The organism is uncultured Shewanella sp., from assembly GCF_947497935.1.
In the GTDB taxonomy this organism is placed as follows: Bacteria; Pseudomonadota; Gammaproteobacteria; order Enterobacterales; family Shewanellaceae; genus Shewanella.
This window is the reverse complement of sequence record NZ_CANMIO010000002.1, coordinates 115,343-173,013: the sequence shown is the minus strand read 5'-3', so window position 1 is coordinate 173,013 and position 57,671 is coordinate 115,343. Positions and strand designations below refer to the sequence as shown.

Annotated in this window: 54 protein-coding genes (2 of these 54 running past the window's edge); 30 read left to right on the top strand and 24 right to left on the bottom strand. The window is 45.3% G+C overall.

Features of this window, described 5'->3' with window-relative positions:
• A protein-coding gene (locus tag Q1A86_RS02965; RefSeq protein WP_299802795.1) for a DUF2780 domain-containing protein crosses the window boundary here: on the bottom strand, nt 1-79 show its 5' portion. Its footprint begins 440 nt before the window's first position; the window shows 79 of its 519 coding nt (coding positions 1-79); the start codon lies at nt 77-79; the stop codon falls past the left edge of the window.
• A 183-nt stretch (nt 80-262) separates the two neighbouring features.
• Here Q1A86_RS02965 and Q1A86_RS02960 point away from each other — a divergent pair, with 183 nt between their 5' ends.
• From Q1A86_RS02960 to Q1A86_RS02950, 3 genes are all read left to right on the top strand, one after another.
• On the top strand, nt 263-997 hold the full coding sequence (locus Q1A86_RS02960; RefSeq protein ID WP_299802794.1) for a hypothetical protein: 735 nt from the start codon (nt 263-265) through the stop codon (nt 995-997).
• Nucleotides 998-1,108: 111 nt separating this feature from the next.
• Nucleotides 1,109-2,530, top strand: coding sequence for a DUF4145 domain-containing protein (locus Q1A86_RS02955; RefSeq protein WP_299802793.1), 1,422 nt, complete (start codon nt 1,109-1,111; stop codon nt 2,528-2,530).
• A 314-nt stretch (nt 2,531-2,844) separates the two neighbouring features.
• Nucleotides 2,845-4,122, top strand: coding sequence for a hypothetical protein (locus Q1A86_RS02950; RefSeq protein ID WP_299802792.1), 1,278 nt, complete (start codon nt 2,845-2,847; stop codon nt 4,120-4,122).
• An 8-nt stretch (nt 4,123-4,130) separates the two neighbouring features.
• Here Q1A86_RS02950 and Q1A86_RS02945 read toward each other — a convergent pair whose 3' ends face one another.
• Entirely contained in the window at nt 4,131-4,460 is a 330-nt protein-coding gene (locus Q1A86_RS02945) for a hypothetical protein (RefSeq protein ID WP_299802791.1), read from the bottom strand.
• Nucleotides 4,461-4,609: 149 nt separating this feature from the next.
• On the bottom strand, nt 4,610-5,593 hold the full coding sequence (locus Q1A86_RS02940) for a LysR substrate-binding domain-containing protein (RefSeq protein ID WP_220765589.1): 984 nt from the start codon (nt 5,591-5,593) through the stop codon (nt 4,610-4,612).
• A gap of 100 nt (nt 5,594-5,693) precedes the next feature.
• Here Q1A86_RS02940 and Q1A86_RS02935 point away from each other — a divergent pair, with 100 nt between their 5' ends.
• Nucleotides 5,694-6,896 (top strand): multidrug effflux MFS transporter, encoded by a 1,203-nt coding sequence (locus Q1A86_RS02935; protein ID WP_299802790.1) that lies wholly within the window; start codon nt 5,694-5,696, stop codon nt 6,894-6,896.
• Between the two features lie 194 nt (nt 6,897-7,090).
• Nucleotides 7,091-7,684 carry a tRNA-uridine aminocarboxypropyltransferase gene (locus Q1A86_RS02930; RefSeq protein ID WP_299802789.1) on the top strand — a complete coding sequence of 198 codons (594 nt, stop codon included), beginning with the start codon at nt 7,091-7,093 and terminating at the stop codon, nt 7,682-7,684.
• A gap of 275 nt (nt 7,685-7,959) precedes the next feature.
• On the opposite strand, the gene Q1A86_RS02925 is transcribed toward Q1A86_RS02930, so the two are convergent.
• The gene (locus Q1A86_RS02925; protein WP_299802788.1) at nt 7,960-10,089 is read right to left on the bottom strand and encodes a bifunctional diguanylate cyclase/phosphodiesterase; all 2,130 of its coding nucleotides are present in this window, start codon (nt 10,087-10,089) and stop codon (nt 7,960-7,962) included.
• A 370-nt stretch (nt 10,090-10,459) separates the two neighbouring features.
• Between Q1A86_RS02925 and Q1A86_RS02920 the strand changes: the two genes are divergently transcribed.
• From Q1A86_RS02920 to Q1A86_RS02910, 3 genes are all read left to right on the top strand, one after another.
• Nucleotides 10,460-10,825: a hypothetical protein gene (locus tag Q1A86_RS02920; RefSeq protein WP_367277873.1), complete on the top strand. Its 366-nt coding sequence runs from the start codon at nt 10,460-10,462 to the stop codon at nt 10,823-10,825.
• A 27-nt stretch (nt 10,826-10,852) separates the two neighbouring features.
• Nucleotides 10,853-11,488: a class I SAM-dependent methyltransferase gene (locus Q1A86_RS02915; protein ID WP_299802787.1), complete on the top strand. Its 636-nt coding sequence runs from the start codon at nt 10,853-10,855 to the stop codon at nt 11,486-11,488.
• Nucleotides 11,489-11,575: 87 nt separating this feature from the next.
• On the top strand, nt 11,576-12,547 hold the full coding sequence (locus tag Q1A86_RS02910; protein WP_299802786.1) for a hypothetical protein: 972 nt from the start codon (nt 11,576-11,578) through the stop codon (nt 12,545-12,547).
• Between the two features lie 78 nt (nt 12,548-12,625).
• Here the strand turns inward: Q1A86_RS02910 and Q1A86_RS02905 are convergent, their stop codons facing one another.
• Nucleotides 12,626-13,294, bottom strand: coding sequence for a PilZ domain-containing protein (locus tag Q1A86_RS02905; protein ID WP_299802785.1), 669 nt, complete (start codon nt 13,292-13,294; stop codon nt 12,626-12,628).
• A gap of 293 nt (nt 13,295-13,587) precedes the next feature.
• On the opposite strand from Q1A86_RS02905, the gene Q1A86_RS02900 reads away from it, so the two are divergent.
• The 3 genes from Q1A86_RS02900 to Q1A86_RS02890 all read left to right on the top strand — a co-directional run bounded on the left by Q1A86_RS02900 (nt 13,588) and on the right by Q1A86_RS02890 (nt 16,630).
• Nucleotides 13,588-14,919, top strand: a complete 1,332-nt coding sequence (locus Q1A86_RS02900) for a pitrilysin family protein (RefSeq protein WP_299802784.1) — start codon at nt 13,588-13,590, stop codon at nt 14,917-14,919.
• The gene (locus Q1A86_RS02895; protein WP_299802783.1) at nt 14,916-16,379 is read left to right on the top strand and encodes a pitrilysin family protein; all 1,464 of its coding nucleotides are present in this window, start codon (nt 14,916-14,918) and stop codon (nt 16,377-16,379) included. Before Q1A86_RS02900 ends, Q1A86_RS02895 begins: the two co-directional genes overlap by 4 nt.
• Before the next feature lie 80 nt (nt 16,380-16,459).
• On the top strand, nt 16,460-16,630 hold the full coding sequence (locus Q1A86_RS02890; protein WP_299802782.1) for a hypothetical protein: 171 nt from the start codon (nt 16,460-16,462) through the stop codon (nt 16,628-16,630).
• 7 nt (nt 16,631-16,637) lie between these two features.
• Here Q1A86_RS02890 and trmL read toward each other — a convergent pair whose 3' ends face one another.
• Nucleotides 16,638-17,099 carry a tRNA (uridine(34)/cytosine(34)/5-carboxymethylaminomethyluridine(34)-2'-O)-methyltransferase TrmL gene (gene trmL, locus Q1A86_RS02885; protein WP_012275452.1) on the bottom strand — a complete coding sequence of 154 codons (462 nt, stop codon included), beginning with the start codon at nt 17,097-17,099 and terminating at the stop codon, nt 16,638-16,640.
• Nucleotides 17,100-17,312: 213 nt separating this feature from the next.
• Between trmL and Q1A86_RS02880 the strand changes: the two genes are divergently transcribed.
• Complete coding sequence (locus tag Q1A86_RS02880; RefSeq protein ID WP_299802781.1) at nt 17,313-18,245, top strand: LysR family transcriptional regulator; 933 nt, start codon at nt 17,313-17,315, stop codon at nt 18,243-18,245.
• Between the two features lie 720 nt (nt 18,246-18,965).
• On the opposite strand, the gene Q1A86_RS02875 is transcribed toward Q1A86_RS02880, so the two are convergent.
• Nucleotides 18,966-19,112: a hypothetical protein gene (locus tag Q1A86_RS02875; RefSeq protein WP_299802780.1), complete on the bottom strand. Its 147-nt coding sequence runs from the start codon at nt 19,110-19,112 to the stop codon at nt 18,966-18,968.
• 135 nt (nt 19,113-19,247) lie between these two features.
• Between Q1A86_RS02875 and Q1A86_RS02870 the strand changes: the two genes are divergently transcribed.
• Entirely contained in the window at nt 19,248-20,885 is a 1,638-nt protein-coding gene (locus tag Q1A86_RS02870) for a GntR family transcriptional regulator (protein WP_299802779.1), read from the top strand.
• Between the two features lie 532 nt (nt 20,886-21,417).
• Here the strand turns inward: Q1A86_RS02870 and Q1A86_RS02865 are convergent.
• The 3 genes from Q1A86_RS02865 to Q1A86_RS02855 form a co-directional block, all read right to left on the bottom strand.
• Nucleotides 21,418-22,314: a YjjW family glycine radical enzyme activase gene (locus Q1A86_RS02865; RefSeq protein WP_299802778.1), complete on the bottom strand. Its 897-nt coding sequence runs from the start codon at nt 22,312-22,314 to the stop codon at nt 21,418-21,420.
• Nucleotides 22,315-22,356: 42 nt separating this feature from the next.
• Nucleotides 22,357-23,910, bottom strand: a complete 1,554-nt coding sequence (locus Q1A86_RS02860) for a YjjI family glycine radical enzyme (RefSeq protein WP_299802777.1) — start codon at nt 23,908-23,910, stop codon at nt 22,357-22,359.
• A gap of 330 nt (nt 23,911-24,240) precedes the next feature.
• A complete protein-coding gene (locus tag Q1A86_RS02855; RefSeq protein ID WP_299802776.1) occupies nt 24,241-25,761 on the bottom strand; it encodes an aldehyde dehydrogenase family protein in 1,521 nt (506 codons plus the stop codon).
• 253 nt (nt 25,762-26,014) lie between these two features.
• Here Q1A86_RS02855 and Q1A86_RS02850 point away from each other — a divergent pair, with 253 nt between their 5' ends.
• The gene (locus Q1A86_RS02850; RefSeq protein ID WP_299802775.1) at nt 26,015-26,995 is read left to right on the top strand and encodes an MDR family oxidoreductase; all 981 of its coding nucleotides are present in this window, start codon (nt 26,015-26,017) and stop codon (nt 26,993-26,995) included.
• Between the two features lie 499 nt (nt 26,996-27,494).
• On the opposite strand, the gene Q1A86_RS02845 is transcribed toward Q1A86_RS02850, so the two are convergent.
• Nucleotides 27,495-28,451 carry a LysR family transcriptional regulator gene (locus tag Q1A86_RS02845; protein ID WP_299802774.1) on the bottom strand — a complete coding sequence of 319 codons (957 nt, stop codon included), beginning with the start codon at nt 28,449-28,451 and terminating at the stop codon, nt 27,495-27,497.
• A 505-nt stretch (nt 28,452-28,956) separates the two neighbouring features.
• Here Q1A86_RS02845 and Q1A86_RS02840 point away from each other — a divergent pair.
• From Q1A86_RS02840 to Q1A86_RS02815, 6 genes are all read left to right on the top strand, one after another.
• Nucleotides 28,957-30,477, top strand: a complete 1,521-nt coding sequence (locus tag Q1A86_RS02840) for a flavocytochrome c (RefSeq protein WP_299802773.1) — start codon at nt 28,957-28,959, stop codon at nt 30,475-30,477.
• Between the two features lie 28 nt (nt 30,478-30,505).
• Entirely contained in the window at nt 30,506-30,859 is a 354-nt protein-coding gene (locus Q1A86_RS02835; protein ID WP_239889389.1) for a cytochrome c3 family protein, read from the top strand.
• Between the two features lie 275 nt (nt 30,860-31,134).
• On the top strand, nt 31,135-32,274 hold the full coding sequence (locus tag Q1A86_RS02830; RefSeq protein WP_299802772.1) for a DcaP family trimeric outer membrane transporter: 1,140 nt from the start codon (nt 31,135-31,137) through the stop codon (nt 32,272-32,274).
• A gap of 290 nt (nt 32,275-32,564) precedes the next feature.
• Complete coding sequence (locus tag Q1A86_RS02825; protein WP_299802771.1) at nt 32,565-33,809, top strand: hypothetical protein; 1,245 nt, start codon at nt 32,565-32,567, stop codon at nt 33,807-33,809.
• A gap of 128 nt (nt 33,810-33,937) precedes the next feature.
• On the top strand, nt 33,938-34,132 hold the full coding sequence (locus Q1A86_RS02820; protein WP_299802770.1) for a hypothetical protein: 195 nt from the start codon (nt 33,938-33,940) through the stop codon (nt 34,130-34,132).
• A 177-nt stretch (nt 34,133-34,309) separates the two neighbouring features.
• The gene (locus Q1A86_RS02815) at nt 34,310-35,044 is read left to right on the top strand and encodes a hypothetical protein (protein WP_299802769.1); all 735 of its coding nucleotides are present in this window, start codon (nt 34,310-34,312) and stop codon (nt 35,042-35,044) included.
• A gap of 83 nt (nt 35,045-35,127) precedes the next feature.
• Here the strand turns inward: Q1A86_RS02815 and Q1A86_RS02810 are convergent, their stop codons facing one another.
• Entirely contained in the window at nt 35,128-36,015 is an 888-nt protein-coding gene (locus Q1A86_RS02810) for a LysR family transcriptional regulator (RefSeq protein WP_299802768.1), read from the bottom strand.
• Nucleotides 36,016-36,136: 121 nt separating this feature from the next.
• Between Q1A86_RS02810 and Q1A86_RS02805 the strand changes: the two genes are divergently transcribed.
• Nucleotides 36,137-36,784, top strand: a complete 648-nt coding sequence (locus tag Q1A86_RS02805) for a TetR/AcrR family transcriptional regulator (protein WP_299802767.1) — start codon at nt 36,137-36,139, stop codon at nt 36,782-36,784.
• Between the two features lie 12 nt (nt 36,785-36,796).
• Here the strand turns inward: Q1A86_RS02805 and Q1A86_RS02800 are convergent, their stop codons facing one another.
• Both Q1A86_RS02800 and Q1A86_RS02795 read right to left on the bottom strand, forming a co-directional pair.
• A complete protein-coding gene (locus Q1A86_RS02800; RefSeq protein WP_299802766.1) occupies nt 36,797-38,167 on the bottom strand; it encodes an ATP-binding protein in 1,371 nt (456 codons plus the stop codon).
• Nucleotides 38,168-38,851 (bottom strand): response regulator, encoded by a 684-nt coding sequence (locus Q1A86_RS02795; protein WP_299802765.1) that lies wholly within the window; start codon nt 38,849-38,851, stop codon nt 38,168-38,170.
• A gap of 234 nt (nt 38,852-39,085) precedes the next feature.
• On the opposite strand from Q1A86_RS02795, the gene Q1A86_RS02790 reads away from it, so the two are divergent.
• The 3 genes from Q1A86_RS02790 (at nt 39,086) to Q1A86_RS02780 (ending at nt 41,292) form a co-directional block, all read left to right on the top strand.
• Nucleotides 39,086-39,565, top strand: coding sequence for a Spy/CpxP family protein refolding chaperone (locus Q1A86_RS02790; RefSeq protein WP_299802764.1), 480 nt, complete (start codon nt 39,086-39,088; stop codon nt 39,563-39,565).
• A 150-nt stretch (nt 39,566-39,715) separates the two neighbouring features.
• A complete protein-coding gene (locus Q1A86_RS02785) occupies nt 39,716-40,585 on the top strand; it encodes a cation diffusion facilitator family transporter (RefSeq protein WP_299802763.1) in 870 nt (289 codons plus the stop codon).
• Between the two features lie 149 nt (nt 40,586-40,734).
• Nucleotides 40,735-41,292, top strand: a complete 558-nt coding sequence (locus Q1A86_RS02780) for a porin family protein (RefSeq protein ID WP_367277872.1) — start codon at nt 40,735-40,737, stop codon at nt 41,290-41,292.
• A gap of 68 nt (nt 41,293-41,360) precedes the next feature.
• Here the strand turns inward: Q1A86_RS02780 and glnG are convergent, their stop codons facing one another.
• From glnG to Q1A86_RS02765, 3 genes are all read right to left on the bottom strand, one after another.
• Complete coding sequence (glnG, locus tag Q1A86_RS02775) at nt 41,361-42,770, bottom strand: nitrogen regulation protein NR(I) (RefSeq protein ID WP_299802762.1); 1,410 nt, start codon at nt 42,768-42,770, stop codon at nt 41,361-41,363.
• A 17-nt stretch (nt 42,771-42,787) separates the two neighbouring features.
• Complete coding sequence (glnL, locus tag Q1A86_RS02770; RefSeq protein ID WP_299802761.1) at nt 42,788-43,828, bottom strand: nitrogen regulation protein NR(II); 1,041 nt, start codon at nt 43,826-43,828, stop codon at nt 42,788-42,790.
• 152 nt (nt 43,829-43,980) lie between these two features.
• Nucleotides 43,981-44,526 (bottom strand): DUF4124 domain-containing protein, encoded by a 546-nt coding sequence (locus Q1A86_RS02765; RefSeq protein ID WP_299802760.1) that lies wholly within the window; start codon nt 44,524-44,526, stop codon nt 43,981-43,983.
• 191 nt (nt 44,527-44,717) lie between these two features.
• On the opposite strand from Q1A86_RS02765, the gene Q1A86_RS02760 reads away from it, so the two are divergent.
• Both Q1A86_RS02760 and Q1A86_RS02755 read left to right on the top strand, forming a co-directional pair.
• Nucleotides 44,718-45,299, top strand: coding sequence for a type II secretion system protein (locus Q1A86_RS02760; RefSeq protein WP_299802759.1), 582 nt, complete (start codon nt 44,718-44,720; stop codon nt 45,297-45,299).
• A gap of 58 nt (nt 45,300-45,357) precedes the next feature.
• A complete protein-coding gene (locus Q1A86_RS02755) occupies nt 45,358-45,996 on the top strand; it encodes an MliC family protein (protein ID WP_299802758.1) in 639 nt (212 codons plus the stop codon).
• A gap of 104 nt (nt 45,997-46,100) precedes the next feature.
• Here Q1A86_RS02755 and Q1A86_RS02750 read toward each other — a convergent pair whose 3' ends face one another.
• The 4 genes from Q1A86_RS02750 to Q1A86_RS02735 all read right to left on the bottom strand — a co-directional run bounded on the left by Q1A86_RS02750 (nt 46,101) and on the right by Q1A86_RS02735 (nt 49,393).
• Nucleotides 46,101-46,778, bottom strand: a complete 678-nt coding sequence (locus tag Q1A86_RS02750; RefSeq protein ID WP_299802757.1) for a type 1 glutamine amidotransferase domain-containing protein — start codon at nt 46,776-46,778, stop codon at nt 46,101-46,103.
• Nucleotides 46,779-46,885: 107 nt separating this feature from the next.
• Nucleotides 46,886-48,043: an iron-containing alcohol dehydrogenase gene (locus Q1A86_RS02745; protein ID WP_299802756.1), complete on the bottom strand. Its 1,158-nt coding sequence runs from the start codon at nt 48,041-48,043 to the stop codon at nt 46,886-46,888.
• A gap of 173 nt (nt 48,044-48,216) precedes the next feature.
• Nucleotides 48,217-48,807, bottom strand: a complete 591-nt coding sequence (locus tag Q1A86_RS02740; protein WP_299803137.1) for a TetR/AcrR family transcriptional regulator — start codon at nt 48,805-48,807, stop codon at nt 48,217-48,219.
• A gap of 133 nt (nt 48,808-48,940) precedes the next feature.
• Nucleotides 48,941-49,393 carry an Lrp/AsnC family transcriptional regulator gene (locus tag Q1A86_RS02735; RefSeq protein ID WP_299802755.1) on the bottom strand — a complete coding sequence of 151 codons (453 nt, stop codon included), beginning with the start codon at nt 49,391-49,393 and terminating at the stop codon, nt 48,941-48,943.
• A 177-nt stretch (nt 49,394-49,570) separates the two neighbouring features.
• Here Q1A86_RS02735 and Q1A86_RS02730 point away from each other — a divergent pair, with 177 nt between their 5' ends.
• Both Q1A86_RS02730 and Q1A86_RS02725 read left to right on the top strand, forming a co-directional pair.
• A complete protein-coding gene (locus tag Q1A86_RS02730; protein WP_299802754.1) occupies nt 49,571-50,746 on the top strand; it encodes a monodechloroaminopyrrolnitrin synthase PrnB family protein in 1,176 nt (391 codons plus the stop codon).
• 2 nt (nt 50,747-50,748) lie between these two features.
• A complete protein-coding gene (locus tag Q1A86_RS02725) occupies nt 50,749-51,864 on the top strand; it encodes an aminotransferase class V-fold PLP-dependent enzyme (RefSeq protein ID WP_299802753.1) in 1,116 nt (371 codons plus the stop codon).
• Between the two features lie 50 nt (nt 51,865-51,914).
• Here the strand turns inward: Q1A86_RS02725 and Q1A86_RS02720 are convergent, their stop codons facing one another.
• Complete coding sequence (locus Q1A86_RS02720) at nt 51,915-52,220, bottom strand: hypothetical protein (RefSeq protein ID WP_299802752.1); 306 nt, start codon at nt 52,218-52,220, stop codon at nt 51,915-51,917.
• A gap of 247 nt (nt 52,221-52,467) precedes the next feature.
• Here Q1A86_RS02720 and Q1A86_RS02715 point away from each other — a divergent pair, with 247 nt between their 5' ends.
• Nucleotides 52,468-53,478 (top strand): oxidoreductase, encoded by a 1,011-nt coding sequence (locus tag Q1A86_RS02715; protein ID WP_299802751.1) that lies wholly within the window; start codon nt 52,468-52,470, stop codon nt 53,476-53,478.
• Nucleotides 53,479-53,541: 63 nt separating this feature from the next.
• On the opposite strand, the gene Q1A86_RS02710 is transcribed toward Q1A86_RS02715, so the two are convergent.
• Both Q1A86_RS02710 and glnA read right to left on the bottom strand, forming a co-directional pair.
• Complete coding sequence (locus Q1A86_RS02710) at nt 53,542-54,738, bottom strand: dicarboxylate/amino acid:cation symporter (protein WP_299802750.1); 1,197 nt, start codon at nt 54,736-54,738, stop codon at nt 53,542-53,544.
• A gap of 187 nt (nt 54,739-54,925) precedes the next feature.
• Complete coding sequence (gene glnA / locus Q1A86_RS02705) at nt 54,926-56,335, bottom strand: glutamate--ammonia ligase (protein WP_299802749.1); 1,410 nt, start codon at nt 56,333-56,335, stop codon at nt 54,926-54,928.
• 683 nt (nt 56,336-57,018) lie between these two features.
• On the opposite strand from glnA, the gene typA reads away from it, so the two are divergent.
• Nucleotides 57,019-57,671, top strand: the 5' end (the start) of a protein-coding gene (typA, locus tag Q1A86_RS02700; RefSeq protein ID WP_299803135.1) for a translational GTPase TypA. Its footprint extends 1,177 nt past the window's final position; the window shows 653 of its 1,830 coding nt (coding positions 1-653); its start codon is at nt 57,019-57,021; its stop codon lies off the right edge, out of view.

The window sequence follows — 57,671 nt, the reverse complement described above, 5'->3', positions numbered from 1 at the left end:
GTTGGTCTAAAATCCCTGCGCTTGCAGGAGTACTTAGTAAAGCTGTTATCGTAAGTAGAGTTGCAGTCATTGATTTCATCGAGGCTATCCTTGTGTCGTCTAATCTTTGAATAATTGCTCATTCTAACGTTTTTAACAATTCGTTTGCATTTTTTGTTTATGACTCGTCAGTAATTGGTGATTTCAACTGTGCATTAATTTACAAACTTGGGTATCCTTAGCTTTAACTCGTGTTATTGAATTTTATCTTTTGGAAAACCCTATGCCATTGTCAGCAATATTGACTCAAGCTTTTAATTTTTTTCGAAACAATATTAGTCAGTTAGCGTTTTTGTTTGTACCAATTCTATTTGTGCAGGTTGGTATACAGCTATGGCTAAGTTTAGAAATTAGTGCAGCAGACCTCGAAAACCCTCAATTTGGTACCAGCCACATGGTTGCCATGTTGGTATTACTGCTAGTGTTCTCGTTCTTGATTGCGGCATTAACGCTATTTTTAGAGATCCGCTCTCAGGGTCATAGCCCGTCTAATGGGATGATCTTGAAGACCAGCTTGAACTTTGTGCCAGCACTCTTATTGGCCGGTGTGTTCTCGGGGCTTGCTGTACTCGCGCCAGTATTTATTCTGCTCGCCATTAACCCAACTCTGGGTATTATTGGTTTAGTGGGAAGTATCTATCTGTTTGCGCGTTTGGCGTTCGTTAACTTTATGGTCGTGGTTGAGCGTCTCACACCTATGGAGGCGATTAAGCGCAGCTTTAGCTTTAGTGGTCCTATCGCCCTTAAAACGATCGTGGTGTTATTGCTCTATATTCCATTATCGCTATTTGGTGGTATGTTGGCGCAGTTGACTCAACTTGGTGGTATGCCTGTACAGCTTGTCGGTGAAGTCATCGTGGCCTTTTTCGGCTTGTTCGTGAACGTGGCACTTTTCCGCTTGTATATGGTGTCACGTCCAACACCTGACACTCCTGGCAACATCCAAAACGAAGAGTAACGCCAGGTTGCGACTACTCTACTAGGTTTGCAGCAGTACGCTTGTGTGCGCTGCAAAACCTAGCCTATTATCTGAAAAGCTTAGGGTTATTCTTGATTAGGGGTAAATGTCTTGTTGAACGATATTGAGTTCGTCAATCTGTTCTCAGCCGAATTAGGCGAGGACTATCGCAAGGCCAAAAGTTATGTAAAAGATGTACCGACTCAGGCGCTGCTACATGTACGCAGTTTTAGTCATAAGCTCACAAGTTTGCTAGGTGAGCCTAAGAAGATCCGCTTCGAAAGCCCTAACCTATATGACCGTATCGAACAGCTTAATCAGCATCGACTCATTAACGTTAAAACCACTCGCGCACTGCACAAGCTCAGGGCCGATGGCAACCGTGGCGCCCATCCTGAAAAGTATCACCTTACCCCCGAGCAACTGCAGCAATTAAGCGAGCGTTCTATTAAGCAGCTTTTGTCTTTGGTTGAGTCACTATTTGTTACCGTGACCAAGCAAGATAAACCTGAATATTACTTCGAAGATTTTGACTCGTTAGCGGGAAGAGACCTGTGCTACCGCGCTGTTATGGAGCGAGATCCAGAGTCGCAGTACTTGGTGGGGATGTCATTAAAGACCCGGGCTTTGATGCAACGGGAGCAGGAGCTGGCGTTGCAAGATAGTCGTGAAGACGCGGTAGAAGAGCGGTCAACGGCGTCATTTAAGCAGGCGAGCTACTGGTTTACTCAAGCATCGACAAAAGATCTAAATGCTTTGTTTGAGCATGGGGTATCTTTGATCCACGGGTATAGTGGCGAGACTGATGTAGTTGCGGGAGAGCTTGCAATTGCTAAGGCTGCCGATGCTGGGATCGCGAATGCGATGGCGCTATTAGGTTATTTTTATTTAGTGGGCAGCAAGCAGTTTGCTGCAGACTCTAGTCTGGCGCAGCAATACCTCAGTGAAGCGGCTAAGCTGGAGCAATCGGAGGCGATGGCGAATTTAGGCGTACTCTATTACCAGCAGGCCGATTTAGAAAATGCTTACAAGTATATTCATCGAGCGGCTCAGGCTGGATTCCCCCACGCTCAATACCATTTAGCCTTGATGCTGGCTCGTGGCGAAGGCTGCGAGCAAGACAGCATTAAGAGTGCCTATTGGATGGCTGAAGCGGCAGAGCAGGGGCAGGTGGACGCTATGTTCTCCTGTGCGCAGGAGATGTTGCATGATGACAGCGCCCTTGGGCAAGATCTGTCACAAGCAGAAGCCTATCTGCGAGAGGTGATTAAGTATGGTCATAGCGTACCGGCCATGATTGAGCTCAGTATTGCGCTTGCCGATGGGATCTTGGGGCGTATCGATGTGGTTTCTGCCGCAGCGTTACTCAAAATGGCGAGAGAGCGAGCTAGTCAAACAGAGTTGGATGTTATCTTGCCGTTATGGCATTCATTGGCGCAGCAAGTTGATGCAGTGCTCGCGGTTACCAAGTCAGAGCAAGAGCTTGTGTCATTAAATAAAGCGGCAGAGCTGTTATCTGAGCCCGATGATTGATGACTCATTTTACAAGATAATCCCTCTAGAAAGGTCGATGCATTTGGAATAAATATGCACTATAAGGGCTAAAGTATTGTTGGTTTCGATAGTGTAAGTTTGACAGAATTGATCTCGGCTAATGAATTCTCTTCATGTTAAACCTTTTGGTTTAGCGGTGTTATTTGCCGTAAAAGGTTATAAAGACCAGCACTGCGCGATCCTGATCTTCTATACTGGGTGACTAGTTAGTCAAATTACTCAATCGACATCATTATTGTATAATGTATACTGTGGCGTGATTTTGATTATCTGTTTACTCGATAGGAGTTCTCTTGCCACAATTTGATACTGAACAAACTAGTGCTTCAACATTATCCAATGACGCACAGCAGCAAGCCCTGAATCAGTTTGCAGAGCGTTATATCAAGCTCGCTTTGGCTGTTGGTCAGCATGATAGTTATTATGTCGACGCTTATTACGGCCCAAAAGAGTGGCAGAAAGAAACCTATTGGCAGCCTATCCCCGATCTGTTAAATCAGCATCAAGTTGGTTCTGAGCTATTGGCAACGTTAGGGCTACAGCTAACAGTAGATGAACTCAGCGAACGTTATCAATTTTTGAAGACTCAGTGGCACTCCATCGGCGCTTACCTTAATTTTTTACAAGGTAAACAGTTGAGTTTTGATGAAGAAGCCATTGCTTTATACGATTGTCATCTTAGCCCCTATTCCTTGAGCGAGCATCAACAAGTACTGGTCGACATAGAGTCGCTATTACCGGGAGAAGGCTCGCTTACCGATCGATATAATGCGTTTAAATCGCAATTTATTGTCCCTAAAGACAAGGCCACTGAGGTATTTAGCGCTTCGGTGGATATTGCGCGGGCACTCACTCGCAAGCATATGGACTTACCCGAAAATGAAAGTTTTGAAATTGAATATGTGAACGATAAGGTGTGGACAGCGTATAACTGGTACAAGGGGGGCTCTCACAGTTTAATCCAGTTAAACCAAGATCAACCTCTAGGCATTGAACGATATTTAGAGTTGGCCTCTCATGAAGGCTATCCTGGGCATCACGTATTCAATGTTTTACAAGAGCAGAAGTTGGTGAAGGCTAAGCAATGGCTAGAATACGCCATCTATCCTTTGTATAGCCCTATCTCTTACCTGTCAGAGGGAAGCGCTAACTATGCGCTGAGTCTGATCATGACCGATGAAGAGGTGTTGGCTTTTGAGCGTGACGTGCTAATGCCGCTGGCAGGTTTAGAGGGCGATCTCGCCCTGTTTCACAAGATATTAAAATTGGTTAAAAAGCTGGGCTACTATGAGAACTATGTCAGCCAATCTCTAACCGATAAGCAGGTCGATGCCGAAACGGCCGAAAAGATGTTGATTGACGGTGCGCTATATCCAGAGTCTCGCGCCAAACAGCGAGTAAAGTTTTACGAACGCAATCGTTCTTACGTGATTAATTATAGCGTGGGTGAAGATGCTGTAGCTGCATGGGTCGAGGCAAAAGCTGACACTAAAGCAGAAAAATGGACGCGTTTCGAAAGCCTGTTATCTAGACCTCTAAACGCGTCGGATATGGTTATTTTACCTGCTTGACGCTCTAGTTAAATTGGCTCGTTAGGATTGTGTTCAAACGTACGGCCTTTGTGTGGTGCAGAGGTCGGCGCTTCTTTATAAATCGCCTCCTGAAACTCTTCACTATACTGGAACTCTTTATTCGCTTGCTGTTTTTGAAAGCGAGCAAGTTGACGTTTAAGGTATACCCGTCCAAATAGGCTCAAGGCCACAAAAGTGATGGCACCAAACAGGAGTAGAAATGGTAGCGCGACTAAGGCTAATGTCATAAACGCGATTCCGATAACGAATGCTAACCAGCCACGGGTACCTGAAAATCGGTTCTGCATCGGATTGTTCTGAAATTGGCTATAAATCATATGTTCTCCAAAATATCTTAATGTTAGCTTACACGAAGAAGATGAATGAAGACTGAATGGCTTAGTCTTTTGTTCGTGATGCTTAAGGCTAACTGTTGAATATTATACTGCCGTCTATTTGAACCAAGATCACGTTAATAAAGGTTAATCTAATTTACAAGCTTAGTGCTATCACTATTTAAAAATGCCTTGGCGACACTCTCACAGATAATCTCTTTAACCCATCTATGCCCAGGATCTTCAGCACTTCGCTCATGCCAGAGCAGTACGTAGGCCAGCGGAATAAACTCAATTGGTAGTGGCAACTCCACTAAGGGGTAGAGTTTCTTCGCATGTTGGGCAAAGCTCGCCGGTAAAGTAAAAATCAAATCGCTATGGGCGCAAACACTCGCAGCGCCATAGAAATCGGGAACGATAGTGCTCAGGCGGCGATGATGGCCTAAATCAGCGAGATGATAGTCTAGTGCCCACCAGTCATTTCCTTCACAGCGCACCTGCACATGTGACATCTCTAGATAGACAGTCAGATCCCAATGACCCGCAGCTACAGCAGAGAGAATGGGGTGATCTTGGCGAACCAAACATAGCTGATGATCGGTAAACAGGGTTTGATGAGCGACACCTTCGGGCAGTCTATCCACTTGGAAGGCCGATTGCGGGTGCAGTTCGCGACCAGCAATGCCAAAGTCAATCTGCCCTTGTTGAATCGCCTGCATCGAATTCTCGCTCCAAACAAAGCTATCGAGCTTAAGGTTGGGAGCGCGATTGAGTAATGTGCCGATAAAGTAAGGCAGCAGGGTTTCGTAGGCGCTTTCCACCATGGCAAACGAAAACTGCCGCGTACTGTTATGGGGCGTAAAGCTTGGCGGCAGTGTCAGTTGATACAAGCTTTGAAGGCTTTGGGGCAGGATTTTGCCTAAATGTACTGCGTGGGCTGTTGGCTTAAGTCCATGAGCGGTACGCAGGAAAAGCGGATCCCCAAGAGTATCCCTTAAGCGATTTAAACTTTTACTCAGAGCCGACTGGCTGAGGTGTAAGCGGTTGGCGGCACGAGTGACGCTCTGCTCCTCTAATAGCACTTGCAAGATAACCAATAGGTTTAAATCGATACGTGCGAGATTTTCAAGTTTCAAAGATATTCCTCAATGGAAATTCATAATGGAAATAATATCATTTCTGTTCATACCTTAGTTTGATTACTATAGCGCTGTTTTCCAAATGTTGAGAAAGATCATGCGTCGTAGTTTGTTACCCATTTTGTTGCCAATGGTGATTTTAAGTCCTTTGGCTATCGATATTTACCTCCCCTCTATGCCAGTAATGGCGGCTGAGTTTGCTGTGTCTGCTAGTGAGATCCAATCGACACTAGTGCTTTTCCTGTTTGCCATGGGTACCGGTCAGTTATTAATTGGCCCACTGGCTGATCGCTATGGTCGTCGACCGGTTGCCATAGGTGGCATCATTTTTTATATGATTAGCAGTGTATTAGCGGCTATTGCGGTGGAGTTTCATTGGCTTCAAATCGCCAGGGTGATGCAAGGTTTAGCGGCATGTTCGACCTCTATCGTGGTGTTCAGTGCGGTGCGGGACTGTTTTTCTCCTAAAGAGGGCGCACGCTATTACAGCTATTTAAATGGCATGATCTGTATTATTCCAGCCTTAGCACCGACATTAGGTGGCATGCTGGCGTTGCAGTTTGGCTGGCGATCAAATTTCATCTTCATGGCTTTGTACGGCCTAGTTATTCTGGCCATAGTAAGCCTACGTTTACCTGAAACTCGTCCACAAAATACCATTAGCGATGGTCCGCTGTATCGCTGGGCGCGCTATAAGCCGGTTATTACCGAGCCACACTTCCTATTTTATGCCATCGCTTGTATGGCGGGTATGGCAGCGATTCTAAGTTACGTGTCTTACGCGCCAGTTTGGTTGATTGGCCACCTAGGTGTGTCGGAGTTAACGTTTAGCGGCCTATTTGGCTTAAATGCCGTGGTGAATATCATCGCTTGTTTTGCTGCGCCACTAGTGATCAAAAAGTTAGGTAATCGTCCCACAGTTATTATCGCATTAGCGCTAATGCTAGTGTCTGCAGTGACTCAAGTACTGGTGCAGCTCGTTGGCCCACAAGCGGGTATGATGGCGGCGTATAGCTATATGTTGCCTATGATGTTGCTATGTATTGGTTTTGCACTGTTACTTGGTCCTGCAACCAGTATGGCATTATCAGCCTTTGGTGAAAGAGCGGGTACAGCAACGGCAATGCTTGGCTTTATCCAGATGAGTGGTGCCTCACTGCTGACAGCATTAGTGCAGCAAACAAGTCTAACTGCCCCTTATGCAGTTGCAACCTTGATGGGCGTAGGCGCTGTTGCGCTTCTGGCCATGATGGCTATGCCTAAGTTTGACCATTGGCATCAAGAACAACACGCTTATTAGGCTTGATTGCCGAGCGGTCAGTTGAAGATAGTAACAGTTAACTTTGTTTCACCCTGAAACACTTTAGCCTGCACAGACTAACCATCTGGGCAGGCTTTTTTTTGATGAGTTTCAGTGGATCTCAATGTCATGTTATTTGTATCAACACTCGGCTACAATTTGCAGGCTATATTAAACAATTACCCAGAGGTCTCGTGTCCCGTCCAACTTGTCCAAACTGCCACTATCCACAAAAAGCCTGTCTATGTGCCAGTATTGAAACCATGCAGGTCAAACCTGAGCTGATAATTTTGCAAGATCCCAGTGAAGTTGGGCATGCGAAGAATAGTGTGCGTTTGTTAGAGCTGGTTATTGCAAATACTCAAGTGGTGGTGGGTGAAACCCCTGATGATTTTGCAGAGTTACGCGAGCAATTAGCCCAGTCTAGCAAGCCGGTTTACTTAGTGTATCCGTCAGACACCAGTGTGTCGGCCAACGAGATAGCGCTTGAGCAAGAAGTGATACTGCTTTTTTTGGATGGCACCTGGCGAAAAGCCTATAAATTGCTGCAGCTTAATCCGTGGCTACAGGCTTATCCGGCTTTGCATCTAGATTTGGATAGTGCTTCTAATTACACCATACGCAAGGCGAGCCGCAGTGATAGCCTGTCTACCTTAGAAGCCGCTGCTATGATGTTAAAGGCCATAGATAATGAACAAGATGTGGCACCTCTAACCAAGGCATTAAACGCCATGGTAGAGCAAAGGTTGGCTTCTATGCCAGCCGAGGTGCGGGCTAGGTATCGATAACCTTTATTATTTTTAGTGGTTTTTATATGGAATGGTTAAAGGTAAAGAAATGCAACGGTTTTTAGATAAAATATAGATGTAAGCTTTTGTGATTCAAATCGTTTATTCCTTTAGAAAACACCGTAGATATCACGCTAATTTTGCAATTAATCAGGTTTAATAACCTTATCATCTTATGGTGATAATAGGGGCTACGCCGGCAACAGCTTTTGCAGGGGGCGACACTGAATAACTTATTCAGAGTGCTGGCGTAGCTACCTTCTTCCAGCAACGCTTTAAAGGATCTGCTGTGTCGCGTAAGCTGGAGCGAGTACCTCAAAGGAAAAGTTCTCAGCCGATGCTGGTCTATTAAAGAAGTACCCCTGTCCCATGCCTTTTCCTAGGCTTGAAAGTACATCTTTTTGGACTTGAGTCTCTACCCCTTCGACAACAAAATCGATCTCTAAGGTTTGCGCAAGTTGCATAATGGCTTTGCAAAGCTTTCTGCCTTGATTGCTATTTAAGCGCTGGGTAAAGTCTGCATCAATTTTTAGGCAGTCTATCGGTAGACTGCTGAGCCAATTAAAGGAGGATAATCCAGCGCCAAAGTCGTCGATCGTGATGCTAATACCCATTTCTTTTAATTGAGCTAAGACCTTTGTCATCAATTTTGGTCTGTGAATAAACGCATTCTCGGTGATTTCAATAATCAAGGCGCTAGCAGGAAGCTGAGTACGTGTCAGTAACCCGTTAAGCATATGAATAAAGTCTGGATGTTCCAGTTGCGCTCTTGAGGCATTAACGCTGATCTTAAGTTTCGAGTCGAACTCTTGATGCCATTTGAGCATTTGAATGCAAGCTTGCTCAAGCGCCCACTGCCCAACGTTAACCATCAGGCCAGCTTCCTCTAATAAAGGAATAAAGTCATGGGCTTCAATGACTTCACCATTGCTCTGAGTCCAGCGCAATAGGGCCTCAACAGCCACCGTATTATTGGATTCTAAATCGACAATGCTTTGATAAGCTAAGCTGAACTGACCAAGGCTTTGAGCATGGCGTAAGTCATTTAGAGTATGAAGCTTTTTCTCGGCAGCTTCTCGGATGGTGGCGTTATAAAAACGGATATGCTTGGGGCTATTTTTGGCCGAATACATAGCGGTATCGGCCATGCTTAATAGCTGATTGGGTTCGTCACTTTGCTGCGGAAATAGCGAGATCCCGATACTGGTGCCGAGATAGAATTTCTGGCCATTAATCTCAAAGGGGGCCTCAAAGAGTGATAGTATCTGCTCAGAGAATGCTTCAATCTCTTGTTTATCTCGACACTGAGGTAAGACTAAGGTGAACTCATCACCACCTAGACGAGCGATCTCAGCATTCTCGAAGCAGCAAGCCTCGAGGCGAGCCGCTACGAGTTGTAAGACTTTATCTCCGGTCGAATGACCAAAACTGTCGTTAATATTCTTAAAACCGTTGAGATCCAAAAACAGCAGAGCGCCGAGCAAGTCGGGAAATTGTTTGATATTGTTGATCGCCTTATTGAGCAACTTTATCAGATGAAAACGATTTGGTAGCCCAGTGAGCTTGTCATACATGGCTTGTTGAGTCAGCTTGTTTTCGAGCGCCTTCTTCTCACTAATATCGCTAAACAAGTTAACGTAAAACACTGTGTTGTCGGCGTAGATCCGTCGACAACTTTGCCATGCCGGGAAGCTTGTTCCGTCTGAACGGCACTTCCAGACTTCCCCTTGCCAGCTACCCTTGCCTTTGAGGGGGTTATCGGGGACTTGGCTTTGGTGTGGTAACTCTAAGTTGATTTCGCTAGGGGTCTTGGCAATCAAGTGCTCGGCGCTGTAACCACAGATCCGGCACATGGCCTTATTAACCGCCAAAATTTTATTGTCTTCATCTGTGATATAAACGGCTTCGGCGCTGTCTTCTAAGGTTATCGACATCAGCTCTTTAGAAAGAGTTTCAAAGCCGTTGCTGATACTTGTCCTGCTACGTTTACGTCTATCCATTGGCTGGAATGAGACTAGCATGACTATGCTTTCATCTAGCTGTGCAGGATAAAGGGTTAACACGGTAGGCAGTTCTTTACCTTGCTGACTCATATGCAACCAATTCAATGAGACGACTTCGCCCTTGGACGCTTTATTTATCATTTGCTGACCATACTCGACGCTGCTTCTTCCTGAAGACTGCAGCCTAGGAGAAAAATCGAAGGGGGTGGCATGAATAAAGTTCTGCTCTAAGCTTTCAAAATAATTGAGCGCCGCAGGAGTAGCTGCAAGGAAATGGTGCCCCTGTAATATGGCCAGAGCGGTTGATTCAGACTCGTTTTGCCAGAGCAAGAGTTGCTCGGATAGTGCCGGATCTGTAGAAGATACACGTGGGTACAATTCAGACCAGGTTAACAAACTCATACACTCTTCCTTTTGGCATGACATTTTTTAGAGGCAAATTACTGATTATTACGACAATAAAGTTATATTTTGATATAGCTTAGTCAGCTTGGCGTCAAAAATACCTTTATTTGACGCTTTGTACAATTAAGATGTAATAAAATTGAATCTAGAGAACATTTACATTAAATATTTTCACAAACCTTAAAGAATACACTTGAAATTACACTCAAAAGTTGATGGAAGCCTATTGGTATAAGTTGCTGAACTTCAATTGATTTCTTGCCTTTTAAGTCTGGTTAACTCAAGGGGTGAATAAAAGGCGGTGCCAATGTGAATGAATTAGTTAGAATAAGAGACCGAGATGAGAAGTTTATGACAAGGAGTAGCTGTGGCCATTAAATATATCGTATCGCAAGCACAAGTGTTGGCGATAACCTGCATTATGTTGATGAGTTTTGGATTAGCGGCTGAGGAGTCTACAAAGGCTCGCGCCGACTCATTATCCGTGCAAGCAGAGAAGGTAAAACAGCGAGTCGAGCAAGAGCAGTTACAAAAAGCACGAGATGCCGCCAAGCAAAGAGAAGACCGAGAGAAGAAAGTGCTTGAAAGGCAAGAGTCAGGTGATTGGGAAGGCGAGCAAAGAGAAAAGGCGCAGAAGCAATTTAAGCAGCGAGAGTCTCGAGAAGAGAAGTATTTACGTGAAGCTAGGGAAGCGGCAAGCATCGATCGCAAAATCCCAAAACCTTTTGAATAGTTAAATAAGTAGAGTTAGGAATATCCTTTGAGTATCTGTCCCTTGTGTCAGCAGCCGAGTTTACAGGCTTTTTATCAAGATAAATTTAGAGAGTATCAGCGCTGTGGCCATTGCCACTTAGTGTCTGTGCCTGAGGCATTTCATCTGAGTGTTGCCGATGAAAAAGCCATTTACGATCAACATCAAAATGATTCAGAAGATCTAGGTTACCGCAGATTCCTCTCGCGGGCGCTTGACCCCATACTCGAACGGATCCCTCAAGACGCCCAAGGGTTAGACTTTGGCTGTGGTCCTGGGCCGACAATTAGCGTGATGGCGGCAGAGAAGGGCGTGAAGGTTGATAACTACGATCTGTATTACTGTAATGATCCTGAGAAGCTCAACAAACAATATGATTTTGTCATTACCACCGAGGTCATAGAGCATGTTGCGGATGCCAAATCTTTATTAGCTAGATTAGATGGCTTGTTAAAGCCGGGCTCCTTGCTCTTGATAATGACTAAGCGTGCCGGTGATCTCGAGGCTTTCAGTCGATGGCATTACAAAGGTGATCCGACACATATTTGTTTCTATTCAACAGCGACCTTTGAGTGGATTGCAGAGCAGTATAATTGGACATTAGAAGTGCTGGGTAATGATGTGGTGCTGTTTACCAAAGCTTAGCTCTGCTTTAGGCTGAGAGTGATTCGGCTTACTTCTCGCACTTGCTGAAAAGAGTTGGCGATAAATATGAACAAAGGAATGATCGACATGAGAATAACAAACTGGGCATTTATCTATTCGGTATGGATCTGTTTGAGTGTGATGCTGTTGACTCCCGCTCAGGCCGCAACCCATGAGCCCATTAGCTTTCTAAATAAAGCTGATGCCGCCAAGGTACTGACTCTGGAAGATGACTTCGTCCGTGGCATTAGCCAGTTCGATATGGCCTCGCGCATGAAGCGTGAAGATAGCCCGAGTAAGCCTGATTACTTAGCATTTGTAGCCACTCAGACACTAGACTGGACGCCGCAAGACCGCGACGCTGTGACTCAAGCATTTAATCAACTTCAACCTAAACTGAGTGCATTAAAAGTAAACCTGCCACAGCCGATTCAATTTATTAAAACCACAGGCTTAGAAGAAGGCGGCGCCGCCTACACCCGTGGGCAGGCCATTATCTTGCAGCAGAAGCAGATTGATAATCAACAAAGGCTTCCCGCGTTAATCGCCCATGAACTACTGCATGTTTTTTCTCGCTTCAATCCACAAGTGAAGCAGCAACTCTATCAAGCCATAGGGTTTTATCCCGTTGGTGAAATTCCTTTCCCAAGCTCACTGGCTCAACAGAAAATCACTAACCCAGATGCACCTATAAACGACTTTGCAATTAGAGTGAAGCATGACGGAAAAATGGTTTGGGTCGTACCTATTCTGTATTCAGGTGAGCCGGGCTACAGTCTTGAGAAGGGTGGCGAGTTTTTCGATTATCTTGAATTTAAGTTTGTGATCGTCGGTAGCGATGAGCTGCCTAATATCGCAGCATACGATCCTGATAACGCACAAATCGTCAAGGTATCCGAGTTTAAAGGTTTCTTTAAGCAGATAGGCCGAAATACTAATTACATTATTCATCCGGAAGAGATTATTGCCGAGAACTTTTCCTTTTTGATGACGGGCGAGATCGAACTTAAGTCGCCTCAATTGCTACACAAGGTGGAGCAGGTGTTTCTGGCTCAATAAGCGATGACCATGGTTAAGCTGCCGACTTGATTGACTCAGTGGGCAGGCCTTTGAATATTAAAAAGCCAGAATCAAATCTTATTGGTTTAGGTGCTGCAAGATGACTTTTTGCAGCAACTCCTCAGTCTCTTCGGCTTCAGTGTTGAGCGTAAAGCCATATTGGGCCAGCTTTGAGCTGGGGTCGAGTTCCTGTTGGTTTTTAATCGTGATAGAGATGGACTCTTGCTCGCCGTCGAACTCCATCTTGAGACGATACTGACTATCGATATTAAAATTAATCTTGGTCTCACTAACAAAGGCGCCGCCTTTAATTGAGATGTCTTTTAGATAACCCGATGAGATGATCACGCTCGAATCTATGGCGGTAAGACTGGCTTTAATATTGACTGGAATTCTAGAGTGTTGCCTTAAAGATACCGTCTGCAGCTCTTTTGGGTAGCTAACAATAAGCCAGCGCCCCGCCACTGAGAGAATTTGGTGAATATTGCTTCTAAAGGCCAAGATCGTGGCATCTTGTTCATCGCTATTGACCACCCTAATCACCACGCTCTGCCTTTCTCTGACATAGGCGCTCGCGGCTTGCCAAGCTTTGTCACTCCCTAGGGACAAAATGACCGAACGTCCCGGATCGACGCCTATTAAACGGCTGCGTAGACGAATGGTTTGTGTCGGCGTGAGCAACTGCAAATGCACATCTGTGTTGCAGTTGAGAGTATCTAATGTGCTGAAATCCTTTTCTGATGACATGTAGTGGCCTAACTGTCGATGAAATAGAGTTTGAAATTAGCATAAAACAGCCAGCGAAAAAAACAAGATTGCTCTAGTGTTACTTCAGGTTTACCTTGAGTTACAAATATTTGCCGCAGTTAATTTGATTTTCATCACAATTTGCTTTTTGATGGATGCTGATTTCATCGTGAGGAGTCGCGATGAAAAAGAATATTCATCGAAGAAAATCGAATTTTCGTTATGTTCTGACTATAAAAATCAGCATATAACAAGAGTGCTTATACCAATTGGTATTAAACAAGGAGCGGATAATGAAGCGCTATACCAAGGCATTGTTATTGTCTATTGGCCTGCTATTAGCAGCGCCAATGGTGCAAGCGACACAGGCCAAAGATATTCAAAGTTTCACTTTGGATAACGGCATGAAGATAATGGTATTGGAAGACAGCTCGATACCCAACGCCAATATGTACCTTTTCTGGAAGGTTGGCTCACGTAACGAAGTGCCGGGCATTACCGGGATCTCTCACTTCTTCGAACATATGATGTTTAACGGCTCGAAAAAATATGGCCCTAAGATGTTCGACCGCACCATGGAAGCGGCTGGCGGGGCAAACAATGCCTACACCACAGAAAACCTCACCGTTTACACCGACTGGTTCCCAGCGAATGCGCTAGAGACCATCTTTGATCTTGAAGCCGATCGTATCGAGAACCTAGATATTAACGAGCAGATGGTGGAAAGTGAGCGTGGCGTAGTGGCCTCTGAGCGTTTAACAGGGCTGGAAAACTCTAACTGGCGCGTGCTACAAGAAGAGCTTAAAGGCGCGGCCTTTAGAGCCCACCCTTATAGCTGGTCGGTTATCGGTCATGAGTCTGATATCGCTGCCTGGACCCTAGAAGACTTAATCCAATACCACAAGACTTATTACGCGCCTAACAACGCTGTAGTGGTGATTGCGGGCGATGTTAAATTGGCCGAAGTAAAGCAGCTTGCCGATAAGTATTTTGCGCCAATTCCAGCACAGGCACCGCCACGAGAGGTTAAAACCGTTGAGCCGCTACAAAAGGGTGAACGCCGCGTCTTCGTGCAAAAAGCTTCGGTAAGTACCCCCAACGTGATGCTGGGCTACCATATCCCTGCCACCTCAAATGCCGACTATTACGCGTTGGATCTATTGTCATCAATCTTGACCACAGGTAATAGCTCGCGCATGTATCAAGGCTTAGTCGATAAGCAAGTCGCCATAGAAGTCGATACCTATATGCCGATGTCATTTGATCCGAACCTGTTTTACGTGATGGGTGTGGCTAATCCCGGAGTGACCGCGCCAGAGCTAGAAGATGCGATGATCAGTGAGATCAATCGTGTGGCTCGTGATGGGGTCACAGCAGAAGAGCTAGAGAAGGTTAAGAATATCAAGCTAATGGGCTTTTATCGCGCCATGGAAACCATTAATGGTAAGGCCAATACCATAGGCACCTATGAGTTGTTCTTTGGCAGTTACGACAAGCTATTTAACGCCCCAGAAGCCTACAACAAGGTGACGCCGGAAGACATTCAACGTGTAGCGCAAACTTACCTAAAACGTGCAAACCGTACCGTTGCCGTACTGGCTGCAACCGAGGAGGCTGACCAATGAGAAAGTGTAATTCAACCCTAAGCGCCTCGAAAGCCCTGCTGCGATCGAAGAGATTACTCTCGGCAGTGGCCGTTGCCAGTTCGCTGACATTGGCGGGTTGCGCGGCAACTGAGACATCAAAGACGGTAGATACTGGTAGTTTTAGTGTACCCGCCTATCAAAAGGTAACGCTTTCTAACGGGTTAACCGTGTATATGATGCCTCAGCGTGAAGTACCACTTATCACGATTGATGCCATCGTCCGCGCGGGGGCAGTTAATGACACCACTTCTGGTGTGGCAGATATGACCGCCGCTGGTTTGATGCTCGGCGCGGCTGGTAAGAGCAAGCTTGAGATAGAGCAAGAGGTGGATTTCTTAGGGGCAAGCTTAAGTAGCGGCGCAGGTAAAGAGGGTAGCTATATCAGTGCCGACTTTATGGCTAAAGATGCCGATAAGATGTTGCCGTTAATCAAAGATATGCTGGTCTCGCCAGACTTTGACGACAAAGAGTTCGATAAGTTGCGTCAGCGAGAAATTGCCAGTCTGTCTCAGGCCAAAGAGAGCCCGCGAGCGGTGATTAGCCGTTATTTCGACAAGCTGGTGTTTGGCGAGCATCCCTACGGCAATGCCACATCAGGTAACCGCGACTCGTTAGCCGAGCTGACCATTGCACAGTTACGCGCCTTCCATAAAAGCTACTATCAGCCATCGAATACCGCCATTAGCGTGGTGGGTGACTTTGAACCTGTTCAGATGAAAGCCAAGCTAGAGAAGCTGTTTTCAAACTGGCAAGACTCAGAGCCCGTCACTTTAGTCGACCTATCAAAAGATCTGCCTCAGTTCGATGAAGCTGATGTATTGTTGGTAGATAAGGGGGATGCGATCGAGACCACTTTTCTTATCGGTGGCATGGGTATTCGTCGTGATAACCCCGACTTTGTTGGGCTGACTGTGGTGAATACTATCTTAGGCGGCCGCTTTACCTCATGGCTAAATGATGAGTTACGAGTCAATGCGGGTCTGACCTATGGTGCGCGCTCAGGCTTTAGCGCTTATTCTGCTTCGGGTACCTTTAAGATCAGCACCTTCACTAAGACGGCGACTACCAAGGAAACCATCGATCTTGCATTGAAAACTTACGCAAGGCTTTGGGAGCAGGGCTTAGATCAAGCAAGCTTAGACTCAGCAAAAGCCTACGTGAAGGGGCAATTTCCGCCTAAGTATGAGACTAGTGGCCAACTTGCAGGCTTGATGACAGATATGTATCTGTATGGTTTTGACGATGCCTTTATCAATGAGTTTCAGGCCAAGGTGGATGGCTTAACGTTAGAGGAATCTAAGCGTTTAATTGACACTTACTTCCCGAAAGAAAACCTACAGTTTGTCATCATAGGTAACGCGGCAAAGATAGCGCCGATTGCTAAAGAGCATGGCAAGGTCAAGCAAGTGAATATGACCGATGTGGGCTTTGGTGGATAAGCATAAGTTTTAGATTGCTTACATCAGCTTAACTAGCAAAAAGCCGCGATTATCGCGGCTTTTTTGTGTCTGGAACACTTATGGCAAAAGCCCAAGGACGGGCAGCTTTTGGCGTTGTGTCTGGAACATTTATGGCAAAAGCCCATGGACGGGCTGCTTTTGGCGTTGTGTCTGGAACACTTATGGCAAAAGCCCAAGGATGGGCAGCTTTTGGCGTTGTGTCTGGCACACTTATGGCTTTATCTTTTTAGCTAACGCTTACATACCAGCGTAATCTAGCTGACGCCATGCTTCATAGCTGATAATGGCAACGGCATTCGACAGGTTCAGGCTGCGACTCGTTGACATCATTGGAATTCGAAGACGCTGCTCGGTTGGAATCGAATCGATGATATCTGCAGGTAAACCGCGGCTTTCAGGGCCAAATAGCAACACATCGTCTTGCTTGAACGTCAGCTCTGAGTGCGGGCGACTGCCCTTTGTCGTGCAGGCCATAATGCGTTTACCGTCCATTGCTTCGAGAAAAGCCTCGAAGTTTTTATGATGGGTCACATTGGCTAAGTCGGCATAGTCTAAACCCGCGCGGCGTAGTTTTTTATCTTCCAAATCGAAGCCTAACGGCTCAATTAGATGCAGTTTACAGCCATTGTTAGCGATTAAACGGATGATATTGCCGGTATTTGGAGCGATTTCGGGTTCGTAAAGCGCGATATGGAACATGCTGATCTGCCTAAAAATTGGTGAGCCGAGATTATACGGCAAAAAATCGAACACGGAAAATGGATGTTATTAGCGCTCGCTGGTGACAAGGCGTAAGGGGATATGCGATGGCGCTCGTGAATATGGGGCTTTGCAATGTACCGTAAAGGGATTTGCGTCTATATTCCAGTTTAATATTCCTTTTACTAATAGACGGCTCTCTTAGGCAGACTTATGGATCTAGCAAAACTCTCTCGGATCAGCATGAAGCATCTGATCACCCTGCATGTGATGCTCGACACCCTGAGTGTGACCGCCAGTGCTGAGCGTTTATGTCTAAGCCCATCTTCGGTGAGTAAAACCTTAAGCCAGTTAAGGCAAAGCCTTGATGATGAGCTGTTTTATCGACACGGTAACAAGCTGGTGGCCACGCCGCTAGCGAGGCGGCTCGGGCCGAGTGTGCATCAAATTATTAATGACATGAATCAGTTGGTGACTCAGGAGGCGTTTAACCCCGCAGACTATAAAGGCCGTTTCTCACTGGCCATGCGCGAGAGTACCTTCGAATTATTGGCCGCCAAATTCATGGCTCATGTGCTGACACTCGCCCCCAATATTCGTTTAGATATTTTTGCTAAAGATAGCATGGGTTTTGAGGGAGTAGTCAAAGGTAACTTGGACTTTATCTTGCTGCCCCATGATAGAAGTCAGCCACCGATCTCCCAGCAGGAATTAGTGTGGGAGACCTTACTCAGCGACGAGATGGTATGTGTGATGAATCCTGAGCATCCACTGGCGGTTCAGGCGCAGATCTCTATTGATGATTACCTGAGCTTTAGCCATATCAGTATTAGCGATACTGACCTCAACACCCCATATTTTGAGATGCAATTAGCCCAACAGTCGCGCAATCGTGCGGTACCTATTTCTGTGGCCGACTTTGGTAGTGCGGCGTTACTGTGCCAACACAGTGAGTTGCTGTTTACTTGTTCGCGGCGTTGGGCTGAAAATGCCATTCAGACTAAGGGCTTAGTGACTAAGGCTATGCCGCTTGATTATGGTGAAGTGGCCTATAGTTTGGTGTGGCATAAGCAGAGTATGAATGACCCGGCTTTAAGATGGTTATATCAGCAGTTGCTGGAGTTTACTCAAGCTGAGTTTAAATGAGCTTAAGAGTTGGTTTAGTGCTTGATAAAACGGAGCGGTTATTGGTTGTTTACGTTAAACCAAATGACTGAAGCTCGAGGGTTTAATCTTGGGCTAATCGATCCGATATCAGTGAATTATGTCGTATTTGTTTGCTGAATTATTCGTCAGTAGAATTATTGGTTTCAGGGTAAATGTTAAACAGTATTTAAATTTATAAAATAAAAATGTTGACGTGCGTCACATTTTTTTGCTAATTTGAACTCAGCGGTTTAGGTCGGAGAGTTCATTGATATAGCGAAGACTCAATCGACTGGGAGTTCGACATTAGCTAGCTCCGCTGGCTGGGCCGGATTCGACAGAGCTGAGGCATTGCTATTAGAAGCTTCGACCGGACTACTTTTCAATCCGACTCTTGCGTACATTATCGGATACCCATTGAGTTACCCACGGGTAACTTTGATAAGCCTAATAAGTTGAGTTTTACGTTAGGCTGTAAAACAAAAAAGCATCCCAATGGGATGCTTTTTTTTGCTTTGCGTTTTGGGTTGATGGTTAGACGTTGTCTAACAACTTTGTTTATCAGACTACGTCTGAACTTAAGCAATCAAACTGCGTTTGATAAAAGTCGTGGAATTCCATCCCACACCCGGGCAAAAGGGGGACAACAGCTTCCCCCTCTTGGCCATTTCTTTCATAAAGAGTCCCAGCCGCCCCCGACGAAGTTGTTGATCCTCATGCTTATGGATAAATTGCTAACGCTTCCGATGGGGCATCCATGTCCCCCCGAGCCTGAACCATCATCCATGATGGCTCTACGGCATTTTTATCTACGTATTTCGGCAACTCCGATGGGGAATAGGTGGTCTCTGTAGTTCTTCTAATCAAATTAACCTCCCATTATTTATCAATAAATCATTGTCTTAATTATGTTTATACAATCATAATGCCAGTATGTGTAAACACTGAAATGACCTATATCTTTTTGGTGGTGCAATTGCTTTAGCAACGGACTCATGACAAATGAAAACAATCGATGATATATGGTCATCAATTTCAGGTAGCGCTAAAACTAGAATAACTGATCCTATTGTCGGCTCGTTTCTAGTTTCTTGGTGTCTTTGTAACTGGAACTACATTTCACTTCTCTTTTTTGGCGAAGGAACCGTATCTCAAAGAGTTAGTGGCTTTTATAAATATTTATCACTTACTGAAGTGCTAGCTTTCAATTCGCTTTTTACAATTCCTTTTTTGCTAACTATCGGTTATCTATTTATTTTTCCCTGGGTCTCATTGACCGCAAAGAATATGCAAACGGTAGTTAATAATAAGTTGCATCAACAAGCTGTTGATGTGGACCTCAGGAAGGTAGTTCAGCAAGAAGAGCTAAATAAAGCCAAGTTAAAAGCTAACCCCGACAAACAATTTTTAGAGCAAAATGTACAACTAGAAATTGATCGCAAAAAAGAATTATCTGAGTTGCGAAAGCAAAGAACTGCAAGGTTTAAAGTAAAAGCGGAAGAGGGGACGGTTAAACTTAAAGAAGCTACTGCAAGAGCCGAAGAAGCTGAAAGTAAAAGATTCATAGCTAAAACAGAAGAAGATAAGAAGAAAATTCAAGCTGAACTTGAACGTAAGCAATTTAATGCAACTAGTGCTGAAGTTAAGGCGACTTTGGCCTCCCATCGTTTCCCATCAGCATTTCTATTTATGTCATTAATTTCAGATAGTGTTAAGCAGGATGGAGTAAACCTATCTCTGAGCGTTGCTAGTGAACTAGTTGCTGCCATATTCGGATATGAAGACTTTAAATCTTTATTGGATGATGAAAATTTCAACAATGAGAGTTTGTCGAGTGTTAAATATATTTACTACAGCGCTAATAAATTAGCTCACAAGATTCAAAATATCATATCCAAAGAAGAATCAGAAAATGAAACTTTGAGCCCTGAAATGCTATTTGAGCACATACAAACTGTACTTGAAGAATTGCCATATGAGTTTGTTAACGATGATGATTTAAAACAACTTAGTGTGGAGCTGTGTGAAAATAATAGTCATGACCTTCTTGAGCATGAGGGTACATCTAGTGCAATTGCCGAATCCGATACTATTTTTGAAGAGGTAAATATTGAAGGCATAGAGTCTTCGGCATTTAAAGATGGATTCGTTGCATTTATAAAAGCTTCTGCAAGTGGAACACATCGAAAAGAAGCCGATATTGGAGGGCGAGATATGACTATATCGGTAGAAATAAAAAGCGCTATATTGGTAGGGAAATACGCTCTAGGGCATCTTGAGATAGAGTCTGTCAGCGGAGGTTTAGTTGACTACTGGCAAGATGAGCAATCCTGGGAAGATGAACAAGGTGAGCGCGATTTTTTCAACTTAAAGCTTGAAGAAGCTTTAAGTAAACACGCTGGATTAAGCAGTCTTGTTAGCTATCTCAATGACAACAACATAAAAGTCGGTGACAAGCTGCCATCGGAAAGGGAGTTAAGCAATATACTCAACTCAAGTAGAGCTCTTGTTAGGGAGTCTTTAACTAGGCTGGAGTCGTTTGGGTACATTGATATTATGCACGGAAAAACTTCTCCTTTACTCAAAGAGCTACCTGTAAAGTTAAATCAACAAGAAATTGTTGAGGATTTATATGAATAATTGGTTTAGAGCAAAATAAGAATTTTAGCTCTTTAGGCATGGCTCCTAAGCCAAACTATTCCGCTTTTCCAACCAAGTGCAGATGCGGCTTAGGCCTTTGATGGCATGGATGCCATCGTAGAGCTTACACGGACGTACTTGCAGCGTGACTAAGAAGCGTCTGCACATACGCTGGCTGCAAGCCATTGGAACCATAGATGTCGGAAGTTACTGCAAATGCTACCTAAGCATTAGCAAATCAAAGGTTCACAGCTTTAGATTGAAAGCCTGAGTTGGTTTCAAGCAAAGGAAACCTTAACCTCTGCACATACGCCGGCTGCAAGCCATTGGAACCAGCGATGTCGGAAGCTACAACAAATGCTGCCTAGGCATTGATAAATCGAAGGTTCATGATTTTAGCTCTAAACTGTGCGACAGTTTCAGCAAATTGGAACCACTGATGTGGGAAGATACAGCAAATACTACCTATGAAATGGTAACCGAAAGGTTCACCGCTTTACCGCAAAGCGCCACACTAGGCTGGCAAGAAAGCCTACAAATAAACATTGGGTAACACCAAGTTACGTACACCACGTTCGGTTAGTCGTGTTGCTAACTCTTCCATCTGCTGTTCACTGCAAGTTGGCCAATTAAGGGCTTCGCCGGTTACTCCATGATGTTGAAAGGCGTTGAGTTTGACCCTAACACTAGCGGGTAACTGGCTTAGATAGCCGGCTATAGCGTTAACTTCAGAGTCAATATCACTGATTTTTGGAATATACAGTAAGCGTATTTCGTATAGTTTACCTGCTGCGACGAGCAACTTTAAACTCGTGAATACTCGATGGTTATCACGGCCGGTAATGTAACGATGGGTGTGCTCTTGCCAAGATTTTAGGTCGATCATCGCGCCATCTAGATAAGGAATCACTTGTTGCCAACCAGCCTCCGATAAATAACCATTACTGTCGATCATGCAGCTTAACTGGCTGAGATCGCTACTGGCTTTTATTGCTTTAAATAGCTCGACGATAAATGGAAGTTGCAAGGTGGCTTCGCCGCCGCTTACTGTGATGCCGTTGATAAAAAAGACTTGGCTGCGGATAAGCTCAAGCATCTGCGGCACACTGTATTGGCGGGTCTTAGGGCTAGATTGTCTAGGGCAGGTAGATAAACAGGTATCGCAATGAGTGCATAGCTCGCTGTCCCACAGGACTCTCTGCTTACTTGCTTTGCCATTCGCTCTTCCCTGCTCAGTGGTTAGAGTCAGGGCGCCAACAGGGCAGGTGGTCACGCAGTCGCCGCAACTGTCGCACATGTCTATGGTGTACGGGTTATGGCAATTTTTGCAGTTAAAATTACACCCTTGCAGGAAGATGACCAGACGGCTGCCTGGCCCATCGACACAAGAGAAGGGGATGATTTGGTTAACGGTGGCGACTCTACCCATCTGTTACTCTAAGCCCTTCATTTTTGCTTATACACTTGAGCGTTATTTAGCGTATGCAGGCGACTGCTCATGAGCTACCACCCGAGGTTGGCGTTCAAGAATGCGGGTATTGCTTGCCGCTTCTGCACCTAACCAAGTGGTGTTGGTACGCGAGCCCTCTGCTTTAAAGTTAGCGATATCCGAAAGCTTAATCATATAGCCGGTGACACGTACCAAGTCGTTTGAGGCTACGTTGGCGGTAAACTCTCGAAAACCTAGGATCAGCGCGCCTTTACACAGCTGCATCATCGCCTGTGGGTTAGCTTTTACCGTCTCATCTATGGTGAGAATGTCGCTAATGCCTGAGGTGTAATACTGATGATGCTCGGCTAGGGCTTGAATATGAGCAATTGGGTTTGGCTCTGTACCATAAGGAATACGCACGCCCGGTGTGACGTCTTTATCTATGCTAATGCCACCTTGTGAGTGCAGCAGGGCTAGGCCGTTATAACCGTATTTCACTTGAGTCGATTTTACTATGCCATCGAGGGTTTTTGAGATCTTGTGGCCGAGTTCGTTAGCGGCGGCATTATGGCCGTAATGGCTGCTAGGCTTATCGATGTTGTCTTCATTGAAATCAGGCGTGCCCTGCAGGATATTGACCGCTTCGGCCATGCCGTAGATACCAAACATAGGGGCAAAACGTGATTCTTCAATCAGACCTTCTTTGATTAGGAAGCTGTTGAAGAAGTTAGACTCTTCATGCAAAAACTTGGCGCGTGCATCAATTAACTCATAGGTTAGCTGGCAATAGTGAGGTAGCACTCGGGTAAAGAAATCGCCTAGGCTATTGGCTTGTAACGCGACTTGTTTCAGGTTCAGCCTGACTAAGGTGTTCGCGCCGCCTGCGAGTGGCAGCGAGTTATAACAGCTGACAATACCAAAGCCTTTGTCATCGAAGCTATTTGCGTGCAGTGGGTAATTGGCAATATGTGGCTTGCTGCACTCACAGATATTGCTAGCGGCGACTTGTAGTAGCTCGTCTGGGGTGATCTCTGGGTCATACATAAAGGTCAGATTAGGTGCTATCTGCTTAAGCTCGGCATCGACGCGTAAAATGGTGCGGCAGACGATATTGTCAGTTGGGCCTATGTTCACATGCATAAAGGCATCTGGCAGGGTGCGATCTAGCATGATCCAGAATAGCTTTAACTTTCGGTAGATAGTCTCTGGTTCTAGGCCTTGGCAGAATGGCAGTAAAATATCGTCGAGCTGACCGAGATAGACGGGAATATTGGTGACCGATGGCACGTGGTGATAAATAATCGTCAGTGCATTGAGCGCTTCATCTAAATCTTGCGCCGGACTTAGCTCTAAGTACTCGGAACCATTCTGAAGGAACTTGGTGTAATCGGGCAGCACATATCTTGGCTTGAATGGCGCGTTGCCCTCAAACATATCGCAGATAATACCTTGTGCCTTGGCCTCTGCAACGGCTTCAGACACCGGCATATAGGGCAGGCTAGCCTCTGCTTCTAAGGCTAAGAAGTTAGATTTTTGCTTTGGCGAAAGGTTAGGATCACGAGTTATCTGAGCGAGTCTGTTTTCAACGGTCATGGTGCAATATCCACTAATATTTTATGGACATATTTTAAGGCGTGATGAGTGGATTCTTATAGTGAAAAGCCGATAAACAGTGATTTCCAATTTGGAAATTCGAAGCGAAAGCTCTCAACTTATTTGAAAGTGAGTCGGTGAGCGACTTAGGTTGGGCAAGCAGTAGGCTGGTAATGGAAATTACCAGCCTACATTATCGTCTTCCTACTTGAAGATGCTGCTACGTTGATGACTCTTATTTATCCCAATTACTTAGCGGACTAAGTTCATGGGGCTAAATTTGTCTGTCGTCTTGCTGCATCTGTAATTACTTTGGTTATAGGAGGTAGGTTAGAAGAAGCCTAACGGATTAGCATCGTAGCTGATCAGTAGGTTTTTGGTGTTTTGATAATGGTCTAACATCATCTTGTGGGTTTCACGACCAATGCCCGACTTCTTATAGCCACCAAATGCGGCGTGAGCGGGGTAGGCGTGATAGCAGTTAATCCATACACGTCCAGCTTGAATGCCGCGTCCCATACGCTGGGCGGTATTCATATCCCGAGTCCAGACTCCGGCCCCTAAACCGTATTCGGTATCGTTGGCGATAGCCAAAGCCTCCGCTTCGTCTTTAAAGGTGGTCACCGAGATCACTGGGCCGAAGATCTCCTCTTGGAAGATGCGCATGTCGTTGGTGCCCTTTAAGATGGTTGGTGTAATGTAAAAGCCTTGGCTTTGATCGCCTTCAAGTTTGCATAAGTCACCGCCAATCAGCACCTCTGCGCCTTCATCTTTACCTATGTCTAGGTAGCTTAATATCTTATCAAATTGCTCTTGTGAGGCCTGCGCCCCCACTTGGGTGTCGGTATCGAGTGGGTTGCTCTGCTTGATGGTTTTGCAGCGTTCAATCACCTTGGCAATAAACTTGTCATAAATCGACTCGTGAATTAATGCCCGTGATGGACAGGTACAAACCTCACCTTGGTTAAAGAAGGCTAGTAGCATGCCTTCGACGGCCTTATCGAGATATTCATCTTCATGGTCCATTACATCGGCAAAATAGACATTGGGTGACTTACCACCAAGCTCGACGGTCGATGGGATTAACGACTCTGCGGCGCACTTTAAAATATGATGACCGACTTCAGTTGAGCCTGTAAAGGCCAGCTTAGCAATACGCTTGCTGGTGGCTAGCGATTGGCCTGCCTCGGTGCCAAAACCGTTGACCACGTTGAGTATGCCTTTTGGCAGTAGATCTTCGATAAGCTCAAGCAGTACTAAAATCGACACTGGAGTCTGTTCGGCAGGCTTAAGCACGACACAGTTACCCGCGGCGAGGGCGGGGGCAATTTTCCAAGCTGCCATTAGTAGTGGGAAGTTCCATGGGATGATCTGACCCACAACGCCTAGAGGCTCTGGAAAGTGGTAACTCACGGTATTAGCATCGATGTCGGCGGCACTACCTTCTTGGGCACGAATACAGCCAGCAAAATAGCGGAAGTGGTCGACAACTAATGGTAAATCGGCGGCTAAGGTTTCGCGTACCGCCTTGCCGTTATCCCAAGTCTCGGCGACAGCCAATGACTCAATATTTTGCTCGATGCGATCGGCAATGCGCAGCAAGATGTTTGCACGTTCGGTGACTGATGTTTTTCCCCAACCCTCCTTAGCCTCATGGGCGGCATCGAGTGCCATTTCAATATCGACCGAGCCAGAGCGCGGTATTTGGCAAAACACTTGACCATCAACGGGAGAAGTGTTGTCAAAGTAAAGGTTATTAATAGGCTTAGTCCATGCTCCACCGATGAAATTTTGATACTGAGGCTTGAAGTTAATGATGGCGTCGGGTGTACCTGGCTTGCTATAGATCATGCTTATCTTCCTTGTGTGATTTTTATGCAACAATTCAGTGTAGTAGATAATTGATAACTGAGTAGATAGGAAAAAAGTCGACTAGCTTGCTGGTATTTTTATGCTTAGTATTGATGAGTTGTGACATCGGAGTTGAGCTCCCTAGTTCAACTTGCTCTATGAATCCTACGCATTAACCCTATGCAAAATATGCACTTCATTCATAGAGGTTTATGCCCTATGCTTCTCCCATCAGTTTAAATAGGAACTTGTCATGTTTAACGCACTTGTTTTGACCCAAGAAGAAAAGAAGACGCTGGCGAATGTTCGCCAAATCACCGAGGCTGATCTGCCTGAAGGCGAAGTCTTGGTTGATGTTTCATGTTCATCGCTGAACTATAAAGATGGTTTAGCGGTAACGGGTGTGGGAAAAATCATTCGTAACTTCCCTATGGTGCCGGGTATCGACTTTGCGGGGACCGTGCTTGAGTCAAGCGACGAGCGTTATAAAGCCGGTGACAAGGTGATCCTTACAGGTTGGGGTGTGGGTGAAAACCACTGGGGTGGCCTAGCAGAAAAGGCTCGTGTAAAAGCTGACTGGTTAGTGCCAATGCCAGCTAACTGTGACGCGGCGAAAGCGATGCAGATTGGTACCGCAGGTTTAACGGCTATGTTGTGTGTCCAAGCACTACAGAATGCGGGTATTAAGCCAGAAGACGGCGATGTATTAGTAACAGGCGCCAGTGGTGGCGTGGGAAGTGTAGCGGTGACCTTGCTAGCGCAGTTAGGTTATCGTGTGGTGGCAAGCTCAGGTCGTGTTCAGCAAAATGGTGACTTACTGACTAAGCTGGGTGCTAGTGAAGTGATCGATCGTAGCGAACTTGAAGCTGATGCCCGTCCGCTTGAAAAGCAGCGCTGGGCTGGCGTGGTTGATACCGTCGGTAACAAGGTATTGGCTACAGCATTAGCACAGATGAACTACGGCGGCGCGGCTGCAATCTGTGGTCTAGCGGGCGGCTTTGCGCTACCGACAACCGTGATGCCATTTATCTTACGTGGCGTAAATTTACTGGGTGTTGATTCAGTCTCTTGCCCATTTGAGAAGCGCCAAGCGGCGTGGGAGCAAGTGCTTAACTTATTGCCAGCTAGCTATTTCGAAGATGCTTGCGAGACTATCGCCCTTGAGCAAGTGCCTGAATTTGCACAGCGCATCATCAAAGGCCAAGTGACAGGCCGAGTGCTAGTCCAGTTGTAAAAAGGTTCCCTAGGTCCTAGGTCCTAGGGAAGGCTAGGACGGTACAAGACGAACGGCCAGTGGCCTAACGGAACGCTGCGCTTACGAAAAAGCTAAGAAGCGGAAAAGGTACTGTTTTAGCCTTTGCTCTTCCTAGCAGGGCGTAGTCCGTCCTCGCAGCGTAGCGTCCTAGGATCTAGGTCCTAGGAAAGGCTGAGAAAGGCTCTAGGTTCTAGGGAAAGCAAAGACGGAAAAGCCGAAAAGCTAAGAAGCGGCAAAGGTACTGTTTTAGCCTTTGTTGTTCCTAGCTGGGCGTAGCCCGTCCTCGCAGCGTAGCGTCCTAGGATCTAGGTCCTAGGAAAGGCTGAGAAAGGTTCTAGGGAAAGCAAAGACGGAAAAGCCGAACAGCTAAGAAGCGGAAAAGGTACTGTTTTAGCCTTTGCTACTTCCTAGTAGGGCGTAGTCCGTCCTCGCAGCGTAGCGTCCTAGGATCTAGGTCCTTGCTTTTAGAACAACGACTTTATTGCATATTCTGCGGCGTCTGTGACAGCAGGTCTTTGATCGTATGTGCAATCTCTTCACGCAGCCATTTTTGCGCCTTGTCTTGATCGCAGCGCGAGTGCCAGAACAGGTTGTAATCTAGACTTTGCAGCTTAAACGGCAGGGGTTTGACTTTTAATTTATGTCGCTGGGCGGCTATTTCGGCCATGCCTTCCGGCAGGGTAATAATCAGCGGATTGACCGATTGTAGCGCCAGCGCGGTATCCAGATGTGGAGTGCGCAATAGCTCGGTACGTGCGGGATATTGACTTATGGCATCGTCGAGCAAGGCTTTTACCCCATCACTGATGGCGATAGTTGCATGGGGGTAATGCAGATAATCCTCTAGGGTGATATCGCTACTCGCCAGTGGGTGATTTGGCGACACTAAACAGCTTACCCCCACTTTGCCGAGGAATGTTTGCTGTAAATTTCCGGTCTGACCGATGGCGCGGCAGATTGCCATATCTGCGCCTTTAACACTGAGTTGCGCCTGTAATTCTTTTTGCTGTACTGGCACTATTTCGAGGCGGATCTGTGGCGCTTTTTGGTAAATGACAGGCAAGATGAAAGGGATTAATGCTTGCATAGCATAATCGGTCACCGCGATAGAAAATTGCTGCTGGCACTCTTCCGGCACAAAGGCTTTTGGGGTTAATAGCTCGATTAACTGTCCAGTTGGTTGACGTAACTGTTGGTAGCATTCGAGTGCAAAAGAGGTCGGCACCAGCTGCTGACCCACCCGAGAAAATAGTGGATCATCGAGCATCTCTCGTAATCTAGACAGGATACGGCTGGTGGCCGACTGGCTTAGGTGTAATCGTTTGGCCGCTTGGGTCACGCTTCGCTCTTCGACCAGAATTTGCAGGGCGATCAATAAGCTCAGATCTTGGCGGTAGATCTCTTCTAATTCCATAATATCCTTGTGTACTAACATCTGTGTGCCAATGTGAGAGTTTCAACGTCAGCATAATTGCCTTTAAGGTGATGCTTTTAGCGTGACAGTTTTAAGCTAATTGGCTAAAGCCTATAGGGGTAATGATGGCATATAAGTCTTTAGGCCGAAAAGCTTATCCAATAATGCTGATAATGATTTTGAGTGCAGGTGAAATATTCGCCTTTTATTTACAAAGGTTTAACGCTTGTGTTCGGTGCTATTTCGTACTGTAAAATGCTGACGTTCAGTCGCTAGTATAAATCAAATATAATAGTGCTAAGTCAGATGTGTATTGTGATTGTTGCTTAATAGTTTGCTATCTGTCAGCGTTTGGAATCGGTTCCAAAATACTCCTAAAGTAGTAAAAAACTCAAACATTGGATCTAGCTTTGAGTTTGCAGATGTTATTTTATTGTTTCTTGGAAACCTTTATTTAACTCCCGTTTTGGAACTCATTCCAGCCCTATGATTATTGCGTCTAATAAAACTAATAGGGTGATGACAGATGAGCAATAAAGATCTGCTAGGACGCCGTAATTTCATTAAAGGAATGGGAGCGGCAGCAGGTGTCGCGATGGCTGCACCAGCATTGGCCATTTCTGAGAAAGCGGATGGCGTAAAATGGGACAAAGAAGTTGAAGTCCTAATTATCGGTTCGGGTTTTGCGGGATTAGCGGCGGCGATTGAAGCCACGCGTAAAGGCGCAAAAGACGTACATATCTTTGAAAAGATGTCGTATTTCGGCGGAAACTCAGCAATCAATGGTGGCCTATTTGCTGCACCAGGTACGCCGATGCAGAAGCAAGAAGGCGTTAAAGATTCTGTTGATCGTATGGTTAACGATCAGCTGAAGTCAGGTCGCGGTATTGCCGATGAAGCACTGCTTCGTCATGTAGCCGAGCATGCGGTTGAAGCACTGCAGATGACATTAGATGCGGGTTCTGAATACCACCCTTATCTACAGCAGCTAGGTGGTCACTCAGTGGCACGTACCTACCAAACCACAGTGAGCTGTGGTGCGGGTATCACTCAGCCTTTGTTACAAGAGTGCCGTAAGTTAGGCGTTCATACCCATAACCGTGCAAAGTTCGAAGGTTTCTTAGTGGGTGATAAAGGCGAAGTGGTTGGCGTGAAAATGCGTCAGAACTATCACTTCGGTGAAGACCAACCTGGCGATGTTATTAACATCCGCGCTAAGCGTGGCGTGATTATGGCTACAGGTGGTTTCGCGCAAAATGTTGATCTGCGCATGGCGCAAGATCCGACACTGACATCTGAAGTTGGTTGTACTAACGCACCGGGTGCGACAGGTGAAGGTATGTACGAGATGTTCCGTCTCGGCGCTATTCCAGTGCATTTAGCACATATCCAGTCAGGCCCTTGGGCATCTCCAGATGAAGGTGGTTTTGGCTATGTGTCTAACTACTCTATCTACAATTTCCCGCATTCAATGGCTGTTAACCGTTTAACGGGTAAGCGTTTCATGAACGAAATTGCTGACCGTAAGACTCGTGCCGATGCAGAACTTGCTTGCCGTGATGAGAAAGGTAACGCATTGCCTCCTATCTTGATCACTAGCTACAAGGACTCTAAGAAGCATCCAAATACCAAGAAAGTGATCAAGTACAACGTGGGCTGGAAGTTCGATTCTGTTGAAGAGTTGGCTAAACATTTTGATGTGCCATTAGCGCCGCTTAAAGCACAAATTGCTGAGTACAATGAGTACGTTAAGACCGGTGATGATAAGCAGTTTGGCAAGAACATGACCAAGGCCAAAGACAAGTACATTCAAGCACCATTTACCGTGGTTCGCTTATGGCCAAAAGTGCACTATTGCCAAGGTGGTGTGCAGGTCAACACTAAAGCCGAAGTAAAAGACAGCTTTACAGGACAGTCAATTCCTGGGCTATACGCAGCCGGTGAAGTGTGTGGTGGTATTCATGGTGTGAGCCGTTTAGGTAGTTGCTCAATTCCTGAATGCATGGTGATGGGTATGACAGCTGCACGCAGTGTCATGAAAGCCTAAGTTTGCCAGATAATAAGAGGAATGAGCGATGAGTAAATTAAAAGCGGTATTAGCGCTAACCTTTGGTTGCCTACTAACCTTGTCTGCACAAGCTGTAGAAATACGTGACCACCATAAAGAAGTGATCGGAAAAGATTGTAAAACATGTCATGACAATGGCATTAAGCAATTCCCATCGGATCAGGCTTGTTTACAGTGTCATGATGTTGATGACTTAGCAGAGCAAACTGCACGTAGTGAAGAAGATAAGTGGCAGAATCCACATAACAACTTGCACTATGGCAAAGAGCTTCCTTGCCAAGAATGTCATAGCGAACATGGTACTAAGCAACCACTATGTAGCAACTGTCATACGTTTAAGTTTGATAAGTTTAAGAAGTAACATTAACTCAATTATATTTAGTGTGGTTTCATCTCAACCACACTAAATAATGAGTGCGGGCCATATTTAAGTTATGGCCTTTTTTCCCTGCATTGTTTTATTTTGACCCTCAATTCTTATTGAGGGTTTTTTTATGCGACCTTGTTAACGAAATTGATATATCTTTTGGTGCATCTTGTTAAATATGCGTTTCATTTGCTTTTGGAATTGGTTCCAACTGTATTATTTGTATGAAAGATGGGTTGTATTTATATTAATAATTACGGTGGTGAACAATGAATAAAAATATATTGGCTTTGTCTGTTTTAGCTATTTTAAGTGGTAGTGCAAATGCTAGTGATACTACTTTTAAATTTGGTGGATATGTAAAAGCTGACGTAATGTTTAGTGATTATAGTAATGGTGCACCTGATTCAGGTCATATTTCGAGACAGTTTTATGTGCCTGGGACTATATATGGTGTTTCTGATAATGGAGAGCAAGTTGTTGACTTTCAAGCTAGAGAGTCAAGATTTAACTTTAGTTCCCTCAGTAATATTAATGGGCATAAGTTAAAAGGGTTTATAGAGTTAGACTTTATGACGCATGCGGATGGTAATGAACGTGTGTCGAATAGTTACTCTCCTAGAATTCGTCATGCGCTAGTAAGCTTCGATAATTGGTTAGTTGGTCAAACTTGGACGACTTTTCAAAATCCAGCGGCATTGCCTGAAAACCTAGACTTTGTTGGTGCCGCAGAAGGTACACCATTCGTTCGTCAAACACAGGTTCGTTACACCAATGGTGGTTTTCAGTTTGCGATAGAAAACCCTGAAACAACATTGACGGCAAATGTTGATATGGGTGGAGGAAGACTTACTAGCGGCAGTGGCATGGTTCCTGATTTTATTGCTCGTTATAACATCAATACCCAAGGTGGATCTAAGTATTCTTTTGCAGCTTTAGTGCGCCAATTAAATATTGAAGATGCAAACTACGATTCACAGGAAATGGCATACGGCTTGAGTATGACTGGTGTTGTTCCTGTTGGTAACGATGATCTTAAGTTCTCCGCTACAGCGGGTTCGGGCTTAGGTCGCTATATGGCATTGAACTATGCCAATGCAGGTGTCATTGATAACAATGGTGATATTGAAACTATCGACTCTTACGGAGGGTTTGTATCTTATCGTCATTGGTGGAATGAAAAGTGGCGCTCTAGTGTCACTCTATCTGGTTTCAAAGCTGATAATAATGAGTCTTTAACGGGTGGGAAAGTTAATAAAGAGTCCTATTCTGGCTATATCAACTTATTATATTCTCCAATTAAGCCAATTACAGTGGGTGTTGAATATATGTATGCTGAGAATACTAAGCAGAATGGCGATTCAGCGGAATTAAATCGTGTAATGTTCTCTTTAAAGTACGTTATCTAATTAAAGCTTTAATTCTTGCGTTCCTTTTTTAGCACAAATGGTGACAGGCATTAGCTAGAAGATGCTCCCCATTAAAGCTGCGCCACGGACGGCGTGTCTGTGACCATTTTTGCTATTTTCTGTGTTTTATAAATAGCCTTTATTTTGATTTGTGTTTTTAGCCGTGATTGTGAGCTATACAACATTGAATGTTGTTTATGTTGAGCTTGCTAGTTTTTTGGAATTAATTCCATGTTTATTATTTCATTTAGGAAAAGGGGTTACTTATTAAAAATATTAAAGGGTGATGTATGAGTTTTAAATTTTTGTTCGGGTCTTTGTTATTATCAAGTAGTGTTGTCGCTGCAGATATTCCTGATTTTCTCGATAATAATGATATTGAGAATGCGCAATTTCAGTGTTTAGGTGACTCACCTCAATATAGTGCGAGAGATCAAAAGTATATCGATATCCTATGGGATGAAACGCTATCTTATTTGCAAGCTTATGCAGTGGCGTTAACCAATGATCAAGTCAGTGGATGCCTAAACTCTGATACTGCCATGATAGATTCAACCGAGGGTGGCCAGCATATGTGTGTGATGGATCGCCGCGACATGAAGTTGATGGTGAAGAATATCTATCAGGTGCTAAACAATGCAGATGAGGCGAAAAAATGTTTTGGCGCACGTGAAGATGTGAGTTGGATTTATAATCCCGGTGGTGAGTTAACCAAGAACTCCCCGGTTGCTCAGCATTTTAATCGCACAACCTTTGCTGAGTTCTTCGATAAAAAAGTGACCGATAAACAAGTGAAGCAATACGGTGAAAGCTTTACTAAAAACTTCTACAAGATGGTAACTGGTGATGAAGTGAAAATGCCAGCCGTCTTCCCCTATGACATTAGTGCCAACTCTTTACCAAACCTATGGGCTGCAGCGGGCTGGTTCCCTATGTACGCCGAAGAGAGCAAGCGCAACGATAAGAACTTTAATAATATTCGTGGGGGTTATGCCTATGCCGAGATCTTCGGTCATTGGGGATTACTGCGTATCGATGAGATTAACGGTGAAAAAGTCGGAGCTGAGGTTGGTATGACGGTTCAGTCAGTCGATACCTTATATCCGTTTCATAACCATGCGATTTCAGAGATGTACTACAACATGCGCGTGCCTGCTTGTGCCAATCAATTCAAGACTATTGCCGTGCGTGAAGATTCACCTCTAGTTAAGACGGTGAAGGAAGACGATACCATGCGCCGTGTGCAGTTTGACGAAGGTCAGCATAACTCACAAACCATGTGGTTATCCGGTAGCAGCGAGCAAGATCCCCTTATCTACTTCCATCAAAATACTATTCATGCATTCGATGTCGATGGCAGTTGTGAAGCCAAACCTGAAGAGCGTGCCATTGTATCGGTTTGGGCCCGTAGTAATGCCAATGATAAGCGTAACGATTATGGCACCACATTGCTATGTGAGTCGGCTGAAAATCCAGGAACACCAGCTAAACGTGGTGAAGTCATTCAGTGCGATTTAACTAAGTTGAAATGGTAGTCAATTTATAAGTATGGGTGGTAATGACTTTGCCACCTCTTCTAACGTCGTCGAAATATAAATTGTATTAATATGATAACGTTGTACGTATTAACGCAATTTATATTTAATTGAAATGGATATTTGTGATGAATAAATTAAATGTATTAATCCCAGCGTCAATCTTGATGGCATTTGCAAGTCATTCCGCTGTTGCTGATGATTTAAATATCGGTGGTTCAGTTAGAGCCAATTACAGTTATAGTGATTACTCTGAGTCTTCAAAAGATAAATTAGGTGATTTTGATTTTAATTTATTTTCTATTACTTTTTCTGATAAATAGAATGATATTGGCGTTAAAGCTGAATATCGGTTTTATGATGGATATGATCATTTAAAGTATGGGTATGCTTATTGGGATGCCAATGAAGACCTTACAATAAGCGGTGGTGCTATCAGCAAACCCTTTGGTAATAATGGGTACGCGTCCCATAACTGGTGGTACAGCCTGAATTACTATATGGGGTTTGAGGATGATTATGGTCTAGGTGTGAGCGCTCAATATCAAAATGGTAGTTCATTAACCGAAGTCGCATTCATTAAAAATGCCATCTATGGCTCTACAGATCATCGGGATTTTGCCGGTACAGTCGCTAAAGGTACTGTAGGTGATACCACCTATAACAACGAAGAGACCAATACCTTTGCTGGTCGTCAAAGCTTTACCTTAAACAGTGGTGATTTGACTACGATTATCGGCGCTTCTATTGAATATGGTCAGCTTTATAACTCAGAATTTGGTGAGAATGGCGACACGCTTAATTACGCCGTGCATCTTGATCTGAATTATGACGGCTGGGGTTTCCAAGCCCAGTATTTAGCATTTGATTTCGATCAGTATGATGATGGTAAAATCGATCCTAATAAGATAGGTATGGGCATGCTCGATGGTTTTTACGAAGTCGCGAGCAAGGGGAATATCTATACCGCTAACTTGTCTAAAAGTATCGGTACCTCTTGGGGGAGTCTAACGCTATACAATGATTTTAGTATGGTACAACCAGACTTTGAGGAGTTTGACGATTCGATACTTAATTCCACAGGTGTTTCATTAAGCTATGGACCAGTATTCGTTTACGTAGATTATTACTCTGCAAAAAATGTGCTTTGGCTCGGTGGCAACAGCCTTGGGTTGACCCAAGCTAATGATGATTGGGATCATCGCTTCAATATCAACTTAGCTTACTATTTCTAGTTAAATCCAGTCATAACTGCTTAGCTGAAAACTGATAAAAAATGCCAACGAATACGTTGGCATTTTTTTGTACTAAAACTTCTTTAGCCCAGTAAATAGGCTTGGGGGACTTCACCAAGTTCATGCGCGTTGGCTTTAATCAAGTTGATCAGTTGATTAGTCGCTTCCGTCTGCGTTTCTGGGTTGAGATACAGTGACTCATTAAAAGGCGGTAGCGGCGGAATGTTATGCTCAATCGGATCGATGATCTGCATCTTATCGCTGATACGAAACTCAGCAATAGGGGCGATAACGAGATCATTCTCCACCGCCATACACATGGCTGCAGGTGAAGGTGTCGATAGCAGAACGCTCATGGGACGCATGGAGATCTGGTGATTGGCAAAAACCTGAGCACGGATCGGACAGTTTTCAGGGTACAGTGCCATAGGCACGGTTTCGCGTTTATGGGCACTGCCACCTTTTGCGGCAACCCAATGAAAGCGGCGCTCAAATAGCAACTCGCCATGGCCAGCTGCAGGGGCTTGCCAATGGGTAGCGACAATCACATCGAACTCGCCATTATGTAGCCGCTTATAGAGGTTGCCACTGACATCGGTGTCTATGACTAACTCAATACAGGTAAATTCACGAATAAACTCTAGCAGGCAACTGCCTAGGTAGCGATTGATATAATCTGTCGGCACTCCGAGTCGTATGACTTCACGATTTTGACAATCTTTTAGCTCGTCGATCGCTTGAGAACTGAGCTGCAACATCTTATAAGCGTAGTTAAGCAGCGTCTTACCTGAATCAGTCATGGTCACACCTTTGTTATCTCTAAGTAACAAAGGTTGGCCGACACTCTCTTCTAGCTTCTTGATTTGTAAACTTATAGTCGATTGGGTTCGGCAAAGTTTCTCAGCCGCCTTGGAAAGGTTTCCACATTCAACTACAGCAATAAAGCTTTCTAATAGTTCAATTTTTAACATGGGCTATTGAGTTTATTCATGATGCTATCAGTATTACTCAATACCCTGATGTTACCTAGGTTGCTACCTTATCAATGTGAACTAAATTTCAATTGATTGTTAGATTTGTGAAGAGGTCGACATGAGTAACTGGCAACAGCGAGAAAGCTACTTAACAGAAATTGCAGAGCGGTGTTTACGTGGTCACAAAAGCTTTGATCTGCGCCGTTCCCACTTAGTTGAGGCGAGTCAGATCTCTAAGGGCACAATCTATAATCATTTTCCCAGTGAGGCTGACTTAGTTGTGGCGGTGGCGACTGCACACTATAAAAAACGCCTTGAAAGAGCTGCGATCGATGATGGCTTATATCAAGACTATCTCTGCCGTTTTTTAATGCATCATTGTTGGGGATTACGCGATGATCTGTTGTATGACCGCTTTATCATCTCGCGAGTGATGCCTAACCCCGAACTGCTGGAACAAGCGAGCGAGGACAATCGCGAAGCATTCGAACAGGTTTATGGGGAGTATGTTCGATGGAATAACGACCTCATAAAGGCCGTTGGGGTAGTTGAGGGGTTTAACCGTGCCGAGCTTGTTGCCAACTACTTGCGCGGCGCACTGATTAACAGTGATGATGCCGGTAAGCAATATGACGACGCGAGTCTGTACTACCAATTTAGCTATGCGTTATCCCAGTTGATGGGGCACTCAAATAAGCGCATTCCAAAGCAGGCGGATTATGCCAGCTGGCTTGCCCGGCTTGAACCTGCAGCAAATGCAGCTTAGCTGATGGAGCGCTTACTGTAGAGGCAAGTTAATGTAGACCTTTAACCCGCTAGTTGGTTGATTGACTGCGGTGATCTTACCTTGATGCGCCTGTATTGCAGCCTTGGCTATCGCCAGACCCAATCCCCAGCCGCCAGACTCTCTCTCTCGCGCCGACTGTGGGCGATAGAAAGGTTTAAAAATCGCTTCTAGGTCCGCTTCTTCACTAATGCCTGGGCCATCATCGATAATCTCAATCTGTATACCGTTGGCACCTGCTGTCGCTTGAATCGAGACCTGAGTATTGGCGTAGCGAATCGCGTTGCGCAGCAGGTTCTCTACCGCTCTAGATAATGGCCTAGGGTAAAGCGGTAACACGATAGATTCATCGATGTCGATATGCAGCTGCTTTTGCTGTTGCTGGGCTTCAAAATCGGCATCGTCTAAGACTTGGCTTAAGGTTTCGGCCAACTCAAGGTTACGTTTATTCTCGTTGGCATTGAGCTTCACACGAGACAGCTCTAACAGCTCGGCAATCATCTGCTCGAGTTGATCGGCTTCGTACTCAATTCGTTCCATCTCAGGTGTTTCTTGCCCTTTCTTACGACTCAGTGCCAAAGAGAGCTTGAGTCTTGTCAGCGGGGTGCGCAGCTCATGAGAGATATCGCTAATCAGCCTCTGTTGGCTGTTAACTATATCCTCAACAGAGTCGGCCATAACATTAAAGGCTTGGGCCAGTTGACCTATTTCGTCGTTACGCTTAACCGTTGCCATGTCGACTCGGCTGCTTAAATCACCATCGGCGAGTGCATCGGCGCTGCGCTTAAGTGAGCGTAGCGGCTTGCCGAGATGCCAGGCAAATAAGCCACATAGCAGGCCAGATAAGATAATGGCAATACTTAATGTGAGGATCTTATTGTCAATAAAGAAGAAGAACCAAGGCCTTGGGTGGTGCTCTGGTAAACGTCCGTATAGGCTGTAAGGCTTACCTTTTATCTCAAAGTTATAGGGGCCGAAAATCAGCTCATCCCTAAATTGATGTTTAATTGGGTGGCCGGCTTCATCGGCCATTAGCATAAAGCGCCTCAGTGAACGAGACTGTTTATGGCTATTGAGCACCTTGCCATACTCATCGACTAAATAGATGCGGGCTGGGCGACCTTTAAACTCTTTAAAGCGGCTCCAGTGTTTGAGCTTGTCTGAGTCTAATACCTGTGGGCTTTTGCTTATGCGTTGGGCGCTCTTCTCAAGCATGCGCTCGAGAGGCGTTGGTAATTCAGATTGATCATGGTTCTGCTGTAATAACGGCAGCATGCCGATAAGGGCGATGATCAAAGAGCTACACAGCCAAAAACCCAGCAGTAGCTTAACGAAGATATTATTGGGGTTTTTTGTTAGCTGCATTTAAGGTAACCAGATATAGCCTTTACCACGAATGGTTTTCACTCGAGGGCGGCCATCATCTCGTTCCGGCATCTTCTTACGCAAGTTAGAAAGATGCATATCTAAGCTGCGGTCGAAAGGCATCAACTTCTTACCTAGCACCTTTTCGCTTAAGGCCTCTTTACTCGCGAGCTCACCGGCATTTTTGACGAGTTCAAACAGCAGGCTGAATTCGGTTCCTGTGAGTATGATGAGCTGATCTTGGCAGTGTACTTCTTGGCGAGCGGGATCTAAATTGATGTCACCGTACTGGTGGGTCGGTTGTGGCGCTTCGTTTGGTTGAATATGAGTACGACGAATAATGGCACGAATACGCGCAACCAATTCACGATCGTTAAAGGGTTTTGGCAGATAATCGTCGGCGCCTATCTCTAAGCCCACTACGCGATCGATTTCATCGCCACGAGCGGTGAGCATGAGTACTGGAGTTTGTTTTTTACTGCGCAGCGCACGTAACACCTCGAAACCATTGAGTTTCGGCAGCATTACATCGAGTAAAATGAGGTCAAATTGCTGCTCTATAGCCAGATCGAGCCCGGACTGACCGTCATGGGCCAAAGTTAGCTCAAAACCTTCAAGCTCTAATAGTTGTGCAAGCAATTCAGATAGACCTAAGTCATCATCTATCAATAATATACGGCTCATATTTACCTTCTAAATGTACCCTTACTACGGCGAGTATACTCTGTTTGGTGTCAATTGCGGTTTAGGAGTGTAATTCAACGTAAAGATCTCGTTATTCTACGTCATAGCAAAGATATTTAAGCAGCTTTACAGAGCTTTACGCTATATAAACCCAACATTACATTGAGCCTACTAAACTGATAAGCGTCAAATCAAGCTTAGCAGTGCTGAGCAAATTTAAATGAGGCTACTTTGATGAAAAAGAATACGTTAAAAGCAGGTTTGCTTGCCATAGTGGCCAGCAGTGCATTACTTACAGCTGGTGTGAGTGCTGGTGAAAATAACCACGGCTCGCACGATGGTAAAAGCGGTTACCACCAGATGAAAGGTGAGCGTGGCGGTCATCACGACATGCGCAAGATGTTCCGTGGTTTAGATCTAACAGATGAGCAGAAGACTGAAATTAAAGCCTTGTTCACTGCACACCGTGACGAGATGAAACAGAACCGTCCTACAAAAGAGCAGCGTACGGCCCAGAAAGCGCAGATGCTAGATTTTATCACCACCACCAACTTCAGCGAAGGTGCAGTGAGACAGGCACTGGCTGCTAAGCAAGAGGCGCGTCAACAGAAGGCTGTGGATATGCTGAAATTGCAAAACCAAGCCTATCAACTGCTAACGCCTGAGCAGCAAGAGAAGTTCAAACAGCGTTTTGCTAAGCACCATAAAAGATAAGTCGTTTTATGTTCCCAATACCAATCAACCCAATAGTTTTTATCTATTGGGTTGATTGGTATTAACTTGAGGCTAATCATCAGTTTTTTCCTCAAGTTTGTTATAAACTTAGGATCTGTGTTTCCCTTACTCAAACAGTAAACAGATTTTATGAATGGCACTTCCCAATACGATTTCTGGGTTAAGTTGGCCAGCCGTGCTGCGGTTGCGACAGCCTTAACCCTTATTATCATCAAGCTTGCGGCATGGATGTATTCTGGTTCGGCCAGTATGTTGGCATCTTTGACTGACTCTTTTGCCGATGCCTTGGCCTCAATCGTCAATTTCATTGCAATCCGTTATGCCATAGTACCTGCCGATCAGGAGCACCGTTATGGTCACGGTAAAGCCGAGCCTCTAGCCTCGCTTGCGCAATCAGCATTTATTTTAGGCTCAGCATTTTTGCTGTTTTTCCATGGTGGTGAGCGCCTGATTAATCCGGTAGAGGTGAAACACGCTACCTTGGGTGTGGTTGTGTCAATTATCGCGATAGTGCTGACTTTTGCCTTGGTGATGCTACAGAAAAAGGCCTTGGCGGCAACCTCAAGCACAGTTGTCGAAGCTGACTCCTTACATTACAAGTCAGATCTATTTTTAAATGCTGCGGTATTACTGGCGCTAATTTTGTCTCAATATGGTTGGTGGTGGGCCGATGGTCTATTTGCCGTGCTGATTGCGCTATTTATTGGTCAGCAAGCCATTGGTCTAGCCTACCGCTCGGTGCAGTCACTACTCGATAGAGAGCTTGATGATGAGACCCGAGAGAAAATAGCTGAAATTGCTAAGCGAGATCCTCAGGTGAGAGGGATCCACGATTTGCGTACTCGTGAGTCGGGTAAGACTATGTTTATTCAGTTCCATTTAGAACTAGACGGCGACTTGAGCTTACATCAAGCTCATAAAATTGCCGTTGAGACCTCGGAGCGGGTGCGAGCTGAGTTTATCGAGTCTGAGGTGATTATTCATCAAGACCCAGTGTGATTGGGTTGCGGTATTGTTGCCCGCTTGTTGCCGGATCTGGACTGATTTGATCGGGTAGGGTAATAATCGGACTTGTTTGTATCACTTTGTATCGACTGTTATTTTCACTATGCTAGATTGCCTTTATCAAAAAACGATGTAAGGGAATCATGATGAAAAAAATACCATTGGTAGCGCTCGCTATAACCGCAATGACAGCTTCAGTTATGGCCAATGCTGCAACTGACCGTACAGGCTTTTATGTGGGCGGTGAGTTAGGGGCTGTTTCTGCGAAAGCTGAAGGCGAGACTGAGTCTGGTCAAAGTTACGGTGTTTATGGCGGCTACAATTTCAATGAGTGGTTTGGCTTAGAAGGCACGCTTTACGCAACAAACGACTTGATCGACAATCAATATGCCAGTGTCAATGCTGCTGCTTTTTCAGTGACCCCCAAATTTACATTGGTATTAAATGATACTTTTTCTTTGTACGGCAAAGTGGGGATCTCCTCTGTTGCTGTTGTGATTGATGCCCCGTTTAGCGACATCGATTATTCAGGCTTTGGTATTACACTCGGTGCCGGTGTTAATGCGGCATTAACTGAAAGCTTAAACCTTAGACTGGGGTACGATTACACCCCGACAGACTTAGATTCTGACGACTTCGGTGCTGAAGATTTTGATGTCGATTTTTCTAGAGTGACACTGGGTATGCATTACCAGTTTTAACGCTTAGTTTGATGAAAAAGGATACCCATAGGTATCCTTTTTTATTATCTATTATTGGCGCTAAACGGTTAGTCCATTTCTAGCTCTTTTAGCTTTCTAGTTAGAGTATTGCGTCCCCATCCTAGGCGTTTAGCTGCTTCCTGTTTATGACCATTGGTATGTTGAAGGGCGGTTTCCAGTAAGATGCGCTCAAACGTAGGTTGCACTTCGGTAAGCAGATCACTATCACCGTTACTGAGGCGCTGATCGATAAAGCGCTTTAATGCGCCTTGCCAGTCATCACTGTCATTGCTTTGAGTTGAACTCAGCTTAGGTTCTTGCAGCAGCTCTGGTGGCAAGTCCAGTGGCAAGATCTCCTGTCCTGAGGCCATGACCGTTAACCAGCGGCATGTGTTTTCAAGCTGACGCACATTACCCGGCCAAGGGAGCTGCGACAGTTTGGTAGCGGTTTCCTTGGTCAGCACCTTAGGCTCAACGCCTATCTCTTTGGCGGCGATCACCAGAAAATGTCTGGCTAACTGCGGGATATCCTCTCGACGTTGAGACAGGGGCGGCAAGTGCACACGAATGACATTTAAACGGTGGAACAGATCTTCACGGAAATCGCCTTGATGCACCAGTTGCTCAAGATCTTGATGGGTTGCGGCTATGATGCGTACATCCACCTGCACAGGAGAGTGGCCACCGACGCGATAGAACTGACCGTCTGCCAAAACCCGTAATAATCGAGTCTGCACATCAAGGGGCATATCGCCAATTTCATCTAAAAATAGTGTGCCGCCATTGGCTTGCTCGAAGCGACCTTGGCGTACGCTACTGGCGCCGGTAAAGGCCCCCTTCTCATGACCGAAGAGTTCGGATTCGATCAAGTCCTTGGGGATCGCCGCCATGTTGATGGCGATAAAGGGTTTACCTTTGCGTGGACTGTGTTTATGTAGCGCGCTAGCAACCAGTTCTTTACCCGTACCCGACTGACCGTTAATCAATACGCTAATGGAAGAGCGAGAAAGGCGGCCAATGGCTCTAAAGACCTCCTGCATGGCAGGGGCTTCGCCGATAATTTCTGGTGTGGCGACTATCGGCTCGGCGGCGGTAATGGTCGAGGACTGCTCTTTGGCGTGAGTCAGTGCCCGATCGACTAAGGATATGGCTTCATCGATATCGAAAGGCTTAGGCAGATACTCAAAGGCGCCCGCTTGATAGGCACTGACTGCGCTGTCTAGATCCGAGTGGGCGGTCATGATGATCACCGGAATATGCGGATAGTGATTCTGAAGTCGCTCTAGTAGCGTCAAACCATCGGTGCCTGGCATGCGAATGTCTGAGACTATCACCTGAGGTTGCGCCATCTCTAAGGCGTCCCATAGTGACTCGGCTGCGGCAAAGCTCGCGCAGCTAAATTTAGCGCTCTGTAGTGCTTTTTCTAGTACCCAACGTATCGAGCTATCGTCGTCGAGGATCCAAACTTGTTCTGTCATCGAGTGTTTTCCTCTGATTAACTATTGATAGGTAAGGTAATGGTAAATTCTGTGTGGCCGGCAGTTGAGTCACAATCGATGCGACCACCGTGCAAACGAGCAAAGTTATGGGCGATGGATAAGCCCAGTCCCGAGCCTTGCTCTCGTCCTGTGACCATCGGATAAAACAGGGTATCCATAAGCTCAGGTTGAATGCCCGGGCCATCGTCGATAATCGACAGCATCAGCACCAATTTGTGGCGCTTGGTGCCTATGGTGACTTGATGTTGAGTACGGGTTTTAAGGCGAATGTGGCCACCGCTTGGCTCTAAGGCCTGTACTGCGTTTTGTACAATATTGAGAATGGTCTGCTGTAGCTGATCCGGATCCATCTCGATATCAGGAATAGATGGGTCGTAATCCTGAGTCAGCACAATATTGTCTGGCAGGGTGACGTTGATCAGCTTGACGACCTTTTGGATCACTTCATGGATATTGTAGAGGCTATGCTGAGTGGGCTTCTGTGGGCCGAGCAATCGATCGACTAAGTTACGCAGTCTATCGGCCTGCTCTATGATGAGATCGGTAAATTCGATGAGTTCGGGCTCTTTTAGCTCGCGTGATAGCAGCTGTGCAGCCCCACGTAATCCACCTAATGGGTTCTTAATTTCATGGGCAAGATTACGCACTAAATATTGCGCCGCCTGCTGCTGAGCATCTTGGGTTAACTGCTGGTGAATGCGTCGCTGTTGATCGACTTGGCGCAGCTCAATCAATGCTAGATTCTTTTCTTGCTCAAGAGGCGTCAAGGTGACATCTACCGTGTGTTGCTGACCGTCTATAGTCACTAAAGGCACGGTATTGATGCTCAGACCTTGGCCGTCGCAGATAGCGAGTTTTAAGACTTGAGGGTCAACGCCGAGTAGTTGGTAGTGCTCGGGTAACGGCTGCTCTGTCAGCCGATTGCTGCCGACACCGAGCAGTTGCTCGGTAGCGGTATTGACGTAGAGTAACTCAAGCTCTTCATTGATAACGAGCACAGCCGTTACTAAATGATTGAGCAATAAATTTGTATCCATCAGCTACTCCGAATTATGCAAATGCACCTGTTTGGGCATTTCAGTCGATTACAACACTATGTTGCACCAAAGTGGTGCAGCGTGCAACTGGACGTCATCGGAATGTAGACTAAGTCAAAGTAATCCTAAGTTTTTATATTCAAAGGTTTTTACTAATTATTTCTAGGCTGAGGCCTAACAGCTTTAGGTTGATTTAAGCTCGTCCGATGAAGAAATACCTTTCTGGGAGGAGTCGTTGCAAGTTGTTTGCCGTTTTTGCTCAATACCTTAATCACAAAGCTGTGTTCGCCGCGATCGATATCGCTGAGCTTAAAGAGACCGCTTTTCTGCGCACTTCCTAATTGTTTGCCATCCATGTAGAGGGTGAACTCGTGGGTTGGCAATAGCTGCGGGTCGCTATTGGCTATAAGGGTGATCTCGCCTTCATTGCTGCGAATAGTCTCTTCTTCACTCGGTGAGGCGATATTGAGTTTGTAACTCGCTTTATCTGTGTCAGCAGAAGCATTGAGATTAGGTAGGGCGATAGGATCGGGTAATTTGATGCTGTTTTGGGTGTTTTCATTTAACTCGACCACTTCGGCATTTTTTACCGGCTTGTCAGAGAAATGAACCTTGCCATTTTCATCGACCCATTTGTAAACGGTTGCATGAGCCAAGGTTGTGGCTAACAACAGTAGTAAAACTAAGCCTGCACGCATCGTGACATCCTTTGTTACGGGGTGGTAATCACTCGAAGAGTAGCTGTTTTTTTATAGAAAAGCATCGACTTTATTATTGATGAAATAAGACTAAAGTACCTAAGATGAAAATTTGCTATCTTTAGGGTTAATATAAATCTTATTAGGTTTATCAGAATATTAGAGCTTAAAAAGCCATGGAAAGAGATCGTATGAGATTAATTAAGAGTAAAGAGGGCTTCACTCTAATCGAACTAGTGGTGGTGATTATCGTGCTGGGGATCTTAGCTGTGATTGCTGTGCCTAAATTTATCGATTTCAGATCCGATGCCGATACCTCAGTGTTAAAAGGTATGCAAGGTAGTTTAAAGTCGACGCGTGATCTGGTGGCGGCGCAAATAGCGCTAAGACCTGAAAGCCTCAATAATGCCCAGAGTCGTTTTACCTTGGAAGATGGCCAGAGTATTCGGGTGAGGGCTCACTATCCTGATGGGCGTTGGAACAGTACCTTCGCTCATTTAGTCGATTTTGACTCAGTGACTTTTGTGACTTCGAATCAGTGTACCGACTCTAACTCTGACACTGCTTGGTGTGCTCGTAACCGTGGTTTAGGCTGGTTTACTCAAGGGGGCTATACGACATCGACAGTGGGCCGTGGCTTCGTCATTTTCCCTCGGGGTAACAATCTTAATAACGACCGTTGCTATCTGTACTACTTTACTCCAAATGATAGTAATGTGACTAAGATGGGCGTGCTTCCTAGTGTGGAGTTAGATCTTACCGATTGTGGTTAAACTGCTAGTTGGCAAAGGTAGAAAAGTGCTAAAAGCGAGTTTTGAGAGAGGGAAATAGATGCAGAAATATATTTTGGCAACCGGCCTAGTCTTGCTAACAGCCTGTGGTGCAGCGACGGAGCAAAATGCTGAGTCAGCTAAAGCTGAGTCTGCTAAATCTAAGCCGGCCGAGGCTCACACAAGGATGACTCCGAGCTTCGATTGCGCTAAGGCGCAAGGGCAGGTTGAAACGTTGATCTGTCATGACGCCGAGCTAGCCAAGCTAGATAGAAAGATGGCGCAGATTTATGAGGCGGCGCTAGTGAATATTCCTGCGTCAGAACAGCCTAAAGCGATGCAAAGAGGTTGGATTAAGGGTCGTAATGATTGTTGGAAGGCGCAAGATGTACGTGAATGTGTGCTACAAAATTATCAAAGCCGGATCATTGAGTTGCAGATCCAAGCTGGACAGTTAGAGGTACCTGCTGCAGTCATTTTTGATTGTGGGGATCGGCCACAGATCAGCGCGGCATTTTACTCCCAACTAGACCCGGTAACTGCGGTATTTACTTTTGGTAAGCAACAGCTACTTGCAACTAATGTTCGCAGTGGCAGCGGCGCGAAATACCAAGGACGTAACTTTGAATTTTGGGAGCATCAAGGGCAAGCTAGCGTGCAGTACTTAGGTGATAAGTATCAATGTGAGTTGCGTAAATAACCCTGATACGGTCAGAGAGTTACAGTTGCATTGAGATTAGCGACAGCCATAAATAAAGCAGCCAGCAGGCTGCTTTTTTACTAAGAGGATTATTAGCGTTAGGCTTACTTCAGCTGCTTGATGATCTCATCGGCGACAGCTTCGGAGGAGGCTGGGTTTTGGCCAGTGATAAGATTGCCATCCACTGCAAGATAGCTGTTCCAGTCGTCGCCCTTGGTGTATAGCGCGCCGTGAGCTAGCATCATATCTTCCACTAAATATGGCACTATTTCTGTCAGCTGTACGGCAGCTTCTTCACTATTGGTAAAGCCGGTGACTTGTTTGCCAGCCACTAACGGCGTGCCATCGGCGGCTTTAACATTTTTCAATGCACCCGGTGCGTGACACACGAGACCCACAGGCTTGTTAGCTTGATAGAAGGCTTCTATTAATGCGATAGAGTGGGCATCGTTAGTCAAATCCCATAGCGGCCCGTGACCACCTGGATAAAATACAGCATCGAAATCGGCTTGGTTTATTTCGGATAATACGTGAGTGGTGGCCAGTAGCTGCTGAGCCTGTTGATCTTGATTGAATCTATCGGTCGCTACGGTTTGAAAATCAGGCTGCTCACTACTTGGGTCTAGTGGTGGTTGCCCGCCGGCAGGCGAAGCTAAGGTGACATTAAAGCCACTGTCTTTAAAGCGATAAAAAGGACTGGCAAATTCTTCTAACCAAAAGCCTGTTTTTAGGCCTGTGTCGCCAAGTTTGTCGTGTGAAGTCAATACCATTAATACGTTCATATTATTGTCCTTTTTATCTGTTGGTTTGCCAACTAACAGGCGGAATACGCCATACCTGTTAGTTAGCCGAGGTCTCTATTACGTTTGTATCTGTGTGATGATTAGGGTTATAGGTTACGCTCTAAAATTTTACGGCTCATAGCAAGATCGACATCTTGCTTTTCACCTAAGGCTGTCATGCCGTGAGCCTCAAGCTTGCTGATGATCGCATCAATACTGCTGCTATCTAAATCGTAGTCTGAAAGGCGAGTTTGAATACCCATAGCTTCGAAAAATTCGCGAGTCTTGCTGATCGCTGCATCGATGATTTCATCCTTGCTACCTTGGTTGATGCCCCAAACCCGATTGGCGTATTGCAGTAACTTCTCTTGTTTAGCCTCACGGCGAACATCGAGCATCCCTGGCAAAATCATTGCAATGGTACGGGCATGGTCAACACCGTAAAGTACAGTGATCTCATGACCAATCATATGTGTGGCCCAGTCGTGTGGTACCCCTTTACCGATTACGCCGCTCAGAGCCATGGTTGCCACCCACATAAGGTTGGCGCGTACATCAAAGTCTTTAGGTTCGCTTAATGCTTTTGGTCCTAATTCGATAAGGGTTTGCAGTAGGCCTTCGGCAAATCTGTCTTGAACTGGTGCGTTAACTGGGTAGTTAAGGTATTGCTCTGTAATATGGATAAAAGCATCGACCACCCCGTTAGCCACTTGGCGCTCAGGCAAGGTGAAGGTTTTGCTTGGGTCTAATACCGAGAATTTTGGAAATACATGGTTGCTCATGAAAGACAGCTTTGCTTGTAACGACTTACGCGTTACGACGCTGGCGCTGTTCATCTCTGAGCCTGTTGCAGGCAAGGTAAGAACCGTGCCAAATGGCATAGCTTGAGTGACTTTAGCTCCCCAGCTTAAGAGAATGTCCCATGGCTCGCCTTCAAATAGTGCCGCCGCTGCAACAAACTTGGTGCCGTCGATAACAGAGCCGCCACCGACTGCCAGTAGGAAGTCGATATCTTGCTGTTTTACCACTTCAACCGCTTGCATTAATGTTTCGTAGGTTGGGTTTGCTTCGATGCCACCAAACTCAACAACGTCACGCTGTTTAAGTGCGGCTTTGACTTCATCGAGTGTGCCAGTACTTTTGGCGCTATTGCCACCAAATAGCACTAAGACTTTAGCGTCTTGTGGTACTAGATTATCGAGTTCGGCAATCTTACCTTCACCGAAGCTAATGTGGGTTGGGTTGTAATAATCGAAACTGTACATAATTGTTCCTATTAAACGACTTAAGGAAATGGGTCTGTTGTTTATATTTAATAGACCAGTCGTCTAGTTAATAGTTAAAAAATCCCCGCCGTTAACAGACATAAGCATAGGCGGGATAGATAAATTTGATGGCTATTTCAATACTGTTGCTTTCAATCCAGCTCTTTCAATCACTAGGCTGGATGAGCCAATAGGGCTTTGGTCACCAGCAATACGCGCTCGATGACTTTGGGGTCACGGGTTAATTTACTTCTTAAGCTGGCACCTAACCACATCTGATATAAGGTTTCAGCGGTATCGTCGGCATCCATAACTGGAATCGAACCGTCTTTAATGCCAGCTTCAATACAGCTTGCGAGGCGAGCAATAACTGCCGATGAACCTTTGTCTAAGGCAAGGCGCATAGATTCTGATAGATCTGCGACTTCGGCACTGAGTTTAACCACTAGGCACTTTTGGTTCACACAGGCATCACTCTGCGTACTTTGCCAGCGTAACCAGTAGCTCATCAATCTCTCTAAACCTGAACCATTCTCTGCAGCAAACAGACTGTCGATACTGCCTAAGTAGGTTTTAAAGTAGCTATTAATGATCTCTTCACCAAACTGCTCCTTAGATTTGAAGTAGTGGTAAAAAGAGCCTTTAGGGACATCGGCAAATTTTAAGATCTGCGATAGACCGACGTTAGAAAAGCCTTTGCTCGAGATCAGGCTATAACCTGAGTCGATAATATGCTGACGTGTTTGTTGAGGATCTGTTTTCATGCTCGTTTTCATAGTAAACAGCCTAACACAATTAGACCGGTCGTCTAGTGATCTTGTGAATAAAAATAAACCATCTTTAAATAATCGAGGTTATGGCATGGCTACAGGTTAGATAAATAACGGCGAAACGCCGTTATAGCGGCAATGTATTGCGTGAAAAGTTTTGCTTGAGTACTACCGTTGACTCAATACCTGCGATGCAGTTCAGGCTGCCAAGGGATTTTTTGACGAAGCTTTCATAACTGAGCAGGTCACTGGCAACGATTTTTAATAGGTAATCATGGGCACCAGTAACGACGGAGCATTCCATGACCTGCTCAAGGTCTTCCATACTTTCTTCGAAAGCAATCGCGTGTTTATCTGAGTTTTCTTTCAATCTGACAAAGGCGTAGACCATGACATTGAGACCCACTTCTTTGGGATCAATTTGCGCGGCATAGCCGCTTATCACGCCCGTTTGCTCTAGTTTTCTGACGCGACGAAGGCAGGGGGTATCCGACATATTTAGCTTGGCAGCGAGCTCGCTAATCGCGATACGGCCCTGGCGTTGTAATATGGCGAGTATATTGCGGTCCTTATTATCCATCGGAACAGCCCTTTCATTTTAATGGTGAAAATCAGTATCAATTAACTATTTTATAGGGGATTTCGATCTTAAAGGGAAGTTATTAGAGTTAGTTTGCCGATTTACACCATGCAGATACTGCTAGGCTAAGTTAATACTGAACTGTCTCATCTTAACAATAAGAATAAGGAATGATAGATGACGCGTAATACTCAGGCATTTGACCACTGGATCCGCACTCGCTTTGTCGAGCTCAATAGCAAATTAGAATCCCTCTATGCCCAGCAAGCAGATCGTGCCAATGTTGAAGGTGTTGGCGAGCACTTAAAAACGCAACTGGAATCTGAAGGGCGTGAGCTTATTGCCAGTTTGCTCGTCGAAGGTAACACGGACGAAGGTTTTGACCATGCGTTTGACCTGCTAGGTAACGTCGGTCTTTATATGGCTGCCTGCCGTCGACACGAGATCACTGAGCCCTCAAGAGAGACTGTCTCGCCCCTTACTGAAGCCTCTACACTCGCCATGCACATTGGTGCCTCTATTGGCGTGACCCCAAGGTTTGCCACTGCGCACCTCACAACTCATAACCGTGCAAAGCAAGGCTTGTATAAACGCTTTACCGATTTGGATGCTGAAAAGTTGTTTGTCGACTACAACACCAAAGGGATTTTAGCTTATAAGCGCGCCGCGGATGCGTTATTAAAGATCCAGCCCTTAGGCATAGATCATCCTATTGCCTACGATCTACTGATCGTTGCCAAGCAGGCACTAAAGGATGTGATTGAGTCAAACCGAGTCTTGTTTCAACAGCTTGATGCCGATGATTTCTTTTACTGTGTGAGACCTTACTACAAGCCTTACCGTGTCGGTAGCCAAGTCTATCGGGGGGCGAATGCAGGGGATTTTGCCGGGATTAACGTTATCGATATGCTGCTTGGGCTTTGTGCGGCAAATGAGCCGGGCTACTCACAGATGTTGGTAGATAAGTTCCTTTATATGATGCCTGAAGATCAGGCCATATTACGTGACTGCATGCGCCGCACTAGCTTTATGGATGAGTTACTTAACTTGAGCCACTTCAGTGTTGAGCCTTGGTACCAGCAAAATGTGAAGCTATTTTTAGAGGTGTGTGCCCTACATGGTGAGACGGCTATTCAGCATCATAATGAGCTGGTGGCTAAATATATCGCTCAGCCCGCTAAGGCGATGGAGCAACAGCATATGTCCAAGGTGACAGCAAGTGGCCCGCCATTGGATGTATTGCTTAACTCGTTAGAGAAGTTGCGTGATAGACGAGCGGCGATTAAACGCTGTGATATCCGCACTCGCTTCGATGATATATCCGTCTTAAAGGCGAGCCTGGAGGTAAGCTAACTATGCTGTCTTTTAAAGATGATTTTTGTTTAGCGCCGGGAAGTTACCTGCTAAACCACTCAGTTGGTCGGCCATTAAAAGATGCTCAGCAGGCGTTTGCTCAGCAGTTTTTTGCGCCGTGGCAAGGTTCCTCAAGGGAGCCTTGGCAAGATTGGTTACAGATAATAGAGCGTTTTAATCAGGGCTTAGCTAAGTTATTTAACGGTCGCGTTGAGGAGTTTTGCCCTCAGGTTAATCTGTCGAGTGCATTGACTAAGTTGGTGATGTCGTTAGAGCGGCTTAATCAGCAACATACAGTCGTTCTGATGAGTGAAATCGATTTCCCGAGTATGGGGTTTTCGCTGAAAAAAGCCTTGCCTGAAGGCTGTGAACTGCGCTTTATCCCTAAATCTTTAGATATTACCGATGCTCAGGTGTGGCAGGCTCACATTACTGCCGATATCGATTTAGTCTTTGTCAGCCATGTGTATTCCAATACTGGCCAGCAAGCACCACTCGATGAAATCATTAGTACAGCCAAGTCGAAAAAGGTGTTAACTCTTATTGATGTGGCGCAGTCGGCTGGTATCGTCCCGTTAGACTTACAGGCTCTGCAACCAGATTTTTTAATCGGCTCAAGTGTTAAATGGTTATGTGGTGGCCCTGGTTCGGCTTATTTGTGGGTCAATTCGATGCATATTGACCATTGCCAACCCAAAGATGTGGGTTGGTTTAGCCATGAGAATCCATTCGAATTTGATATCCATGATTTTCGCTATCATCCTACAGCGCTTAAGTTTTGGGGCGGTACACCATCGATAGCGCCCTATGCAATAGCGGCTCACAGCATCGCCTATTTTGCCAATATCGGCTCGAGCAAGCTTCGTGAACATAACCAATGGTTAATCGATATTGTGGCCGAGCAATTGGGAGAGGCGTTTGTTTCACCTCTGCAAGAGTCAAGACGCAGTGGGACTATGATTTTGGATTTTGGTGCTAAGCAGCAAAAGGTATTGGCGGCATTGCAGCTGGCTAACGTTAGTGTGGATCTGCGTAGTGAGGGGATTCGGGTTTCACCGCATATCTATAATGATATAACTGATATTGAAAACTTAATCTCAGTGATTAAGGGGGAATAAAAGTTACCGCTACAGGCTGGTATTACTAGCCTGTAGCGAAATCAAAGCGCTTAAGGCTGAACGGCTCTTAAGTGAACTTTTCGGTAATTATACTTCTGGTTGATGCGGTTAAGCTCACCAATTGAAAGCTTGCTAAGTAATGTCGCACCTTGCTTGTCGGTAACAAATTTCTGGGCAGTAAGATTCACAAAATCAACAATGTATACGCTGTTATCTTGAAGATTTTTTGCAGTTAGCTCAGCTTCTTGCTTTGAGCAGTCATTACAAGCTGCAATTGGACTCATTGCCGCAACACTAGCGGTTGAGAATAATAATCCAGCGCCTAACAGTACTGCATGAGTAATTGTCTTTCTCATAGTAGGTTCCTTTTTTATGAAATAGTGATCTTGGTCACAGTTCTAATTTAGGCGATAATTTAGGCAGAGTCCAGAATTATTTGTTATTAAGTTGTTGTTTAATATTGCTTTGTTTAGGTGGGGCTAATTTAGTTTTAAGCCGTGCAGCATGTTTTTTGTTGCTGAAATAGTTGGTTTTTTCGACTTGCCTATCGATAGTGATTGGTCAATAGTGGTTATTAGGGATGTGCTTTAGAAAAGGAAATAAATGAAGATATTCATGCTGTTAATTAGCTTGTTGAGTTTTGGTGCTTCGGCGATTGAATGGCATATTCAAAGCCTAGCCCCCGATGCATCATTTCGAGGCAGCGCAGTGTTGCAGGGTGTTGCTTGGGTGACTGGAACCGATAATCGTGTCTATATTTCCAAAGATCACGGAACAACTTGGCAAGATGTATCAGTTAAAGATCAGCCTTTGACTGACTTTCGTGATATTGAAGTTTTTGATGCCAATACTGCGATAGTGATGGGGGCTGGAGAAGGTGGCTTATCAAAACTGTATATCACAGAGAACCAAGGCTTAAGTTGGCAATTGCTATTTGATAATCCCGATGAGCTTGGCTTTTTCAATTCGATTGCCTTTTGGGACCGTAATAACGGTTTGCTATTGGGTGATCCGGTTGGCGGAAGCTACGTGATATTGCGTACTACTGATGGTGGTCAGACTTGGCAACGCATCGCCCAAGCTGAGTTGCCTGAAATGCTCGACAAAGAGGTGGCTTTTGCGGCTAGCGGTAATACTTTAATTGTTGATAAGCGCAGTAGAGCTTGGTTTACCTCTGGCGGCTTTAGTAGCTCAGTTTACAGTAGCGCAGATTCAGGTGAGCACTGGCGTAGACGGCCTGTGGCACTTTATGACGATACCCAAACTGCTGGTGGTTATGGCTTAGCTTTTAATACCTTAGGCGATTTATTTGTACTTGGTGGCGATTACCAACAGCGGGATAAACATGATGCCAATATGGTGTATCTAAAGGGCTATGTATGGCATAAACCGCCGGGAACCACCCCAGGACTGCGCACCGCAATGGCGTGTTACCAGGAAACCTGTATCGCTACCGGTAAGCTATCGACAGATATTTCCCATGATCATGGCTATAGCTGGCAGCCACTGCTGATCAATGGTCAGGCTCAGGGCTTTTTTACGCTCGCGATTGACGGTAACACCTTAGTGGCTGGTGGGTATGATGGTCGAGTCGCCGTATATACTTTTGAATAGTCGAGTCTATTACAGCAACCCAAACTAAAGTTTGGGCTTTTTTAGTTTAGTTTGCTTTGCTTGTTAGTAATGTTTACCACTGATCCGCTGGATAATCTGAGTGGCGTTGAGGTCGTGGATCACGTTGATTACGGTAGCTGGTGCATCGGTGACTGCACCGATAATCACTAAGATAGGGATCACCTCTATCGGTAAGCCTAAGGTGGTAACGATAAATATTTCGCCAAGGAAAGCCCCACCTGGTACGCCACCAATCACAAAGGCTGATAGCACAGAAATCAGTACGGTTAGCGCAAAGACATCAGCGGTAAAATCTAGCCCAAGAATCGAATAGATAAACACAATCTTAAGCGCGGTGGTCATGGCTGCGCCGCCCTTGTTGAGGTTAACCAATAAGGGCAGGCAGATGTCTGCAATCTCTTCTCTAATCCCCATCTTATTGGCAGCGCGAATATTTACCGGTAGTGATGCCAGAGATGAGCTGGTGCCTAAAGCGGTTGCCGAAGGCTCGACGGCGTTGCGCCAAAACTGTCTAACCCCCTTCACTCCGCCACCTAGCCAGGCATATAGGGTGCTGCCTAAGGTGTAGTAAATGGCTGCCGCGATAAAAAATAAGCCGATGGCACGAGCAAATGTATTTAACAACTGTGTGTCTTGGCTAGCCATGGTCGAAGCAAAGTAAGCACCGAGACCAATGGGAGCGACGATCATTAAAATCGAGACGATTTTCATAACCACTGTATTGAGGCTATCGAGCATGGCTGAGACTTTTTCACCGTCGTTACCTGACTGGCCTATGGCTATTCCAGCAATGACCGACATAATTATCAGCGCCAGAATATTAGATTTCGATAACAGACCGACAAAGTCATTGGTGGTCAGTAAGCTCACAAAATCCATTTCTCCAGAGCCCGCGCTCACTTGCTGCTGCAGATCTAATGTCACGCCTTGAGCCGGGTCGTAAATTGATGCTAAGCCAATAATGCCGAGTGTGGGGATAATCGCCATGACTATTGAGACTGCAAAAATGGTGATAAGTATTGCACCTAGGCGTTTTAAATCTGTCATACGGGCAATGGATGAGGTTACGCTGATAGCCACTAATGGCACGATAATCATAAACAACAGGTTTAAGAATATCTGGCCTAATGGTTTTAGTTTTAGCGCAAAATCTGGGGCTGAAATGCCGATTATTCCGCCTAGCATAAGGGCTGAAAGTAAGATGATTGAAGAGCGATAGGGTTTAAGTCTTTGCAGCATATCCTCACTCCATTTAGTGACTAATTTTGCTTAGTTATTTGGTGAGTAGATAGTCGCTACACAGTCTTTAAACTATAGGCCAATAGGAGCAGAGCGGGCGAACAAGCCAATAAAAAAGCCCCAAACATTACTGTTTAGGGCTTAGAGGCTAACCACTTGCTAGCGGTTAGTGAGTCAGCTCAAAGGATTACAAGCTATAGTAAAGCTCGAACTCTACTGGGTGAGTAGTTTGGTTGATACGCTCAACGTCTGCAGACTTAAGGGCGATATAAGAATCGATAAAGTCGTTAGTGAACACGTCGCCACGAGTTAGGAACTCACGGTCAATATCTAGGCACTCAAGCGCGTTTTCTAGTGAAGTGGCAACCGTTGGGATTTCAGCAGCTTCTTCAGCAGGAAGATCGTATAGATCTTTGTCCATTGCTTCACCTGGGTGGATCTTGTTCTGGATACCGTCAAGACCAGCCATTAGCATTGCAGAGAAGGCTAAGTATGGGTTAGCAACTGGGTCACCGAAGCGAATTTCGATACGACGACCTTTTGCACTTGGTACCACTGGGATACGGATAGAAGCGCTGCGGTTAGCTGCAGAGTAAGCAAGCATCACTGGCGCTTCAAAGTGTGGAACAAGACGCTTGTAAGAGTTCGTTGATGGGTTAGCAAATGCGTTGATTGCACGAGCATGCTTAATCACACCACCGATGTAGAATAATGCTGTTTCGCTCAATCCGCCGTACTTGTCACCAGCAAATAGGTTAACGCCATCTTTAGCTAGAGACTGGTGCACGTGCATACCGCTACCGTTGTCACCAACGATTGGCTTAGGCATAAATGTCGCAGTCTTGTTGTAAGCGTGAGCAACGTTGTGTACTACATACTTAAGTACCTGAACTTCGTCGGCCTTAAGTGTTAGTGTGTTGAAACGTGTTGCGATTTCGTTTTGACCTGCAGTCGCCACTTCGTGGTGATGCGCTTCAACAACTTGGCCCATCTCTTCTAGTACTAAACACATAGCACTACGGATGTCTTGTGAAGAGTCAACTGGTGCTACTGGGAAGTAACCCCCTTTAACGCCTGGACGGTGACCCTTGTTGCCATCTTCGTAGCTAGTGCCTGAGTTCCAAGCCGCTTCTTCAGCGTCAACCTTGTAGAAACAACCAGACATGTCAGAGTTGAACTTAACATCGTCAAATAGGAAGAATTCTGGCTCTGGACCAACCAATACTGTGTCAGCAATACCTGTTGAACGTAGGTAGTCTTCTGCTTTCTTAGCGATAGAGCGTGGGTCACGGTTGTAACCCGTCATTGTGCCTGGGTTTAGAATGTCACAACGGATGTTTGCAGTCGTTTCAGCAGTGAAAGGGTCAAGTACGAAGCTTGCAGGATCTGGCATCAATACCATGTCTGATTCGTTAATACCTTTCCAGCCTTGGATTGAAGAACCGTCAAACATTTTACCGTCTTCGAAGAAATCAGCATCAACTTGGTGAGTTGGGATTGTAACGTGCTGCTCTTTACCAATGGTGTCGGTAAAACGTAAATCAACAAACTTAACTTCTAAATCTTGTAGTTGTTGTAAAACTGATTCTGCTGACATTCTAAAGTCTCCGAGTAGGGGAAAGGGGCGTCCCTTTGTTTTATCTTTTATGTTTAGCGCTTAATGCGATTCTGCTTTTGATAAAGCGAGACTCGTGCCAATGTTTTAACTTGTTGAAAATTATGAGTTAGTGCTTTTATTTTCTGGCTTGCGGTCTCATTGTTGCACCATTTTGGTGCGCACTGTGGATCCATATGGTGCACGCGTCATATCAGTGCAATAGCACTCAATCTTATCAAGTGCATTTTTGTCTTGCGCTTTTATTGGCACACAGAATAACTAAGGCATGGCCAATTTTATAGGGTGTAAGTCAAGGAAATAACATCGGATTTTCGATAAGTGTTATTGAGATTAAAGACAGTCATTTTTATTGCGGAGATAACAGGAGTGGAGGTGCCGTAAATGGAGGTGAAAATGTCTAATAACATGCCAGGTTGAGGGATATCGATAGCTACATTTGCTTTAATCATCTTCCAACTGTCATACAGATAAAACATAAAAAGTGTATAAAAAGCGGACGTTAAAGCGAAAAAAAGCAATGCGAAAGAGTTATTTTTAACGATTGGTTAAAAATAATCCTGTGAGATAACGCCGAGCTAGAGTAGAATGTCACGCTTTTTATTGCAACTACTATACTAGATTGGTTTTAGTCGTTGTCAGTAACCCCCCTATATTTTATACCGATGGTAAGAGGTTTAGCCGTGTTAGAGAATTTACGTAACATCGCCATTATTGCACACGTTGACCATGGTAAGACTACCTTGGTTGATAAGATGCTGGCGCAGTCAGGAACCCTTGAGTCTCGAGGAGAAGCCACTGAGCGGGTGATGGATTCAAATGATCTTGAAAAGGAACGTGGTATCACGATTCTGGCCAAGAACACTGCCATCAAGTGGAACGATTACCGTATCAACATCGTTGATACCCCAGGTCACGCCGATTTCGGTGGTGAGGTAGAGCGTGTTCTATCTATGGTTGACTCAGTATTGCTACTAGTTGACGCTGTAGATGGTCCAATGCCACAGACTCGCTTCGTGACTAAGAAAGCTTTCGCTCAAGGCCTAAAGCCAATCGTTGTTATTAACAAGATTGACCGTCCAGGCGCACGTCCAGATTGGGTTATTGACCAAGTATTTGACTTGTTCGACAACCTAGGCGCTACCGATGAGCAACTAGATTTTCCAATCGTTTATGCTTCTGCACTAAACGGTTTTGCAACATTAGATCCAGACGAAGTTAGCGCTGACATGACGCCGCTATTCGAAACGATCGTTGAAAAAGTTTCTTCACCAGATGCTGATGCTGAAGGTGATTTCCAGATGCAAATTTCTCAAAT

Bases quoted from the DNA above. Each gene is read 5' to 3' on its own strand.
- Q1A86_RS02795 (WP_299802765.1), bottom strand. From the start codon at position 38,851: ATGAGCCGTATATTATTGATAGATGATGACTTAGGTCTATCTGAATTG.
- Q1A86_RS02805 (WP_299802767.1), top strand. From the start codon at position 36,137: ATGAGTAACTGGCAACAGCGAGAAAGCTACTTAACAGAAATTGCAGAG.
- Q1A86_RS02835 (WP_239889389.1), top strand. From the start codon at position 30,506: ATGAGTAAATTAAAAGCGGTATTAGCGCTAACCTTTGGTTGCCTACTA.
- Q1A86_RS02725 (WP_299802753.1), top strand. From the start codon at position 50,749: ATGCTGTCTTTTAAAGATGATTTTTGTTTAGCGCCGGGAAGTTACCTG.
- Q1A86_RS02870 (WP_299802779.1), top strand. From the start codon at position 19,248: ATGAAAACAATCGATGATATATGGTCATCAATTTCAGGTAGCGCTAAA.
- Q1A86_RS02905 (WP_299802785.1), bottom strand. From the start codon at position 13,294: ATGTCATCAGAAAAGGATTTCAGCACATTAGATACTCTCAACTGCAAC.
- Q1A86_RS02945 (WP_299802791.1), bottom strand. From the start codon at position 4,460: ATGATTTATAGCCAATTTCAGAACAATCCGATGCAGAACCGATTTTCA.
- Q1A86_RS02840 (WP_299802773.1), top strand. From the start codon at position 28,957: ATGAGCAATAAAGATCTGCTAGGACGCCGTAATTTCATTAAAGGAATG.
- glnL (WP_299802761.1), bottom strand. From the start codon at position 43,828: ATGGATACAAATTTATTGCTCAATCATTTAGTAACGGCTGTGCTCGTT.
- Q1A86_RS02855 (WP_299802776.1), bottom strand. From the start codon at position 25,761: ATGATCTATAGCAAGCCAGGTACACCCGACGCCATCATTAACTTCAAG.
- Q1A86_RS02790 (WP_299802764.1), top strand. From the start codon at position 39,086: ATGAAAAAGAATACGTTAAAAGCAGGTTTGCTTGCCATAGTGGCCAGC.
- Q1A86_RS02740 (WP_299803137.1), bottom strand. From the start codon at position 48,807: ATGAAAACAGATCCTCAACAAACACGTCAGCATATTATCGACTCAGGT.
- Q1A86_RS02765 (WP_299802760.1), bottom strand. From the start codon at position 44,526: ATGCGTGCAGGCTTAGTTTTACTACTGTTGTTAGCCACAACCTTGGCT.
- Q1A86_RS02935 (WP_299802790.1), top strand. From the start codon at position 5,694: ATGCGTCGTAGTTTGTTACCCATTTTGTTGCCAATGGTGATTTTAAGT.
- Q1A86_RS02860 (WP_299802777.1), bottom strand. From the start codon at position 23,910: ATGACCGTTGAAAACAGACTCGCTCAGATAACTCGTGATCCTAACCTT.
- Q1A86_RS02715 (WP_299802751.1), top strand. From the start codon at position 52,468: ATGAAGATATTCATGCTGTTAATTAGCTTGTTGAGTTTTGGTGCTTCG.
- Q1A86_RS02865 (WP_299802778.1), bottom strand. From the start codon at position 22,314: ATGGGTAGAGTCGCCACCGTTAACCAAATCATCCCCTTCTCTTGTGTC.
- Q1A86_RS02890 (WP_299802782.1), top strand. From the start codon at position 16,460: ATGGCAAAAGCCCAAGGACGGGCAGCTTTTGGCGTTGTGTCTGGAACA.
- Q1A86_RS02880 (WP_299802781.1), top strand. From the start codon at position 17,313: ATGGATCTAGCAAAACTCTCTCGGATCAGCATGAAGCATCTGATCACC.
- Q1A86_RS02800 (WP_299802766.1), bottom strand. From the start codon at position 38,167: ATGCAGCTAACAAAAAACCCCAATAATATCTTCGTTAAGCTACTGCTG.
- glnG (WP_299802762.1), bottom strand. From the start codon at position 42,770: ATGACAGAACAAGTTTGGATCCTCGACGACGATAGCTCGATACGTTGG.
- Q1A86_RS02785 (WP_299802763.1), top strand. From the start codon at position 39,716: ATGAATGGCACTTCCCAATACGATTTCTGGGTTAAGTTGGCCAGCCGT.
- Q1A86_RS02735 (WP_299802755.1), bottom strand. From the start codon at position 49,393: ATGGATAATAAGGACCGCAATATACTCGCCATATTACAACGCCAGGGC.
- Q1A86_RS02730 (WP_299802754.1), top strand. From the start codon at position 49,571: ATGACGCGTAATACTCAGGCATTTGACCACTGGATCCGCACTCGCTTT.
- Q1A86_RS02750 (WP_299802757.1), bottom strand. From the start codon at position 46,778: ATGAACGTATTAATGGTATTGACTTCACACGACAAACTTGGCGACACA.
- Q1A86_RS02900 (WP_299802784.1), top strand. From the start codon at position 13,588: ATGAAGCGCTATACCAAGGCATTGTTATTGTCTATTGGCCTGCTATTA.
- Q1A86_RS02760 (WP_299802759.1), top strand. From the start codon at position 44,718: ATGAGATTAATTAAGAGTAAAGAGGGCTTCACTCTAATCGAACTAGTG.
- Q1A86_RS02745 (WP_299802756.1), bottom strand. From the start codon at position 48,043: ATGTACAGTTTCGATTATTACAACCCAACCCACATTAGCTTCGGTGAA.
- Q1A86_RS02910 (WP_299802786.1), top strand. From the start codon at position 11,576: ATGAGAATAACAAACTGGGCATTTATCTATTCGGTATGGATCTGTTTG.
- Q1A86_RS02845 (WP_299802774.1), bottom strand. From the start codon at position 28,451: ATGTTAGTACACAAGGATATTATGGAATTAGAAGAGATCTACCGCCAA.
- Q1A86_RS02925 (WP_299802788.1), bottom strand. From the start codon at position 10,089: ATGAGTTTGTTAACCTGGTCTGAATTGTACCCACGTGTATCTTCTACA.
- glnA (WP_299802749.1), bottom strand. From the start codon at position 56,335: ATGTCAGCAGAATCAGTTTTACAACAACTACAAGATTTAGAAGTTAAG.
- Q1A86_RS02850 (WP_299802775.1), top strand. From the start codon at position 26,015: ATGTTTAACGCACTTGTTTTGACCCAAGAAGAAAAGAAGACGCTGGCG.
- Q1A86_RS02720 (WP_299802752.1), bottom strand. From the start codon at position 52,220: ATGAGAAAGACAATTACTCATGCAGTACTGTTAGGCGCTGGATTATTA.
- Q1A86_RS02825 (WP_299802771.1), top strand. From the start codon at position 32,565: ATGAGTTTTAAATTTTTGTTCGGGTCTTTGTTATTATCAAGTAGTGTT.
- Q1A86_RS02780 (WP_367277872.1), top strand. From the start codon at position 40,735: ATGATGAAAAAAATACCATTGGTAGCGCTCGCTATAACCGCAATGACA.
- Q1A86_RS02830 (WP_299802772.1), top strand. From the start codon at position 31,135: ATGAATAAAAATATATTGGCTTTGTCTGTTTTAGCTATTTTAAGTGGT.
- trmL (WP_012275452.1), bottom strand. From the start codon at position 17,099: ATGTTCCATATCGCGCTTTACGAACCCGAAATCGCTCCAAATACCGGC.
- Q1A86_RS02710 (WP_299802750.1), bottom strand. From the start codon at position 54,738: ATGCTGCAAAGACTTAAACCCTATCGCTCTTCAATCATCTTACTTTCA.
- Q1A86_RS02895 (WP_299802783.1), top strand. From the start codon at position 14,916: ATGAGAAAGTGTAATTCAACCCTAAGCGCCTCGAAAGCCCTGCTGCGA.
- Q1A86_RS02960 (WP_299802794.1), top strand. From the start codon at position 263: ATGCCATTGTCAGCAATATTGACTCAAGCTTTTAATTTTTTTCGAAAC.
- Q1A86_RS02820 (WP_299802770.1), top strand. From the start codon at position 33,938: ATGAATAAATTAAATGTATTAATCCCAGCGTCAATCTTGATGGCATTT.
- Q1A86_RS02755 (WP_299802758.1), top strand. From the start codon at position 45,358: ATGCAGAAATATATTTTGGCAACCGGCCTAGTCTTGCTAACAGCCTGT.
- Q1A86_RS02815 (WP_299802769.1), top strand. From the start codon at position 34,310: ATGGGGTTTGAGGATGATTATGGTCTAGGTGTGAGCGCTCAATATCAA.
- Q1A86_RS02810 (WP_299802768.1), bottom strand. From the start codon at position 36,015: ATGTTAAAAATTGAACTATTAGAAAGCTTTATTGCTGTAGTTGAATGT.